This is a genomic window from Streptomyces sp. NPDC059668 (assembly GCF_042734135.1).
In the GTDB taxonomy this organism is placed as follows: Bacteria; Actinomycetota; Actinomycetes; order Streptomycetales; family Streptomycetaceae; genus Streptomyces.
In genome coordinates, this window is the sequence record NZ_JBHWEL010000020.1 from 69,360 (window position 1) to 113,123 (window position 43,764).

33 protein-coding genes (1 of these 33 cut by a window edge) are annotated in these 43,764 nt (G+C 71.4%); 21 read left to right on the forward strand and 12 right to left on the reverse strand.

Annotated elements, in window-relative coordinates:
* Positions 1-1,995 carry the start of an AAA family ATPase gene (locus ACFV2J_RS17175; protein WP_385081504.1) on the reverse strand. Its footprint begins 3,972 nt before the window's first position, so only the first 1,995 of its 5,967 coding nucleotides appear in the window; it begins with the start codon at positions 1,993-1,995; its stop codon lies beyond the left edge, outside the window.
* A 472-nt stretch (positions 1,996-2,467) separates the two neighbouring features.
* Here ACFV2J_RS17175 and ACFV2J_RS17180 point away from each other — a divergent pair, with 472 nt between their 5' ends.
* The 4 genes from ACFV2J_RS17180 to ACFV2J_RS17195 are packed head-to-tail and all read left to right on the forward strand — an operon-like array spanning position 2,468 to position 11,895.
* Positions 2,468-3,280: a helix-turn-helix domain-containing protein gene (locus tag ACFV2J_RS17180; protein ID WP_385081505.1), complete on the forward strand. Its 813-nt coding sequence runs from the start codon at positions 2,468-2,470 to the stop codon at positions 3,278-3,280.
* A 47-nt stretch (positions 3,281-3,327) separates the two neighbouring features.
* A complete protein-coding gene (locus tag ACFV2J_RS17185) occupies positions 3,328-5,148 on the forward strand; it encodes a hypothetical protein (RefSeq protein WP_385081507.1) in 1,821 nt (606 codons plus the stop codon).
* Entirely contained in the window at positions 5,145-6,749 is a 1,605-nt protein-coding gene (locus tag ACFV2J_RS17190; protein ID WP_385081508.1) for a hypothetical protein, read from the forward strand. The genes ACFV2J_RS17185 and ACFV2J_RS17190 overlap by 4 nt, the downstream gene beginning before the upstream one ends.
* Positions 6,730-11,895: an FtsK/SpoIIIE domain-containing protein gene (locus ACFV2J_RS17195; protein ID WP_385081509.1), complete on the forward strand. Its 5,166-nt coding sequence runs from the start codon at positions 6,730-6,732 to the stop codon at positions 11,893-11,895. The genes ACFV2J_RS17190 and ACFV2J_RS17195 overlap by 20 nt, the downstream gene beginning before the upstream one ends.
* A gap of 101 nt (positions 11,896-11,996) precedes the next feature.
* Here the strand turns inward: ACFV2J_RS17195 and ACFV2J_RS17200 are convergent, their stop codons facing one another.
* From ACFV2J_RS17200 to ACFV2J_RS17210, 3 genes are all read right to left on the reverse strand, one after another.
* Positions 11,997-12,428 (reverse strand): hypothetical protein, encoded by a 432-nt coding sequence (locus ACFV2J_RS17200; protein ID WP_385439357.1) that lies wholly within the window; start codon positions 12,426-12,428, stop codon positions 11,997-11,999.
* A 7-nt stretch (positions 12,429-12,435) separates the two neighbouring features.
* Entirely contained in the window at positions 12,436-13,047 is a 612-nt protein-coding gene (locus ACFV2J_RS17205) for a DUF6461 domain-containing protein (protein WP_385081512.1), read from the reverse strand.
* A 511-nt stretch (positions 13,048-13,558) separates the two neighbouring features.
* A complete protein-coding gene (locus tag ACFV2J_RS17210) occupies positions 13,559-13,882 on the reverse strand; it encodes a hypothetical protein (RefSeq protein ID WP_385081513.1) in 324 nt (107 codons plus the stop codon).
* A gap of 605 nt (positions 13,883-14,487) precedes the next feature.
* Between ACFV2J_RS17210 and ACFV2J_RS17215 the strand changes: the two genes are divergently transcribed.
* A complete protein-coding gene (locus ACFV2J_RS17215; protein ID WP_385081515.1) occupies positions 14,488-15,720 on the forward strand; it encodes an esterase/lipase family protein in 1,233 nt (410 codons plus the stop codon).
* A gap of 241 nt (positions 15,721-15,961) precedes the next feature.
* The gene (locus ACFV2J_RS17220; protein WP_385081516.1) at positions 15,962-16,594 is read left to right on the forward strand and encodes a hypothetical protein; all 633 of its coding nucleotides are present in this window, start codon (positions 15,962-15,964) and stop codon (positions 16,592-16,594) included.
* A 318-nt stretch (positions 16,595-16,912) separates the two neighbouring features.
* On the opposite strand, the gene ACFV2J_RS17225 is transcribed toward ACFV2J_RS17220, so the two are convergent.
* Complete coding sequence (locus ACFV2J_RS17225) at positions 16,913-17,479, reverse strand: hypothetical protein (protein ID WP_385081517.1); 567 nt, start codon at positions 17,477-17,479, stop codon at positions 16,913-16,915.
* A gap of 215 nt (positions 17,480-17,694) precedes the next feature.
* On the opposite strand from ACFV2J_RS17225, the gene ACFV2J_RS17230 reads away from it, so the two are divergent.
* The 3 genes from ACFV2J_RS17230 (at position 17,695) to ACFV2J_RS17240 (ending at position 24,968) form a co-directional block, all read left to right on the forward strand.
* Positions 17,695-20,985: an FtsX-like permease family protein gene (locus ACFV2J_RS17230; RefSeq protein WP_385081518.1), complete on the forward strand. Its 3,291-nt coding sequence runs from the start codon at positions 17,695-17,697 to the stop codon at positions 20,983-20,985.
* 1 nt (position 20,986) lies between these two features.
* Positions 20,987-23,746 carry an FtsX-like permease family protein gene (locus tag ACFV2J_RS17235; protein WP_385081519.1) on the forward strand — a complete coding sequence of 920 codons (2,760 nt, stop codon included), beginning with the start codon at positions 20,987-20,989 and terminating at the stop codon, positions 23,744-23,746.
* Between the two features lie 265 nt (positions 23,747-24,011).
* Complete coding sequence (locus tag ACFV2J_RS17240) at positions 24,012-24,968, forward strand: ABC transporter ATP-binding protein (RefSeq protein WP_385081521.1); 957 nt, start codon at positions 24,012-24,014, stop codon at positions 24,966-24,968.
* A gap of 128 nt (positions 24,969-25,096) precedes the next feature.
* Here the strand turns inward: ACFV2J_RS17240 and ACFV2J_RS17245 are convergent, their stop codons facing one another.
* Together ACFV2J_RS17245 and ACFV2J_RS17250 are read right to left on the reverse strand one after the other, a co-directional pair.
* Positions 25,097-25,798, reverse strand: a complete 702-nt coding sequence (locus tag ACFV2J_RS17245) for an ABC transporter ATP-binding protein (protein ID WP_385081523.1) — start codon at positions 25,796-25,798, stop codon at positions 25,097-25,099.
* A 238-nt stretch (positions 25,799-26,036) separates the two neighbouring features.
* Positions 26,037-26,267, reverse strand: coding sequence for a DUF6332 family protein (locus ACFV2J_RS17250; protein WP_385081524.1), 231 nt, complete (start codon positions 26,265-26,267; stop codon positions 26,037-26,039).
* Between the two features lie 151 nt (positions 26,268-26,418).
* Between ACFV2J_RS17250 and ACFV2J_RS17255 the strand changes: the two genes are divergently transcribed.
* The gene (locus ACFV2J_RS17255) at positions 26,419-26,973 is read left to right on the forward strand and encodes a GNAT family N-acetyltransferase (RefSeq protein ID WP_385081525.1); all 555 of its coding nucleotides are present in this window, start codon (positions 26,419-26,421) and stop codon (positions 26,971-26,973) included.
* Between the two features lie 88 nt (positions 26,974-27,061).
* Here ACFV2J_RS17255 and ACFV2J_RS17260 read toward each other — a convergent pair whose 3' ends face one another.
* Positions 27,062-28,003, reverse strand: a complete 942-nt coding sequence (locus ACFV2J_RS17260; protein WP_385081527.1) for a D-2-hydroxyacid dehydrogenase family protein — start codon at positions 28,001-28,003, stop codon at positions 27,062-27,064.
* Positions 28,004-28,178: 175 nt separating this feature from the next.
* On the reverse strand, positions 28,179-28,751 hold the full coding sequence (gene tpg / locus ACFV2J_RS17265; protein ID WP_385081548.1) for a telomere-protecting terminal protein Tpg: 573 nt from the start codon (positions 28,749-28,751) through the stop codon (positions 28,179-28,181).
* An 87-nt stretch (positions 28,752-28,838) separates the two neighbouring features.
* Here tpg and ACFV2J_RS17270 point away from each other — a divergent pair, with 87 nt between their 5' ends.
* The gene (locus ACFV2J_RS17270; RefSeq protein ID WP_385081529.1) at positions 28,839-30,254 is read left to right on the forward strand and encodes a DEAD/DEAH box helicase; all 1,416 of its coding nucleotides are present in this window, start codon (positions 28,839-28,841) and stop codon (positions 30,252-30,254) included.
* A gap of 388 nt (positions 30,255-30,642) precedes the next feature.
* Here ACFV2J_RS17270 and ACFV2J_RS17275 read toward each other — a convergent pair whose 3' ends face one another.
* Positions 30,643-31,119 carry an RrF2 family transcriptional regulator gene (locus ACFV2J_RS17275; protein ID WP_385081549.1) on the reverse strand — a complete coding sequence of 159 codons (477 nt, stop codon included), beginning with the start codon at positions 31,117-31,119 and terminating at the stop codon, positions 30,643-30,645.
* 158 nt (positions 31,120-31,277) lie between these two features.
* Here ACFV2J_RS17275 and ACFV2J_RS17280 point away from each other — a divergent pair, with 158 nt between their 5' ends.
* Together ACFV2J_RS17280 and ACFV2J_RS17285 are read left to right on the forward strand one after the other, a co-directional pair.
* Entirely contained in the window at positions 31,278-32,009 is a 732-nt protein-coding gene (locus ACFV2J_RS17280; protein ID WP_385081530.1) for an SDR family oxidoreductase, read from the forward strand.
* 107 nt (positions 32,010-32,116) lie between these two features.
* Positions 32,117-32,857 (forward strand): class I SAM-dependent DNA methyltransferase, encoded by a 741-nt coding sequence (locus ACFV2J_RS17285; protein ID WP_385081531.1) that lies wholly within the window; start codon positions 32,117-32,119, stop codon positions 32,855-32,857.
* Positions 32,858-33,076: 219 nt separating this feature from the next.
* Here the strand turns inward: ACFV2J_RS17285 and ACFV2J_RS17290 are convergent, their stop codons facing one another.
* Both ACFV2J_RS17290 and ACFV2J_RS17295 read right to left on the reverse strand, forming a co-directional pair.
* The gene (locus tag ACFV2J_RS17290) at positions 33,077-33,754 is read right to left on the reverse strand and encodes a LysR substrate-binding domain-containing protein (protein WP_385081532.1); all 678 of its coding nucleotides are present in this window, start codon (positions 33,752-33,754) and stop codon (positions 33,077-33,079) included.
* A gap of 1,172 nt (positions 33,755-34,926) precedes the next feature.
* A complete protein-coding gene (locus tag ACFV2J_RS17295) occupies positions 34,927-35,415 on the reverse strand; it encodes a GNAT family N-acetyltransferase (RefSeq protein ID WP_385081533.1) in 489 nt (162 codons plus the stop codon).
* A 508-nt stretch (positions 35,416-35,923) separates the two neighbouring features.
* Here ACFV2J_RS17295 and ACFV2J_RS17300 point away from each other — a divergent pair.
* The 8 genes from ACFV2J_RS17300 (at position 35,924) to ACFV2J_RS17335 (ending at position 43,664) form a co-directional block, all read left to right on the forward strand.
* On the forward strand, positions 35,924-37,288 hold the full coding sequence (locus ACFV2J_RS17300; RefSeq protein ID WP_385081534.1) for a TrpB-like pyridoxal phosphate-dependent enzyme: 1,365 nt from the start codon (positions 35,924-35,926) through the stop codon (positions 37,286-37,288).
* Between the two features lie 54 nt (positions 37,289-37,342).
* Positions 37,343-38,323 (forward strand): DMT family transporter, encoded by a 981-nt coding sequence (locus tag ACFV2J_RS17305; RefSeq protein WP_385081535.1) that lies wholly within the window; start codon positions 37,343-37,345, stop codon positions 38,321-38,323.
* A gap of 190 nt (positions 38,324-38,513) precedes the next feature.
* On the forward strand, positions 38,514-39,215 hold the full coding sequence (locus tag ACFV2J_RS17310; protein ID WP_385081537.1) for a LuxR C-terminal-related transcriptional regulator: 702 nt from the start codon (positions 38,514-38,516) through the stop codon (positions 39,213-39,215).
* 383 nt (positions 39,216-39,598) lie between these two features.
* Positions 39,599-41,050, forward strand: a complete 1,452-nt coding sequence (locus ACFV2J_RS17315; protein ID WP_385081538.1) for an AMP-binding protein — start codon at positions 39,599-39,601, stop codon at positions 41,048-41,050.
* Positions 41,047-41,307 carry an acyl carrier protein gene (locus ACFV2J_RS17320; protein ID WP_329318011.1) on the forward strand — a complete coding sequence of 87 codons (261 nt, stop codon included), beginning with the start codon at positions 41,047-41,049 and terminating at the stop codon, positions 41,305-41,307. Before ACFV2J_RS17315 ends, ACFV2J_RS17320 begins: the two co-directional genes overlap by 4 nt.
* 47 nt (positions 41,308-41,354) lie before the next feature.
* Positions 41,355-41,732, forward strand: a complete 378-nt coding sequence (locus tag ACFV2J_RS17325) for an ectoine synthase (RefSeq protein ID WP_148015058.1) — start codon at positions 41,355-41,357, stop codon at positions 41,730-41,732.
* A 20-nt stretch (positions 41,733-41,752) separates the two neighbouring features.
* Positions 41,753-42,919, forward strand: coding sequence for an acyl-CoA dehydrogenase family protein (locus tag ACFV2J_RS17330; protein WP_385439372.1), 1,167 nt, complete (start codon positions 41,753-41,755; stop codon positions 42,917-42,919).
* A 25-nt stretch (positions 42,920-42,944) separates the two neighbouring features.
* The gene (locus tag ACFV2J_RS17335) at positions 42,945-43,664 is read left to right on the forward strand and encodes a transglutaminase family protein (protein WP_385081540.1); all 720 of its coding nucleotides are present in this window, start codon (positions 42,945-42,947) and stop codon (positions 43,662-43,664) included.
* Positions 43,665-43,764: the final 100 nt, after the last annotated feature.

Genomic DNA, 43,764 nt, shown 5'->3' on the forward strand with positions numbered 1-43,764 from the left:
CTCGCCGGGTTCGATGGTCATGCCCTGGCGTACTTCGGTGACCAGCTTTTGGAGCAGGTCTGCCCAGGCCGGCGGGAGTCCTGGAAGCGGGGCGAACTCGGTGACCAGGGTCGAAGCCCATCCCGCGCTCAGCCCGCTGCGCAGCGCTGCAGCCAGCGCCACGAGATACGCCTCGCGGTCGTCAGAGGGCGTTGGGAAGTCGTATCCGTCCGCCTTCAGCTGCAGCTCGAAGCCGGCCTGGGCGTCGGGCAGGCGGAAAGCCTGGTGGGCGAAGGAGAGCGCTTGTATTCGGTGGGCGGGTTCCGGGACGGCCCGGGACAGCCAGTAGGCCTCGGCGAACTGAACCTGTCGGATGAACTGTTCCACCGTGGACGGCCCAGCCTCGCTGGCACTCCACGCGCTCGCTGCAGACGTGCTCGCGGATCCTTCTTCGCTTTCGCTGGGGGCGAGGGGCTGTTCGTTCTCTTCGGGTCTGCGCCGTTTCTCTGCCCTCCTTCTTGCGTTCTCGGCCGAGGACGGCAGCGTCACGTGGCTGCGGCTCTGTCCGGTGTGCTTGTTCCGTGTATCGGTCGCGGCCTGTGCCTCCACCGCCGAGGGGATGGGCTGCCCCTGCGTGTTGAGAGAGGGCGCAGCCGCCTCATGGGCGTCCCGCTGCGGCCTTCCCTCTTGCGGCTGCGTCTGGGGTTCCTCAGGCAGCTGGTCCTCATCCGGGAGGACCGGCTGAGGCGCCGTGCCGGGGGTAGCGTCGGGAGCAGGGATTCCCGTCTTGGGCTGGGCAGGGCGTTTCCGCCGCTTCTGACCGTCCTCGTAGGCGCTCCCGGTCTCCGTACCGTTGTCCCCACCCGTGCCGGGCATCACGCTGTCCAGCATCGCCACGCGGGACGGGGACTCGTTTCCCTCCGCCGGGCCGGAGAACGGCTCCGGGGTTTCGTCCGCCGGACCATTGGGGTGCGGATCGGGAACGGCGCCGGGGGATATTGCGGCTTCCAGCTCCCGGATCCGGTCTTCCAGACCGGTGATCGCCCCCCGCAGCCCTTCCCGGACTACCTCCAGCGGCTCTTCGTTCAGGAGCGCCAGGTACTTGCCGTGTGCGGCACGCACTTCGGCGAGTTCCCGGGTTCGGTTCTCCAGTTCCTGTGAACGCCGGTCCTCAAGCTCGCGTGCATGCCCGATGAGCAGCTCAAGCGCGTCGTAGGAATCGCCGGGTCCCCAGATTGCGTCCGGAACCTCCAGCTGGCCAGCCAGCTCGGCGACCCGGGTTCGGTCCTCGTGCCACGAGCCCACTTCCTCGCCAAGCACGGGGTCATGGCGGTCGCGCCCTTCCCGCACTGCGACGGCAAGGGCGTCAAGCCGCTCTGCCAGGGCCGCTCCGTCGGCGCGCACCCGCTGCGCCGTCTGCTCAATCCGCTCGACAAGCGTCAGCACGGAGTCCGGCTCAACAACGTCAGAGGCGGGGAGTTCCTGCTGCTGAAGAGGCTCGCCAGCCGGCGCGCCCCCCGTCCTCTCGGCGCTGTCCTCTTCCGCGTCATGGTGCATGAGGTACTCCTGCTCCCCGGGCTCAGACGCGGGCACCATAACTGCTTCCCAGAGCACGTCCCAGTTACCGCGGACAAGCGGGCCAGCCGGAAACGAGTCCGAGTGGATGGCCAGCCCGTACAGAGCGAGTCCGGCCATCGGCATCGGCAGTACCCGCAGCATCTCCTTGAGTTGGACGATGTCCGGATCGTCGACCGCCTCGTCAGAGAAACCCATGTGTCTCAGCTGGGCGCCGGCCATCAAGGCACCGCATCGTGCGAGGCACGTGAGCAGTTCAGATGGCGCTTTCACGACCCATACGCGCATGCCCGCATCCGTGGCCGTCTTCCTGGCCACAGGCTGGTCTGGGTACCGGATGGAGGCGGGACCGTGGGCCGCTTCTTGTCGCGCCAACACGGTGCGTACCTCGTTTGCCGACATGGTGCGGAGCCATGCGCGCAGGGAAGAGACGGACTGCATGACGTGATCATCACATGCAGATCATGTGATGTTCTAGTGAAGTCGCCCGCAACCACCTCTCCCTGCAGGGGATTTCACCCGGACATTTCGATACAGATTCTCACTCCACAGGCATTTCATGTTCCTCGGCTGCACGCCGGCGGGCCGCTCCCGCGTTCCCTCCGACCCGCGTGGCTGTGCCCGTCGACGCCGCCCTGTCCGCTTGCCCCCGCCGTCTTCGGCTCCGCCCGCCCGAGCTCGGCACCGACCGCCTCCGGCCTGTACCGCGGCTGTGACGGTGCCGCGGAGTGAGGCCGGGATCGGTGGCCGGCGGGGCGTGTGCCGGGCGGGAGCGCCCGTTGCCAGGGACCATCCCCGCACATACGGGGAGCAGGCTGTCTGACCTGCTGCCGGCAACGGCTGAATCGGTGTTGCTGTTGCGCAACATGCAAAGCTCTTGAGTGTGTTCCTCCCGGAGTGAGAGCCTTCTTGCGTGAGGAGAGCGATTCACGGCCCACTCGGAGCGGCGCTCAGGAACGCGCGCAGACGCACCGGTCTCAGTCTTCGCAATGCTGCAGACGGAACCGGGATTTCGTACTCGACACTGTCGCGGGTCGAGAACGGCCTCCTTCCCATGCCGTCGCTGGAAGCAGTCCTTGCTGTCGCCCGCAACGTGGGACTCGACGAGCAGGAAGCGCTGCGGCTGGCAGAGCGGTTGGCGCCTCCCGGTGCCGCCGAGCTGGTCAGTTCCGGTCTCAAACGAGTTCTGTCAGGAGGGCGGCTCAGCCCGGCTGCGGCGGGTGCCCTGCGACAGGTCCACTTGCGGGAGCTGGCTTCCGAGTTCTCCGCCGGCCTAGGCTCCGGACGGCCGGTGGACGTGCAGCTGGCTGCGCGGCATGCGGGACTGGTCCTGGCGGCGTCCAGCGGCCAGGAATTGGGATTCACCGCCGACGGTGTGTCTTACCGGGTACCTGCCGCAGCCGGAACCAGCTATATGGCCCAGAGGGTCTGGAGCGCGCACGGCGTAGCTCACAAGCTGATCGCCGACGACGCTGGTGCGGCACCGCAGTGCCGGCCGCAGGAGGGGGCTTTGGCAGAGGAGCGGGAGGCAGCCTATGTAGCTTCCCGCATCCTCGTGCCCGCAGCCCTGCTGGCTGCTGAGTTCAGGCAGGAACCGTTGCCGGTGCAGGGCTCCTTGCCGGCCTTCATCACCGCCCTGGAGAGGGTGGCCGCGCGTTTCCGCGTTCCCGCTGACTGGGCGGCAGCGCGCCTTGCAGAAGACAGGATCGGAGAGCTTTCCAGGTGACGGGTACTCAACCACTGCCGTACGGGGATCAGTTCCCCAGCCCGCTGATGGCCATCCGCCAGATGCGGGCCGACTCCCAGGACGCTGTCGTCGCAGTGGGGGGCCAGACGCAGACTCAGGCAACGGCCTACGTCCGCAGTCCGGTCGACGATGCCATCACTGAGCTGGCGTCTTCACCCACGCCGCCTCACGCGATCTTCGTGACTGGCAGTGCGGGCGGAGGGAAGAGCGGCGCCGCCGAGTACCAGCGGCAGACGCATGAAGGGCTGTTCAGCGCGATAGTGGAAGATGCCACCCATGCCGACAACCCCGGCGAAGACCAGGCTGACAGCCTCGCGCGCAGACTGGAACTGCTGGCGGACGACGCAGCCCAGCGTCCGGCAGCACCTGTGCTCGTCGCAGCGAACATCGGCATGCTGATCCAGCTCGCCCCGATGTGGGAGGAACGGGGCTACAAGTTCACGGCCCTGGTCCACGAGCTCTTCACCCGTCTTGGCCTGCCCGTCGGTGAGCCCGCGGCAGCGCCCGGGCTTCCGCTCGACGTAGCGGTGCTCAATCTCGACCACCGGCCGACCTCAGGGGAGGGCGGTCTGCTGCCCGCCATGCTCCAGCGTCTGCTGCCCGGAGGGGAGAACAGCCTCTTCGACGCTAGGCGTTGCGGTTCCTGCCTGGCCGTCTCCCACTGCTCCGCGCACGCCAACGCTGTCCTCCTGGCGTCGGCGGCCGGTCCGGCATTCGACACACTGGCGCGCCGTGCTGCTGTCGAGCGCGGGCGCAGCGATACCCCCCGGGCGCTCTGGGACCTGGTCAGCCGGGTGATCCTGCCGCCGCACCTGTATGACGGCTTCGCTGATCCTTGCGAGGCAAGTGTCCAGGCGTCGCGCAATGATGACGTGGCTTTCGTGCTGGCAGGCCTGCTGCCGGTCTCTGCCTTCACGGCGCACGGTGACGTGGGGCCGCGGGTGGCTGCGCAGGCGCCAGCCCTGGCACCGACGAGACAGGCTTACGAGGCGTTCGCAGACGCCGGCCTCTACCCGGCGCAGGACGCCGGGCCGCTGCAGCGCCTGGCCGACGAACTCGTGGCAGCCGGGCTGGACGCCCCGGCCCTGCGGACCGCAGCGGAGGGACTGGCGAAGTCCTTCAACGGTTCTGACTCCGCCCAGGAGCGTGCCTGGCGTGACACGGTGGCGCGCACGGTCATCGGAACGCGCTACTTCCTCGGAGAGCTGCCTGACCCCCAAGTCGACGAGGAGGCGCCGTTCCTGCGGGCACTTGCGGCATACGACCGCTGGCAGGCCGCCCACCTGTCCGGTTCCGTGGACGCGGCCCTGGAGGAGGACGTCGAGAGGCACGTCGGCGCGATGGTCGCTGACCTGGCGGAAGGGTTTGCTGCGCTGTTCGGCGCCCGGGCTGCCGGCAGCACATTCCTGCCGGTGCACATCTACGACGCCCGCGCCCAGACACGTGCGCACGTGCAGTTCAGGCTGTCGCTCACCGAAGCACCCCCCGTGCCGGACAGGGCCAGTGAGAGCGACCCGGAGGGAACACGGCGGGTCGGCTACCGGCCCATGGCTGTCACCCTGCGCCTGGGACCCGACGATCCTGGCAGGCCAGGCGCACGGCTGGCCGTGGACCTGCCTTCCTACCGGATCCTCGGCGGAGCCCAGCGCGGCATGGCCAGCAGCAGCGACACCGAACGGATCTACGCCCTGCGCCGTGCCGCCGGCACCCTGGCCCGGCTGGCAGCCGAACCGGACAGCGTCGCCATGCTCGTCGAGGACCCCGGCTCCGACTGCCGCTACATCGTCGAACCCAGGCCCACCTTCACCAAGAAGCTGGCCCTCAGCGCCAGGATGGTGACCGAATGACCAGCTCAGCGCAGGAACTGAACAAAGCCATCGCGGCCGCCGCAGCCGCCCGGGGCGCCACGGCGGACCTGCTGCCTGACGAGCGCACTGTGCGCGCCTCATTCAAGGGCCGGCAGGCAGACCTGGCGCTGCCGATCGACCGGGCCGAACTGGACGGCCACGCGCACATTCCCAGCGCACTGCCCACCCGCGCCCGCGGCGATGTGCGGGAGAAGGCCATCTACAACATCCTGCAGGACATGATCAGCAGCCCGGGCTCCCGCGCGGAGGATGAGGTGCTGCGCGACAGGCTCCCGGAGGACCTGCCTGCTGATCAGCAGCACCGCCAGATCCTGGCCAACGTCATGGAGAGGCAGTACTGGATCCATCCCAGTGCAGCACACGGCGGAAGCCAGCCCTTCCTCGCGCCTTTCCACCTCGACCTGCCGGGCGGTTTCGACTACCGGGGCCGCTACAAATCGTTCCGCGGCAGTCTCCTGCTGTTCCTGTGCTGGAACGGCAGCAGCTTCGATCTCTCCCTCGCCGAGGAGATCGGGCGCTTCCTGGGCAGGGACGACGCTCTCAACCCTCTCGACCGGGCATTCTTGGCTGCCGCCCGGTCGGCATCCAACCTGCAAGAGCCGTCGTCAGCCGATCCCGGGCGCCTGATCAATCAGTTCGGTGCGCCAATGGTGAAAGACCTCGCAGACGGTGCATTCGACCAGGAGGGCCTTGACCGCATCCGGCGCGATCTGCAGACCGTAGTGCGGCTCCAGCTGCCCCGCCACGAACAGACGCACTTTCTGATCGTGGTCTTCAGCATCCACATCGCCCTGTACTACTACCGGCTGGCCTACCGGCTGGGAGAGGGCCTGAGCTGCGTGGCACAGGTACTGGACGGCCAAGGCCTGCCCGAGCAGCCCGACTTCGACGGGCGCATCCTCTTTCGTGTGGGCAGTGCGGGCGACCGGCCGGTCCGCGCGTCCGACCCCTGCGCCCGGTCGTGGTGGAGCCTGGATGAACAGCACCTGCTGGCACTCCCGGCCAGCATGGCCTCGGCAAACCTGGTGCACCAGGCAGCCCGGGCCAGCGGCGTGGACTGCGGCCCTCTGCCTGACCCGTACGCATGCGCCCGTGCCCTGGCTGACGACCCAGTGGGCACAACCCTGACCGACCTGCTGTGCGCCGCCGCCGCGGCAGCCGCCATGCAGGACACCCCGACGGGACCTGCCCTGGCAGAACCGGGCACAGGCGCCTATGCCCTCCGCGAGGCTGTACTCGCGTCGTTCCGCACCCGCAACAGCCTCAAGCAGCGCGGCCGCGACATCGTGAGCACCCTTGTCGGCGGTTTCGGAGGCGAACTGCGCCGGAACCGGGGGCGGGTGCGCTTCTTCGAACTCGACGAGCAGGTCATCTTCCTCCTCGTCAAGCTGATCCTCGAGGGATCCGGCCGGCAGCAACTGGCCTTCCGCAAGGAGTTCCTGCCCGCACTGCGCCAGTACGGCCTGGCCCCGCAGAGCGCCGCAGAGGAAGAACTGCTGTCCCAGGCTCTTGGCCGCCTGGGACTGCTCGAACGCTACAGCGATGCCGGGGAGGCCCTGTATGTCCGCCACATCCTCTGACACTGCCGCCCGGCAGAGTTTCGCCGCCCTGGCAGCCGACGCTCTCAGACACACCCTGGCCCAGCCCCAGTGGGCTGGCTGCCGCCTGCTGCTGCGCGGGCTGCACGGCCTTCCCGCTGCCGACCTGCTGCCTGCCCTGCTGGACTCCGCAGCAGTCACCACAGCCGTCCACCCCGAAGGCCCGGGCGGGACCGCCTACAGCATCAGGGCGGTGCGCCTGAGCAACGGATCGCTCCTCATCCCCTACCTTGTCGACCCGTCAGCCCCTTCGGACGCAGGCCCCAACACGGGGGGCGACGGCTTTGCCGCCGCGCTGCGCACCCACTTCCTCGCCGGGGCAGCCGAAGCCAGGGTGCTGCTGATCCTGGACCGCCAGCCGCCTGAGACCATCCTGTCCACCACAGAGGACGCCGCGCTCCTGCCCGAACTGGCATGGGCCAGCCTCGCCCGGCAAGCCGCCGCAGCGTCCTCCCTGCCCGTGCTGGTCCAGTCCGTAGTGGAGGATTACCTCACTCGCTGCGTGCAGGAGACACGCACCACCTGGAGGGACGCCGGGCAGCTGTCTTCGTGGGTGGCCGCCAACAAAGACCAGCCGGACCTCCAGATCGGCCTGGACCTGCCCCGCCTCGGCCTGTACATCGCCGACAGCAGGCCCAGCCCGCGGCGCCTGGCCAGGTGCGCCGACTGGCGCCGCGACCTCGATATGTGGATCACCTCGCCCTCCCAGGACCTGGCACGCAGGCTGGCCTCCAAGCGGATCTCCGTCAGCGGCGCCGAGAAGATCCTGACGTCCCGCAGCCTCCGGGGCCTGGACTACAGCGGATTCACCCTGGATGACCTCGCACCCGGCAGCGGCGGCGCGGCGCTGGACCTCGACGGTGTGCGCCCTGCTTCCGGGCCGCTCCTGGTCCTCACCGGCCAGCAGGGCCTTGCGATGTGGCTTCCCGCTACCGGCGGGGCCGTACGCTTCCACCTCACGAGGTCCCTGGCGCCTCGTGAAACGGTCCGGGTGCGCTGGCAGCATGACCACTACCGCCCGCTTGCCGTCACCGGCCGTACCGCCACAGCCAGCATCGCGCCTGCGGCTGGCAGTCCCTGGCTCTTCGGCACCATCGAACTGTCCTCCCCCGGCGGCGCAGCCCGGACCGTCCATCTCGCCCTCTTCTTCAGCGATGGCCCTGTTGCAGGCTTCGAAAGCGCCGTGCACATCGACCCGGACGCCGGGGGATTCGTCTGCGCCGACCAGCCGCAAATCGTCGTCTGGGAACGCGGCGGCAAAGAGCTCGGCACAGCCCAGCTCGATGCGCCCGGCACGGACGACAGCAGCAGCAGCGAAGGCAGCCTGCAGCACATCACCGGCCTGTGGAAGGGATCCCGCGTAGGCCCGGTCCCGGTGCTGCCACGCGGGGCAGAAAGCATTGGTCAGGACGCCGAGGAAGACGAAGAATCACCCCGCCCCGGAACCGGCGATGAACCCGGCGATGCAGACGGCTCCAGCGAAGACGAACGGGATCCTCTGCTCGAGCCGCAGCCGACTGAACCTGACAAGGCGGTGACACACGCCGATCAGCCCACCCTCGCGCACGCCATGCTCGCTTTCCGCCAGAGCACCTGGCCAGCGAACGCGAACATCCCGGAGCACCCCGGCTCCTCCACGGAGGCAGGCCTGTCAGCCAACTACAGCGCAGGCGCACAGCGCTTCGCCGTACAGCCCCGGATCGGCAAGACCGGCCTGCTCGGACCGGAACAGCTCATCCTGCAAAACCCCCAGGGCGCCACCTACCGGGTACGCGGCCAGCACATCGAAGTCATCGAGCCGCTGCCACAGCCCGAACCCGCCTGGGCCAAGGAGATGAAGGCGTTCACCGAGGCACGGGCCGCGTTCTTTGCACTGGCCGCCTCAGCGCGCAGCGTCTACGCGCTCGACCCCCGCTGTCCCGAAGCCTCCGCCTACACCCGCGCCTACCGGGCCCTGCTGGAAGCACTCCCCCGCTCCGGTACCTCGCGCAGCGAGTACGAGCTGCTGCTGCGCATCGACACCGCAGAAGTCGCGGGAATCCCCGACCTGCTCATCGCACCGACTAACCCGCTCACCCTCGCCTACTACTCATCCATGACCACCCGCTTCGCCGCACTCGTCGAAGAAGGTGCGGAGCAGCTCGACAAAGCCGATATCAGCGCGTTCTCAACCCAGTTCCTGCTGCCTCTGCTCAAGGCGGAGAGCGGCTGGCATGAGGCTGCTCCATGCCGGACCGCCTTCCTGTGGCGCCGCTACACCCCGATGGACGACAGCACCCCCGGGGCGCTGGAGCGAAACAGCCGGTTCATCGCCGGCCGCATCGCGTTCTTCCTCGACGTCCATCCCGGACTGAACAACCCAAACACCACAGTGGCCGTCACCTTCGCCGACCCGGGCGCCGAGCCGGCTCTCAACGCCCTGCGCGAGTTCTACCGCAAGGATCTGACCCGCCAGACCTACACCCGCCCGAAGCTCCAGGTCGTCCTGGACGGAGGGGCCGAAAACACCCGCCACGCAGTCGGTACTCTGGTGGCCTCCGCCGGATCCGATCCGCTGGACCGCCTGGTGTGCACCCGCTCGGTCATCCGCCACCGCCCCACCAGCGAGCAGGACTTCTCGCACCTGACCTTCCTCTTCCGCAGCCCAGGCCAGCGCAAGGTCAGACCGGTCGGCCTGCACGAACGCGCGAGCACCGCCTACGCCAGGGCCCTGGCCTGCTCACCCGGCCGGGTGGTGATCCCGGAGGCAGACCTGGTTTTCGCAACCGGCGTCTTCGCCGCGGCGCCAGACGGCACCTCCTCAGACCTCGAGGCCATCCAGTACCGCTGCCTGGAGCTTGTGGGAGGACAGGGCGGGGAAAACCTCGTTCCCGGCCAGACCCGTATGGTCACCGTCCGCACCTCGGACCGAGAACTCTCCGAGTGGTACGGCAAATCCGCCTGGGTCGTCCACCTCGACCGCCTTGTCGGGCTGGAGGCCTTCACCGCCGCAGGCGCCTCCCACCGCACCGTCCTGGAGTACGAGGAAGGAGCCGACCCGGACTCCTATGGCTATGACGGAATCACCGGAACCCAGCACGTCGGCCCCTACATCGCCGCCCTGAACCAGGCGCTGGAGGGCATCGCTGTAACCAATCCAGACCAGTCCCGGTCCCTGATGAGCCTGCTGGAGAGCGTTTCCGGCCGGTGGGCTCTGCAGATCGTCCAGCGCCCCCGGAACAAGGTTCTGGAGCGTGCCGGAACCGCATGCGCCATCCGCTACCTGCAGACTGTGGAACAGGCCCTCGACCCGGCGCCCGGGCTGCGGGCCGTTGTCTCCCTGGAAGAGCTGATCCCCTCGTTCCCCCAGGCGGGGATACCGCGCCGGCTCGCCGCGACACGCAGGAAGCGTGACGCGATGTGCGACGACCTCCTCCTGGCCAGCGTGCTCCCTCGCAACGGCCAGCCGCCCCTGGTGCAGATGACCGTCACGGAAATCAAGTTCTGGAGCGAAGCCCCGGACTACAGCGCCGCCGCCGCACAGGTCGAGGAGAGCATCCAGTGGCTGGCCAGCAGGTTCCGGGACCCCGGGCCGCTCAAAGACCTCAGAGGACGCGAGCTCGCCGAACTCATCCGCTCTGCGGTCACACGCAATGCCGCATTCGGGCTCTCCGGCGCGCCGCGCGAGGACGCTGAAAATCTTCTGCAGCAAGTGGCAGCAGGCCACTACGAGATCAGCTTCGGACACTGGCGCAACGGCTCCTACCGCAGAGGCATGGTGGTGTCCGTGGAGCGCAACACCCCCGGCAGCCTGTCCCTGTCCCAGCTCAATGGCACTGAAGGACCGGTCGACGTGGTGAGCGTACGCCGCGATGCTGTCCGCAGCACTCTGCACGCATCCCCAGTCCCGGCCCCTGCTGACTGGCACCCGCTCGACCCGGTCCCTCCCTCCCAGCCGCCTGCTCAAGCCACGCAAAGCGGCCCCCGTCCCGCCCCGGCACCGCCTGCGCCGGCCAATCCGGCAGAACGTATGCCAGACGAGGACGCAGACCTGGCCCCCGCTGCCTTGCCAGAGCCCCACCTTGAGCAGGAAGAAGTCGCCTCTGCAGCCCGCCGTCTGGACAGCGCATTCGCCAAATACGGCCTGGCCGTAGAACCGTTCGACATCGCCCTTGCCCATCCCGGCCCCAGTGTTATCCGCTTCCGCACCCGCACCCTCGGCAAGCTCTCGATCACCGACATCGAGCGGCGCGCCAGGGACATCAGCCGCGAGGTCGCAGCAGCCGGCGAGGTCGCCGTCGGTCACGAACCGGGATTCGTCACCCTTGACGTCCCGCGGGAGGACCGCAGGCCCGTCCTTCTTGCGGACGTTGCCGGGGAACTCGACCGGCCCGGGAAACCAGGAGCCCTGTCCTTCATCGCCGGTGTAGCCCCCAGCGGGACGGTGCACGTCGCCGACCTTTCCCGGCTGCCCCACCTGCTGGTCGCAGGCGCAACTGGCTCCGGCAAGTCCGTCTTCCTGCGGGGGTTGCTCGTCGGACTGCTGAAATCCCGGACTCCCAACCAGCTGGAGCTGGTCATCGTCGACCCCAAGAGACTTGACTTCGCGCCTTTCGCCAAGGCCCCGCATGTCCGCCACGGACAGATCATCAGCGACCCCGACATCGCCCTGCAAACGCTTCGCGACACCCTCGAAGGCGAACTGGAACGGCGCCAGCCCATCATTGAAGCAGCAGGGGTGAGTTCAGCATCCGAGTTCTACGAGTCAGGAGGCACCCTTGAAGAGCTGCCTCAGCTGGTCATTCTGGTAGACGAGTTCGCCGATCTCGTACTGTCCGGCAGTGACCGCAAGGCCTTCAGCGAACTGATCCAGAGGTACGCCCAGCTGACTCGCGCGTACGGGATCTTCCTTGTCCTCGCGACACAGCGTCCCAGCGTCGATGTCATCACCGGCAGCATCAAAGCCAACCTCAGCGCCCGTATCGCCTTCTCCTTGCCCAGCGCCCGCGACTCGATGACCGTCCTGGACCAGGGCGGGGCAGAGAACCTTCTCGGCGACGGCGATCTGCTCTTCTACCGCAACGGAAAGGTGGAAAGGCTCCAAGCCCCGTTCACCAGCCTTGCAGATGTAAGGGCCGTCTTGAGGTAGTCCAGCAATGCGGTCCGCTTCCTCGCAGGTTCGCCGGAAGCTGTCCTCGACGATTGACGGCTGCGGTCAGCGCACAGGCCGGTTGACCGTGGGTATCTGCGTCACCCGCGGCGGCGGGGGTGCGTCGATGTGTCTGTCAGCCCGAGCGCGGCGGCGTAGAACGCGATGCTGTCGTCGGGACCGTTGCGGAACCTTTTGGTCACGCGCTGGACGGGCCAGATGATCGAACCGTCCGGCAGGTGGAGGGCGATGTTCATCTCGGCGGTCGGGCCGTCGCCGTCCGCGGCCCATGCACCGCCGCGGGTTTGCCGGACGGTCTCGCCGACGTAGGCGCCCAGGGCGAACAGTCTTGGCCCCAGCCCTGTTGCGAGGAGTCCGCCGGCCACCGCAACCCCGTGGTCGCTGTGCTCAACCATGAACCGCTCGACGTCTCGGAGGCTTGTGGGGGTGAAGTCGGCTGTGTAACCAGAACTGCTGAGGGCGCGGGCGATCCACCGGGCGCTCGCGGGGATGTCGTCGAGGAGAGAGGTCATCACGCGCTCACCCGATCTCCGCGCTGCCGCAGACGAAGGTGGTGTCCCGGAGGAGTTCGGGCGTGATCCGCACGCCCGTCAGGTGTTCGGCGAGGGCGAATGCCGCTTCCGCGGCCACAGATTCCGCAGTGTCGGAAGCCTCGTCCCAGAACTGGAAGCCGCTGTGGTGCATGGCGTCCAGGAGTTCGTCAGGGGTGGTTCCCCAACGGTGGTCGGGGAGCCCAGGCTCGAATGTCAGGCGCTTGACGGTGTCCTCGGCCCAGAGGAAAGCATCGACGCCGTTGATGTTGACGAAGTGCGAGACCCAGCGTGTTCCCGCGGATGCCGGCAGCGCGTTCTCTTCGGTGACGCCGAGATAGCCGATGGGCTCGATCAGCAGAGTCCAGTCGCCAACCGTGGTCATGGCCATGAACTGCCGGGCATGTTCCACCCGCTCCAGAAGGTCAAAGGCTGCGTCCACTATCGCCGCCGTCCCCGTCCGGGAGGACTCGACCTGACCTCCAAGGCGGGCAAGGAGGTGTGAAGGCAACACCTTGTGCACCAGAGTGAAGCAGTACGCCTCCGCGAGGTCAGGGAAAAGCTTTTCGAACCACACGTAGTCGGCAGCAGTCGCAGTCATGCCCGAGATACTCGCTCACGCCTCTGACATCGGAACCAAGCCGCCGAAGCTGTCACACAGGTGGTGTGCCAACGGACGCTTCCGGCCCGTCGGCGTGCTGGTGGGTGGGCGGGGATACCGTGCACGGCCTGCATGAGGAGGGCGGCGGGAGCCGCAGGACGTTACCGCCACGAGCCGAGCGTGGCCGTTCCGTACGACGTGCCGCTGTCCGGGTGTTCCTTGAGCAACAGGGCACGCACGTATCGGGTGCAGCGCTCGTTGCACGCGCCCATCACCTCGAAGTTCCGGCATGCCTGCCGCAAACCCTTCGCGTGCTCCCCCAGCTCGGTCCACAGGTCTTGAGCACGACTCGCGGCGGCGAAGTCCTACAACAGCACAGGGCACAGCCGTTGTGGTGGTCCTCGCTGCGGAACGGCCGGTCCGGGTGGTTCCGGGCCGGCCGCTTCGTGTGCGGCGTTCTCAGGCGGATCCCGTTCGGTGATGTGCCTGTGGGCTGGTTGCTGTCGGCTGCTCAGGTAATGAATCGCACCGAGCGGGGGCCTCCGATGTGGGCCACTGAGCGGCCGGGGTCCAGGTTCAGGATGAAGAGGGCGCAGTCGGCGCCGGAGTAGACACTCATCGTCTTGTCCGTCTGATTGGCGATCAGGTCCGGCCGGACCTGGAGGTTGATGCAGACATTGTCGGGCGGGTTGTTGATCCGGAACTCCTGACCGGTGATCGAGAAGTACCGAAGTGCTCCCGTGGCTGCCTGGGCGTTGGTGGACAGGCCGGTGGCCAGGGCGGCTGCCGCGCCAGCCGCCAGGCCGAGCCTGCCCAGGCGGGCGGGTGTGAGCATGAGAGGTCCCCGTTCGCTGTGCGGCGCCGGTCTCGGAGGTCCGGCAGCCGAGTTAGAGCCCCGTTCGGGGCTGATGTGTGTTTCCGCTCCGCAGACCGGACCGGCGACCCGCCGCGCCCGGTTTCCCGCGGCGCAGCCCCCCCCTGTGCGGGCCGGCGGGATGTGGATCGCGCTGCCTGAGACAGTGCCCGTATCGGCGTGTCATGGCATGAGTAGCCGTTACTCAGCCCGGGCGCGGCGCGGCTGCCTGGCCAGGGTCTGGGGCTTGGTGCCGGCATCCTCCGGCTCCGAGCATTGCGTGGGCATAGGCACGCTGTTGTCCCGCAGGCCGGCGGAGGTGGAGCCGCTTGCGAGGGACGCGCGGCCGCCGGACTCGGGCTGGATCGGGCTGGATTCGGGCGCGCAGTGACGGCGGTGAGCAGTCCGGTGTTTCTTCCGCGGGGCTTGCGGGGTTTCTCTTGCCAGGCGAATATGACTTTGAGTAATGACTCTGACACTCTACGTGCACGTGTGGCGGACGCCATCGCGTATCCCAGCGCACCGCCGCGCGTCCGGCCTGCCCGGGTGGGCGTGCATGCCGTGTGCACCGTCAGAAGGAGTTGCCCATGTCCGCAAGCCAGGACGACAAGAACGCGCAGGCGGAGCGGATCAGCGGCAGTCTGATCGCGGCTGCCCCGCTGAGTTCGAAACCGCCCGTCCAGGTGCCGGTGCACCAGCGCGACACGCAGTGGAAGCTGCCGAACGGCTTCGCCTGGGTCTACTACGGCGAGGGCACCGACCACGTCCACAAGCCGGTGATCATGGCGGACGGCTTCAACCTCGGCCGGAGCGACCTGCAGTGGCTCGCCCAGGGCCTGGACGGCGGGGAGTACAAGTTCCTGACCGCCCTGCGCGAGCAGGGGCGCACCGTGATCCTGGTCGGGTTCGACGAGCGCACCGCGCCGATCCAGAAGAACGCCGAGACCGTGAGCGCGGCGATCATGCGGACCCTCGCGGAGCGCGTCGGTGACGACCGGCTGACCGTCGGCGGCTTCAGCATGGGCGGCCTGGTCACCCGGTACGCGCTGGCCAGGCTGGAGATGCAGCGGATGGACCATCAGACCGCGCTGTACTTCTCCTACGACACCCCGCACCGCGGCGCCGTGATCCCGATCGGCCTGCAGGCGTTCGCGCACTTCATCCCGCAGGACAACGCCTTCGCCGAGCAGATGAACAGCCCGGCGGCCCGTCAGATGCTGTGGCGGCACTACAACAGCGACACGGGCCGGGACGAGATCGACCCGGCGCGTACCGAGCTGCTCCAGGATCTGGAGCGGATGGGCGGCTGGCCGGTGATCCCGCGCAAGATCGCTGTGGCCAACGGCACCGGCGACGGCACCGGTCTGCCCGTACCGCCCGGTGACATGGCGTTGAAGAGCACCGGCCTGATCGCGTTCCCGGGCACGACCTTCTTCACCCAGGCTTGCGGGGACGACGTCACGGTCGCCCAGCTGAAGCGGTTGCTCCCGCCCAAGTCGCAGACCGTCACCACCAGCGGCTATCCCGAGCTGGACGGTGCGCCGGGCGGCACTCTCGCCTCCTACAAGATCGTGGCGGACGAGCTCGTGGCCAAGGGCGGGCGGGTCGACCTGCGGCACGAGGCGATCTGCTTCGTGCCGACCGTCAGCGCGGTGGCGATCCGTGACATCGACAGGCAGGAGGACCTGTATGCGAAGGTCGCGGCTCTCGACCCGCAGGAGAGCGAGCTGGATGAGATCTTCTGGTCCTCGGCCACCACCCCGCACACCTCGATCACCCGGGAGCTGTGCGAATGGATCGTCGAGCGGCTTCCGAGCTGACGCGGCGTCACCAGTACTGATCCGTCCGCCCGCCCGGGATCTGACACGGCCGGGCGGGCGGGCCGCCTCGCGGTGGCGCCATCGCTCACCGCCGGGCAGACCGGCCTTTGCCGAACGGCTCCGGGCCCGGCGGCCGCCGACCACAGTGAGCTGACGATTGCCTGTTCCCAGAGCTCGGCCGGTGCATGCGAGCGGCAGGCGGGCCGGCCTGTACGAGCAGACCCTCGTCCAGAATCGGGGCATGGACGTCCCCGGGCTGCTGGAAGCAGCTTCCCTGCTGGTCCCCGAAGACTTCGCGACCGAGAACGACATCACGGTGAAAGACGTCTGGGAGTACCTCATCCACGACGAGTGGGAGGTGGCTCTCGGTCTGCTGGAGGAACTCGGTGGCGTCCGCCCGCTTCCACCCGGTTTCTGGCAGGCTCTCGCGGCCTCCGCCGAGCAGCTGGGGCTGGACAGGAGCGCGGCCTGGTGTCACTGGCGCTGCTACGAGACCCGGCACGGCGTCGTCCGGGCCGGTCTCACCCTTACGGCTGCTGACGAGGGCCGCCGACAGGCACCCTTTTCCGGAGCCGGCGTCCTTCGGCCGATGTGGGACATCGGCCGCCGAACCCCGGCAGGCCGGCCGGACCTCTGCGTCGCCCGCCTCTGGGTGGAGTTCGCGCCCTCCATGGAGCCTGGCGGGCGGGCCACCGTGCGTCTCGCCCCGCTCTCGCCGTCGAATTGGCAGCGGCTTCGACCCGGTCAGGTGATCACCATGTATGAGGACCGGACCGCCGCCGGAACGGCGGTCGTCCTGGACGTTCAGGGCCCGTCGGCCCTGGCGGCCTCACAGCAAGGAGCGGCGGCCGCCGGACACGGTGCGGACCGTTGAACCGGTCGTCGGCGAACTCGGCGCAGTCGGCCTGGACATGTGCTCGGCGGTCGCCCGTGTCAGGGCGCGAAGCGTGGCAGTGGCCGGCGCCCGTCGCCCGGCGTGGTGAGGAAGAACCGGCGGCGGGAGGGCGTATGTCGTCCCACGCCGGGTCTGCGGTCAGGGCGTCGGCCCGGAATCCGGCGCCGCAGACGCGGCACGGGAGCTCCGCCTCTTCGACGCCGGGCTCCGTCTCCGGCTCACGTTCGCCCAGCCGGGCGGGCTGGTCCTGGGTGCCGGCTGTGAGGAGGGCCATGACCGGATGCGGCTGAGGCTGTCTCACCAGGTGTGGGCGACGTCCACCACCAGGCGGCCGGGGAGCTGGGACACGCGGAACGGGAGGCGGGCCCGTACGCCGAGGCCGACTTGTGTGACTCCTTCGAAGCTGGCTCCGAACTTCGCCTCGCGGAAGGTGCGGTAGCCGCTGAGGTCGACGCCCGGAAGCGGCTGGCCGCCGCGGGCGGGGTAGGTCGGCGTGTGGGTCTGGGGGTCGTAGGCGGGGGCGGACAGCCTGATCTCGATGATCGCCCCGCCGGAGAGGGGGATGCGGATGCCGGAGGGGTCCTGGTAGAAGGCGTCGACGTAGTGCACGGTGTAGCCGATCGGGTCGGTGCCCGCCGTGGGTACGTCGAAGACCATGCGGTCGTAGCAGTCGTGTGCGCCGGTCCTGATGTCGGTCAGCGATCCGGCGTCGGTGTCCGCCGCGGTCTTGGGAAGGCTGCCCCAGCCGGTCGGGCACACGACGGCCGCCGTGGCCGCTGCCGCCGTTGCGGGCGCGGCCATGGCCATGCCGGCGCCGGCCATCGTCAGTGCGGCCAGTACCGCCCCGTATCGTCTTGCGCGCATCGTTCCCCCTTTTGTGCCGCGGTTCTTGGTTTCCTGTCATGTACGACATGCCGGTCACGGGATTGGTTGTACGGGCCGCGCCGGGCTGCCCGCGCGGGTGCCGTCACGATCCGGTCAAGGCCGCTTCGTCGGCGCTTACCTCCGCCGCGTCCGGTCTGACAAGATCACCGGAGGGTCCGGGGGGCGGGGCGGTGAAGCTGGGGGGGGAAAGTCGGGTGGCGGCGTACGGGGTGCGTTCGGGGCGGGGTGTGCTCGTCGTGGCGAGGGCGCGGGCGCATCGCACGCTGATCGCGGCCGCGCTCGTGACCGTGCTGCTGACCACGTCCGTGCTGGCGGCGCTGACCGCGTACTCGGGCGCGATCGGTGACGCGGCGCTGCGGCATTCGCTGGCCGAGCCGCGCAATGCCGCCGATGCCGCGCTGGTCGTCAAGGCCGAGGTGGCGGCCGATCGCCGGCGGGCCGCCGGGAGGGCCGTCCTCGACGGAGCGCGCCGTACCTTCGGCGGGCTGCCGGTGACCGTGCGGACGCTGGTGCGCTCCGGCTCGTACGCCCTGCCCGCGGCCGGCCCGGGCGCGGCCGCCCGGACCGGCGGCGATCCCGACCTCACGCACTTCGCGGCGCTGGAGCCCACGCAGGTGCGGCTCGGTGCGGGGCGGCTGCCCCGTGCGGGCGCGCGGGACGTCGAGGTGGCGGTGCCGCAGGCCGCCGCGCGGCGGCTGCGGCTGGCGCCGGGCGCCCGGCTCACCGTCACCGACCGGCTCGACGGGCCGCCCGTGCGGATTCTCGTCACCGGCGTGTACCGGCCCGCCGACCCTTCCTCTCCGTACTGGCTGCTGGACGAACTGGGCGGCCGGGGCGTGCGGACGTCCGCCTTCACCACCTACGGTCCCCTGCTGACGGCGCCTTCCGTCGTCACCGGCGGCCGGGTGAGCGAGGGGCCGTCGGCGTGGCTGGCCACCGCCGACTTCGGCCGCCTCACCGCCGGCCGCGTCGACGCCCTGCTCACCTCCGCACGCACCGGGTCGGCCGCCCTGGTCAAGCTGTCCGCCGGGGACGACGGCGCCGGTGGTACGGCCGGCAAGGCGACCGTGAGCACTTCTTTGCCCGAGGTCCTCGACCGGGTCGAGCGTTCCCTGCTGGTCTCCCGCTCCACTCTTCTGATCGTCGATCTCCAGCTCGCCCTGCTCGCGGCCTGTGCGCTGCTGCTCGTGGCCCGGCTGCTGGCCGCGGAACGCGCCGGTGAGACCCGGCTGTTGCGTGCCCGCGGTGCCTCCCGTGCCGCTCTCGCCGGCCTCGCCGCGCGGGAAGCGCTGCTGTTGGCCGGGCCCGCGCTGCTGATCGCCCCGCTGCTGGCCGGCCCGCTGGTGCGGCTGCTGGCCGGGTGGGGGGCGCCGGCCCGGCTCGGGCTGGAGCTGGAGGTGCCGGCCGACGGGCGGCCCGGGGTGTGGCTGACGGCGGCCGGTGTGGCGGTGGGGTGCGCGCTGGCGGTGACCCTGCCCGCGGTCGCGTCGAGCGGGTTCCGTGTGTCCAGGGCCCGGGCCCTGTCCGCTCCGCTGCGGGCCGGGGCGGATCTGGGGCTGGTGGCGGTGGCCGGGGTCGCCTACTGGCAGTTGGAGCGCCGCACGTCGGGCGCGGTGAGCGCGGACATGACGGGGGCGTGGGGCATCGATCCGCTGCTGGTCGCCGCGCCCGCGCTCGCGCTGCTGGCCGGCGCGGTCCTGGCGCTGCGTCTGCTGCCGTCGGCCGCGCGGCTCGCCGAGCGGTTGACGGCGGGCGGGCGGGGGCTGGCCGCGGCGCTGGCCGGCTGGCAGCTCAGCCGGCGTCCGGGGCGCGGCGCCGGTCCCGTGCTGCTGCTGGTGCTGGCCGTCGCGCTCGGTGTGCTGGCGATCGGCCAGGGCTCCTCCTGGGAGCGTTCGCAGGACGACCAGGCCGACTTCACGGCGGGTGCGGGGGTGCGGGTTTCGGGTAACGGTGCCGGCGAGCTCGGCCGTACGCAGGCCTACGCGGCCGTGCCGCACGTACGCGAGGCCGTTCCCGCCGTGCGCACGACCCTGCCGTTGTCCGGGGACCGTACGGCGACGGTGCTGGCGCTGGACACCGCACACGCGGCGGGCACCGTCCTGCTGCGCCCCGATCTGGCGCCCGCCCCGGTGGGGCGGCTGCTGGCGGGGCTGGGCGGGTCGGGCGGGTCGGCGGGCGCGCGTGTGCCCGCGGGGGCGGCCCGGCTGACGCTGACGGCGACCCTGTCCGCTCCGGCGCGCGGTGCGCGCGGCGTGGCGGCCGTGACCCAGACGCTGGAGGACGATCACGGCGTCCCCTACCCGTTGCCGTCCGGCGACCTTCCCGCCGACGGGCGCCCGCACCCGCTATCCGTCGAACTTCCGCGCGGGCACGGGCCGTTGACTCTCACTGGGGTACAGCTCGAGCAGCCCGTGCCGCCCGTGCGCGCCGAACGGCACACCCTGACCCTCGACGCCCTGACCGCGGCGGTCGGCGCCGGCACGGCACAGCGGGTGCCCCTGCCGGCGTCCTGGACGGCGGTCTCCGGCACCGACGAGGACGCGGCCGAACCGGGAACCTCGCCGGCCCCGCCGCGCGTCCGCCCCGGCGCGCACCCGGCCGTGGCGTACGGCACGGGCCACGTGCCGCCCGACCAGCCCTGGCTCAGACCGTCACTGACGCTGCGGATGCAGGTGACACAGCCCGCGGCCACCGCGGTGGCCGCTGTGGCCACCGACCGTTTCCTCGCCTCCGGCGGCGCCCGTCCCGGTCAGACGATGGACGTCGTCTTCGAGGGGCAGAACGTGCCCGTGCGGATCGTGCGCGCCGTACGGCAGTTGCCGACGGCCCAGGGCGGCGGGGAGGGAGACGGCGGCGCCGTGCTCGTCGATCTGCACGCCGTGAACCGGTTTTTGCAGGCGCGCTACGGGGCCGTCGTCGCGCCGACCGAGTGGTGGCTGCGGCCGGACTCGCCCTCGGACAGCGCGGGTGTCGCGGCCGCTCTGCGCGCGAGGCCCGATCTCGATCCGGGGCAGGTCGTCGTGCGGGACGAGATCGCCGCCGAGCTGCGCGACGACCCGTTCGGGGCGGGTCCGCAGGCCGCGTTCACCGCGGCGGCCGTGGCGGCGGCGGTGCTGGCCGCGCTCGGGTTCGCGGTGAGCGCGGCCGGGGCGCTGCGGGAGCGGAACGCCGAGTTCGCGATCCTGCGTGCCCTGGGCGCCCCCCGCGGCCGGCTGGGCCGTGCCGTCGCAGCCGAGTACGGGGTGCTGGTCGCGCTGGCGCTGGCCGTGGGTACGGGTCTGGGCGTCGTCCTGACCCGCGCGGTGCTGCCGCTGATCGTCCTGACCGGTGAGGCCACCCGCCCGGTGCCGGATCTGCTGGTGCAACTGCCGCCGCTGCGGGTGGCCGTCCTGCTGGCGGCCGTGGCGGCCGTCCCGGTCGTCGTGGTGGCACTGCTGGCGGTGCGCCGGGCCGATCCGGTGCGGGTCCTGCGGGAGGGGGAGTGACATGGTGATCTTGTTCGGGCGTGTGGAGCGTGCCGCCGCTCCCTGGGTCCGTACCCGTCTGCGGTCGGCCCCCGGTGCCGCTCTCGCCCTCGCGCTGCTGGTGGCGGTGAGCGCCTGTCTGGCCGCCGCGTTCCCGCGCGCGCTGGAGCGCTACGAGGACGCGGGCCTGCGTCACTCCGTCGAACAGGTGCCTGCCTCCCGGAGCACGGTCCGTCTGTCCGTGCCGGCGCCCCGGCCGGACCTGCCGCAGGACCGGCGTGAGCAGGTGCTGCGCCCCGCCACCGTGAAGCGGGAGTACGACAGGATCCTCGGCACGGTGCAGCGCCCCTTCGTGCCCGACCTCGGCCAGTCGTCGTACGGCGTGACCACGTCCGTCAACCAGCAGGTGCCCGAGACCTGGCTGCCCCGGCCGGACGCGCTGCCCGCCAAGGTCGCCCTCGTCGCGCCGTCGGACCTGGCCGGGCACTCCCGGCTGAGCCGGGGCCGGCTGCCGCGCGCGTCCGGCACGGTCACCACGACGACACCCGGGGTGGAGGCGGCGGTCAGCTCGGACACCGCCGAGATCCTGCACATCGAGGTGGGGTCGGTCCTGCACGTGCCCGGCGCGGGCCGGGACGCGCTCGCCGTCAAGGTCACCGGGATCGTCGCCCCGCGCGACCGGGACGGCGCCTACTGGGCGACCGATCCCCTGCTGCGCACGCCCGTGATGATGCGGATACTGCCCGCCGACCCGTACTCGGCCCGGTACTGGGTCGGTGCCCTGCTGCTGCCGCCCGAGGCGGCCCCCGCGCTGCTGGGCACCGAGGGGCGGCCCTACCGCTACTGGCGGCTGCCCCCCCGCCCGGACACCCTGCACGACCGGGACCTGGGCGCGCTCAAGTCCGCGGTCGCCTCCCTGGTGTCGGGCCCCGGCCTCCACCAGGTGAGTACGTTCACCGGCCCGCTCACGGACGCCAACACCGACCTCGACGACGTGCTCGCCTCCTACTCCCTGCTGCACTCCGGTGTCCTGGCGCTGATCTCGGTCGCGGCGTTCGGCAGCGGTACGGTGGCCGTCGTCGTCCTGGCGATGGCGGGCGGTCTGGCCGCCGACCGCCGCCGCACCGAACTGGCCCTGCTGCGCGCCCGCGGCGCCTCGCTGCGGGGGCTCGCCGTCCGCCTGTTCGCGGAGACGGCGGTGGTCGCCGTCCCGGCCGGGGCGCTCGGCCTGGCCGTGGCGGTGCGGGTGCTGCCCGGTGCCCGGCTGCTGCCGGCCGTGCTGGCCGCCCTCGCGGTCACGGCCGTCGCCTGCGCCGCCCTCCCGCTGCGCGCGGTGGCCGCCCACCGGCTCGTCCGTGTTCCCGTGCTGCGCCAGGACGTGACGTCGGCGCGGCCGTCGCGGCGGCGTACGGTCGCGGAGCTGACGCTGGTGACGGTGGCCGCCGGCGCGGTGGTGACCCTGCGCCGGGAGGGCACGTCCGGCGGGTCCGGCGATCAGCTGATCTCGGCGGCGCCCGTGCTGGTGGGGGTCATCGCCGCGCTGCTGCTGGTCCGTCTCTACCCCCTTCCCCTGCGGGGCATGGCCGGGCCGGCCGGGCGGCTGCGCGGTGTGGTGGGCCCTTTGTCTCTGGCCCGGGCCGGCCGCAGTTCCGCGTCCGCGGTGCTGCCGCTGCTCGCCCTGCTCACCGCCCTCACCACGGCCTCGTTCGGCGGCTCGGTGCTGGCGGGCGTCGGCGCGGCCCGGGACCACTCGGCGCTCCTGGCCGTCGGGGCCGACGCCCGGCTGGAGTCGGTGCGTGATCCGCTGCCCGCGGGGCTGACCGGCCGGGTGCGCCGGGTTGCGGGTGTGCGGGACGTGGCGGCGGTGAGCGTCGCGTACCAGGCGAAGCCGGACGACGGGCGCCTGACGGTGCCGGTGGTGGGTGTGGATCCCGGCGGCTACGCGGAGTTGACGAGGCGGACGGGTCTCGGTGCCTTCTCCGAAGGGGTGCTGGGCAAGGGCCGGGGCGGCCCGGGGGGCGACGCCGTGCTGCCCGCCGTGGCCTCCCCGGGCGTGGCAAACGCCCACGGCTCGGCTCCGTTCCCTGTCAGGATGGAGGACGGCAGCCGTGTCACCGTCCGCGTCGCCGCCGTCCGGGACATCACTCCGGCGGTGATGGACACCGACTTCCTGGTGGTGGACCGCGCCGGTCTCACCGCCACGGCGGCCAGGCCGACGGCGCTGCTGGTGACGGGACCGGAAGCGGACGGCCGCGCCCTGCGCGCGGCCGCCGGACACGCGGTGTCGGTCAGCCTCCGCGCCGAGGAGAAGGCCCGCTACGTCGACTCCCCGCTGCAGACCGGCGTGGAGCACCTCTACACGGCGGCGGTGGCGGCGGGCGCCGGTTACGCCGTGCTCGCGCTGCTCCTGTCGCTGCTGCGCGCGGCGCCCGAGCGCATCGCGCTGCTCGCACGCCTGCGCACCATGGGCCTCACCCGTCCGCAGGGCCGCCGGCTGCTCGTCCTGGAGTCGCTGCCCCAGGCCGTGCTCGCCGCGGCGGGCGGCGTCCTGACCGGCTGGGCCGCGATCCTGCTGCTCTCCCCCGGCATGGACCTGACCGCGGTGGCCCTGCCGCCCTCGGTCGCCCCCCTGGAGCGGACCCCGCTGCACACCGACGTCTGGTCGCTGACGGTGCCGGCGCTGGCCGTGGTGGCGGTGACGGTCGGCATCGCCGGCGTGCAGGCGTGGTGGGCGGGGAGGAGAGGCGCGGTGCGGGAGTTGAGAGCCGGTGACACGAGGTGAGAAGGGCAGCGCACGTCGTTCCGGGTCGGCCCGGCCACCATCCTGGCGGCCCCGGCCACTATCCCGGCGGGCCTGTCCCCCGTCCCGGTGGGCCTGTCCCCCGTCCCGGTGGGTCCGGCCCTCATCCCGGTAGGTCCGGGGCGTGCTGCGAAGGTTCCACCTGTCTCGCGGTGGACGCCGGGGCCTTCGCCCCATGCCCCGGGCCGCACGCGGCAGTCCCGGCGCGCACCCGGCCGGCCGCGCACCCTGTTGACCAAGGAGCCCGATGACGACGAATCCCACGCTCGCCGAACTGGCCGACAAGGCGACCGCCACCCGCGCCCGGCCCGCCTACGGCCACGACGCCCTCATCACCTGCGACCGTCTGGTCCGTGTCTTCTCGGCGGACGGCGTGGAGGTGCAGGCGCTCCAGGGCCTCGACCTGCTCGTCCGCGAGGGCGAACTCATGGCTCTGGTGGGCGCCTCGGGCAGCGGCAAGTCCACCCTGATGAACATCCTGGCCGGCCTGGACACCCCCACCGCCGGAGCGGCCCAGGTGGCCGGCCACAACCTGCTGGCCATGACCGCGAAGGACCGTCTGCACTACCGGCGCAAGGTGGTCGGCTTCATCTGGCAGCAGACCTCCCGCAACCTGCTGCCGTATCTCACCGCGGCCCAGAACGTCGCCCTGCCCCTCCAGCTGGCGGGCGGGCGGCGCCGTTCCCGGGCCCGCGCCGAACGTGCCCGGGAACTCATGGAGTTGCTCCAGGTCGCCGACTGCCGGGACCGCCGCCCGCATGAGATGTCCGGCGGTCAGCAGCAGCGGGTCGCGATCGCCGTGGCCCTCGCCTGCGACCCGGCGGTGCTGCTCGCCGACGAACCCACCGGCGAACTCGACTCCCACACCGCCCAGCAGACGTTCGCCGCCTTCCGCACGGCGAACGAGGAGCTGGGCACCACGATCGTCATCGTCACCCATGACCGGGCCGTGGCCACCGAGGTCCGCCGCACGGTCGCCATCCGTGACGGCCGCACCTCCACGGAGGTCCTGCGCCGCAGCCAGGTCGACGAGACCACCGGCCACGAGACGCTGGTGGCCCGCGAGTACGCGATGCTCGACCGGGCCGGCCGCCTCCAGCTGCCCGCCGAGTACACGACGGCGCTGGGCATGCGCGACCGGGTCGCACTGGACCTGGAGGAGGACCACATCACCGTGTGGCCGGACGACAGCGGACACGGCTGAGCGCCGGCCCATGACCGGACAGCAAGCGCGCGGGCCGCGCGGGCCGCGCGCGACCGGGTGACGGAGAGCGAGCAAGGGGGGCGTCTTCGGCGCGATCCCGGCAGGCGCGCCGGCCCGGCCAACTCGCCCTACTCCCCCGTCTGCTCCCGTATCTCCCCGTCGCGCATCTCCAGCACCCGGTCGGCCAGGTCGAGGAGCGTCGCGTCATGCGTGGCCACCAGGGCGGTGACCTGTTCGCTGCGCACGACCGCCCGCAGCAGCTGCATCACGGCATGACCGGTCTCCGCGTCCAGCTGGCCGGTGGGCTCGTCCGCGATCAGCAACGAGGGGTTGTTGGCCAGGGCGCGGGCGATGGCGACCCGCTGCTGCTGGCCGCCGGAGAGCTCGCCGGGCCGCTGCGCCGCGTGGTCGGCGAGACCCACCAGGGACAGCAGCAGCTCGACCCGCTCCTCGCGCTCCCGCACGCCGGCCCGGCGCATGCGCAACGGCACGCCCACGTTCTCCGCGGCCGTCAGGATCGGGATGAGACCGAAGGACTGGAAGACGAAACCGATCCGGTCCCGGCGCAGCGCCAGCAGACCGTCCTCGCCGAGCTCCGACAGATCCGTGCCCTCCACGGTGACCCGGCCGCGGTCCGGTGTGTCGAGCCCCCCGACGATGTTCAGCAGGGTGGTCTTCCCGGAGCCCGAACGCCCCTTGAGCGCGATGAGTTCACCGCGGGGGATGTCGAAGGAGACGCCGCGCAGGGCATGGACGGCGGTGGCTCCCTGACCGTACGACTTGTGGACGTTCTCGACGCGCACCATGGTCCCTGTGACGACCTGGCTCATGTGTCCTCCCTTGATCCCCGTGGGCCGGGCATCAGTATCGCGGCCTTCGGCCCGGCCTCCACGAGCGGGCAGGCGACGGTATGGCCGCGACGCGTGGCGGCGTCCTGGGGCAGACACTCCGGCCCGTCGTCCACGCCCCGGGGTGATCGCACTTCCGTCGTGTCGAGGTCGGCGGAGGATCCGGCGGCCGTGCCGCCGGGGCCGTCCGTGCCTCCGGGGGCGGCAGGGCCGGCAGGCGTCACCAGCGCCACAGGCCGGATGTCAGTCTGGCCAGGAACGTCCCCGCCGCGGCCCACTTGCCGCAGATGATCAGGAGCCGCCGTGCGTCGCCGTGCACCGCGTCGAAGACCAGGGCGGGGCTGGCGACCAGGGCGAACACGGCGCCGGCGAGGATCACGGCGGAGACTGCGACGTACATCGACTCGACGGTGCTCTCGTCTTTCCGCGCCTGCGACCGGGATGCCCCCATTGGTGGATTTTCCCCCGTGCGACTCGGCCTCAATCCGCCCCCGCACGGCGGGCGTCCCCCAACTCATGTGTCGTGGCGGTGTGTCGACGGCCTGGCGTGCGCGGGACGATATGCGGGTGCGGGTGACGGGTGGTCGAGGCAGGATGCGGCCATGGATCACTCCCTTGACGTGCCTGAACTCGCCGCCGGTGACGGCTTCGTACTGCGGCCCTGGCGGCTTTCCGACCTGGATCTCGTGCGGGAGGTGTCCGAGGACGACTACATTCCGCTGATCACAACGGTGCCGTGTCCCTACTCGGAGGCGGAGGGTGTGGCGTTCGTCGAACGGCAGTGGGGACGAGCGGCCGGCGGAAGCGGCTTTCCCTTCGTCATCGCCCGTAGGAGTGACGGCCGGCCGGTCGGCAATGTGGGGCTGTGGCTGAGGGATCTGGGCCAGGGCAGGGCGTCACTGGGCTACTGGATCGCGAAGTCCGCGCGTGGCCAGGGCGCCGCCGCGGCCGCGCTTCGGGCCGTCACGGTCTGGGCCTTGCAGGACCAGCGGATCGCTCGGCTCGAACTCCATGTGGAGCCGTGGAACACGGCCTCGATACGCACGGCGGAGCGGGTGGGTTTCCGGCGTGAGGGCTTGCTGCGCAGCTGGCAGCAGGTCGGCGAGGAGCGGCGGGACATGTTCATGTACGCGATGGTGGACGGCGACACGCGCTGACGGGATGCGGTTCCTGCCGGTGCCCGGCCTGGCCGGCGGGAACCGTGGGCCACGGTCAGCGGTGGTCACGCGGTCCGGCGGACGCCTCTCAGCCGATGACGCGGATCGGCTGCCCCGCCCGGAACGCGGCGATGTCCTCCACGGCGTCGCGGTAGAAGACCTCGTACAGTTCGCGGGTCACGTAGCCGATGTGCGGGGTGAGCACGGTGTTCGGCAGGGTGCGCAAGGGGTGGTCGGGGGGCAGGGGCTCGGTGTCGTAGACGTCGAGTGCCGCGCACCTGATCGCCTCGCGGCGCAGGGTGTCCAGCAGGGCGTCCTGGTCGACGAGGGGGCCGCGCGAGGTGTTCACCAGGATCGCGGACGGCTTCATCGCGGCGAGTTCGGCGCTGCCGACGAGTCCTCGGGTGCGGGCGCTGAGCACCAGGTGCACCGACAGCACGTCGGCGCCGGCGAAGAGCTCTTCCTTGGTCACCGCCCTCACGCCGTGCTCGGCGGCGCGTTCGGGCGTGAGGTTCTGGCTCCAGGCGATGGTGTCCATGCCGAAGGCCTGGCCGATCCTCGCCACCCGGCTGCCCAGGTTTCCCAGGCCGAGGAGGCCGAGGGTCCTTCCGCGCAGCTCGGTGCCGACGGTGCGCTGCCAGCCCCCGTCCCGCATCGATCGTTCCTCCGCCGGCAGGTTGCGGGCGGCGGCGAGGATCAGGGCCCAGGTGAGTTCGACCGTGGGCCCGGGGTAGTACCCGGTTCCGCAGACGACGACTCCGCGCCGGGCGGCGGCCGCCAGGTCGATCGCGGCGTTGCGCGGGCCGGTGGTGACCAGCAGTCTCAGGTCGGGCAGCCGGTCCAGGACGTCGGCGGTGAACCAGGTGCGCTCGCGCATGGCGACGACCGTCTCGAAGCCGGCGAGCCTGCGCACCAGCTCGCCGGTGTCCGGGATGTGACGGTCGAACACCTCCACCTCGGCGTTCAGGCCGCTCCAGTCGGCGCAGTCGAGTGCCACGTTCTGGTAGTCGTCGAGCACCGCGATCTTCATGAGGGCGATGCTAGTCGAGGCCCTGGACCGACTCCGGCAGTACGCGGCGCCCCTGGCCGGCCAGGCCGTCCGCGTCGGTCGCCGTCCCCGGCCGGCGCGGACCGCTCCTTCGCCGGCTCCGTGTCAATGCGCCGTGCCACCGGTGCGGCCCGGGGCCTGTGCGCCGCCGGGCGGCCTACAGGTCGAACTCGATGTGTTCCACGTCGGTGAACCGCACCTCTTCGAGGCTGCCGGCGCGGCGGCCGCCGTCCTGGAAGTAGACGTCCCTGAGCGCTTCGGCGGCGATCTGCCGGAGCCGCTGGTCGGTGGCGCCCGCCTGCTGGGCGTCGAAGAGGCGGGCGGCGTACTGCGGAGGGAGGGCCACGGTCAGGTGGCGGATCCGGTCCTGGTCGGTGGTGCCGGCGGGGGCGGCGTAGCCGAGGCGGGCGCGGGTGTCGATGACGATGCCGTCGGTGGTCGACGCCCTCTCCTTGGCCCTGGCGCGGATCTGGGGCTGCCACCGCTTCCTGACCTCGGCCTCCAGGCGGGCGGCGAGGTCCGGGCGGGGTTTTCTGATCTGGTCCTTCACGTACCGCTCGACGGTGCGCTGGGAGATCCGCAGCAGTCGAACGCGCTGTCCCGGATCCCTGCCCGGCCGAGGGTCCCCGAGGCGCTCGGCCACGGAAGCCGATGCGGCACGCCTCCGGGGCGGGCAGGGATCGCGCGGCCCGATCGGGGCGGCGGGCGGCCCGGTCGCCGCTGGTAAAATGGGAGCACGCTTCGATGTCGCCGGGGCCCGTACCGAAGGGGTACGGGCCCTGGCGCGTTTCGGGCGTCGCATCGAGGAAGGTTCCCCATGACCGCGAAGCCGCCAGTCCCTGGACTCTCCCGTGCCGGCGAGCACCAGTCGGCGACGGCGCCGCAGGGTGAGCTCCCGACGCCGCAGGCGACCTCCGCCGGTCTGCCGCCGGCCGCGTCCTTCGACGCGCTCGGGCTGCCCGCACAGCTGGTGGCGACGATGAGCGGCCTCGGGGTGACGGAGCCCTTCCCGATCCAGGCGGCGACCCTGCCCAACGCGCTGGCCGGCCGTGACGTCCTGGGCCGGGCGCGGACCGGTTCCGGCAAGACGCTGGCCTTCGGGCTCGCGCTGCTCGTGCGGACCGCGGGTCTGCGGGCGGAGCCGAAGCGGCCGCTGGCCCTGGTCATGGTGCCGACCCGGGAGCTCGCGCAGCAGGTGAGCGATGCGCTGGAACCGTACGCGCGGACGCTGAACGTGCGGCTGGCGACGGTGGTCGGCGGTCTGTCGATCAACCGGCAGTCGGCGCTGCTGCGCACCGGTGCCGAGGTGGTCGTCGCGACGCCGGGACGGCTGGCCGACCTGGTGTCGCGGCGGGACTGTCATCTGGGCCAGGTGCGGATCACGGTGCTGGACGAGGCGGACCAGATGTGCGACCTGGGGTTCCTGCCGCAGGTCTCGGAGATCCTGGACCAGGTCCGCGGCGACGGCCAGCGGCTCCTGTTCTCCGCCACGCTCGACCGCAACGTCGACCAGCTGGTACGGGGCTACCTGCACGACCCGGTCGTCGTCTCGGTCGACCAGGTGGCCGGCTCGGTCGCCACGATGGAACACCACGTGCTGAACGTGCACGGCGCCGACAAGTACGCGACGGCGACCGAGATCGCGGCGCGGGACGGCCGGGTCCTGATGTTCCTGGACACCAAGGCGGCCGTGGACCAGTTCACCCGGCACCTGCGGGCCAGCGGGGTACGGGCCGCAGCCCTGCACAGCGGCAAGTCGCAGCCGCAGCGGACGCACACCCTCGCCCAGTTCAAGGCCGGTGAGGTCACCGTGCTGGTGGCCACCAACGTCGCCGCACGGGGCATTCACATCGACGCGCTCGACCTGGTCGTCAACGTCGATCCGCCGGCCGACGCCAAGGACTACCTGCACCGGGGCGGGCGTACGGCGCGCGCCGGGGAGTCCGGGAAGGTGGTCACCCTGGTCACCCACGGCGAGCGGCGCGAGGTGAACCGGGTGATGTCCGATGCCGGTATCCGGCCGACGGTCACACAGGTGCGCTCCGGCGAGCAGGCGCTGACGGCCATCACCGGGGCGAAGCGGCCTCCGGCCGGGGCCAAGGGCGGCGGCCATGTCCCCTTCGGCGGCCTCGGCACCCGTCCGGGCCGTCCGGCCAAGGAGTCCCGCAAGGCCGCCGAGGCCCGCAAGGCCGCGGAAGCCCGCGCGGCGGCCCGGGTGCGCAAGGGACGATGACACCGGGGCCCTGCCGGGCTCTACCGGGCTCCGCCGAGGGCAGCCGTGGCACGTACGGGTCCGGCGGACCGGAGAAACGGCCCCTGCCGGACGCGTGTCACGGACACGGACACGGCCGCGCGTCACCGACACGGCCGCGTCCCCAGGTCACGGAGCCGGGCCAACCGGGGAGGCCGACCACGGATGCGGTGGGTGGCCCGGGTCGCGGGCGCGGGGCGCGCCGACGGGGACCACGGACGCGACGGGCCGGCGCATGCCGCGGACGCGGGTCACAGAGCCCGGCCACGAAGGCCGGGCACGGGCGCGGTGGGCGAACGTAGGCCGCAAGCACAGCCGCAGACGCAGACCGCGAGCGCAGCCGCACGCGCAGACCGCGGGCGCGGCGTTCCTATCCCTCGGCCGTGCTCAGCCAGGTGCCGATGCCCTTCAGCGCGCCGGGGCCGGAGTCGGAGCTGACGTTGCGGGCCAGGTCGGCCACGGAGACGGAGCGCAGGGCGTCGCGCCAGGCGGTCTCGGCGTCGGCCATGGCGCGGCTGATGGCGCAGGGGGCGGGGCAGGACTCCGGCGAGGCGGCCAGCGGGCCGCGCTGGCGGATCTCGGTGCAGACGAACGCCGGGCCGGGTCCGTCGATGGCCTCGACGACGTCGAGCACCGTGATCTGCGCGGGGGAACGGGTGAGGACGTAGCCGCCCGCCTTGCCCTGGACCGACCGGACGAGGTCGGCGCGGGAGAGGGCCTGGAGCTGTTTGGCGAGGTAGCTGGGCGAGACGTCGTGCAGTTGTGCCAGCCGTGCGGCCGGTACCGGTTCCTCCACCGCGGTCAGCACGACACAGCAGTGCAGTGCCCACTCGACCCCACCCGACATCTTCACGGCTTCACTCTAATCCACCCTCCCCTTGACTCGGACATCAATCATCCGAGTAATATCCCGGACATCGAATGTCCGAGTAAAGGGCGGGAGTGCGCGAGCGCCTCTTTCGCTATATAGCGGACATAAGCCATCGAAGAAGGGCAGGACGTGTCATGAAGATCGCGGTCATCGGCGGAACCGGACTCATCGGATCGCAGGTCGTACGGGACCTGAACGCGGCCGGGCAGGAGGCGGTCCCGCACTCGCTGTCCACCGGCGTCGACGTCCTCACCGGCAAGGGCCTGGACGAGGCGCTGGCCGGCGCCGACGTGGTCGTCAACCTGACCAACTCCCCCACCTTCGACGACGCCTCCCCCGCGTTCTTCCGGACCTCGATGGACAACCTCCTGGCCGCGGCCGAACGCGCGGGCGCCGGACACTTCGTCGTGCTGTCCATCGTCGGCGTCGACCAGGTCCCCGAGCTCGACTACTACCGCGCCAAGACCCTTCAGGAAGACCTCCTCAAGGCCGGCCCGGTCCCCTACTCCATCGTCCGCGCCACCCAGTTCATGGAGTTCATGGACGCCACCCTGTCCTGGACCGCCGACGAGGACACCGTCCGCCTGCCCCGCACCCCCCTGCAGCCCGTCGCCGCGGCCGACGTCGCGGCCACCGTCGCCGAGGTCGCCGCCGGATCCCCCCTCAACGGCACCCTCGACCTCGGCGGACCCGACACCTACACGCTCGACGAGATCGGCCGCATCACCCTCGCCGCCAAGGGCGACCAGCGCTCGGTCACCGTCGACGACACCGCCGGCATGTTCGCCGTCCCCCAGGGCGACGTCCTCACCACCAAGGAGGGCGCCCGCATCGCCCCCACCCGCTACACCGACTGGCTGAAGTAGCCCCCGGGTAGTCTGGCCGGGGCCCGCTCGCGCCGAACCTCCCGAAGGCACCCGTCCGCGGGAAAAACGGCGCGCGCCGGCCGGCCCTCGGGCGGTACGGTCCCGAAATGCTCGATGAGGACGGCTACTTCGGAGAATCCATCGCGGCCGGCTACGACGACTCGGCCGCGGACATGTTCCAGCCCGGCGCGGTCGATCCGGCGGTCGACATGCTGGCCGGGCTCGCCGGCGGCGGCCGGGCGCTGGAGTTCGGCGTCGGCACCGGCCGGATCGCGCTGCCGCTGGCCCGCCGCGGGGTCCCGGTGCACGGGATCGACATGTCCCGGGCCATGGTGGCCCGGCTGCGCGCGAAGCCGGGCGGCGACGCCGTCGGGGTGACCATCGGCGACTTCGCGACGTCGAAGGTGCCGGGTACGTTCGCGGTGGCGTACCTCGTCTTCAACACGATCAACAACCTGACGACGCAGGACGCCCAGGTGGCCTGCTTCCGCAACGCGGCCGCCCATCTGGACCCCGGCGGCCGCTTCGTCGTCGAGGTGGGGGTGCCGGACCTGCGCCGGCTGCCGCCGGGACAGAACGCCGTACCGTTCCACATCAGTTCGACACGCTGGGCGTTCGACACCTTCGACGTCGCGACCCAGGCGATGAGTTCGCACTACGTCACGATCACCGACGGGCGCGCGGAGCACTGGTCCCTCCCGTTCCGGTACGTGTGGCCGGCCGAGCTGGACCTGATGGCACAACTCGCCGGGATGCGGCTGCGCGACCGGTGGGAGGGGTGGACACGGGCCCCGTTCACCGGCGAGAGCACCCGGCATGTCTCGGTCTGGGAGAAGCCCGCCGACTGACCCCCAGCCTGCTGCCCCCCCCTACCGGACCCCGGCCGACCGGACCCCGCCGGCCGACCCCCGCCCGGTGCCCGGGCCGGGCCGGTTCAGGTCGGATCAGGTCGGATCAGGGGGCGACGAAGGCCGGGCCGGGCCCCGCAGGGGGGCGGCGCGGGTGGGACGCGGGCCATGACGGGGCCTCACCTCGCGCTGCCCGCCGGCCGTGCGGGGGCATCCCTCTCAGGTCGCCTGCGGCAGCCACGTGGCGCCGGCCTGGGCGGCGCGGATGAAGGCGCGTACGTGGGCGGGCAGGACGGCGCCGTTGAGCCAGGCCAGTGCGATCGGCGCGCTGGGCAGGTCGCTCACCGGGACGGCCCTGATCCGCGGTGACAGGCCCGCCTCCACCGAACGGAAGGAGAAGTGGAGCGCCTGCGTGGTGGTCAGGGTGTGGGTCAGCGCGTCCTGGGTGGTGAGCGTGTGGACGCGGCGGATCGGTGTTCCGGCGGGGGTGTGCGGGGGGACGATCAGGTCCCACACGGACTCCGGGAACCCCTGCGGCCGGTCGAAGGCGTCGTAGGAGGCGGCTTCCTCGACCGACACCGTGTCGCGGGAGGCGAGCGGGTGGTCCGTGCCGACGAGCACGGCGCGGGCGTCGAAGCCGACCGGCGGACCCACCGCGATGTCGTTCTCGTGCGGGCTGTACTTCACCAGCATGACGTCGACCCGGCGGGTGCGCAGCTGTGTGAACGACTCGCGGACGCTGGAAGGGACCAGGACGAAGTCCTCGATGCGTGCGCCGGTCCGGGCGATGACGCCCTTGGCGAGGTCCGGTGTCACGTGTATGCCGAAGCGGATCGCGGGGGCGTCGGTAATACCGAGGCCGCGGGTGGTTGGCTCGGGGTCGGTCAGGTGGACCATGTCAGAGCTCCTCGGTGAGGCGGCGTGGGACAGGGAGGGTCGGGGGCGCACCAGGAGGTGCTGTGGGGGTGCGTGGGGGGTGGTGCTGTGGGGGTGCTGCGGGGGCGGCGTACGTCGGAACCCGGTGCGTACGTACGGCGGTGAGCGCGCGTCCGTGGCCCGCCGGGCGGGGTGACGGACGCGGCGCCGGCCGGCCGCCGGGGCCGGCCGGGCCGTTCACGGCGGGACCGTTCATGGCAGGGCCCGTTCATGGCAGGGCCGTTCACGACGGCTCCGGGCGGGCCGGTGGCCCAGGAGGTCTCCCGGGCGGTGGCGGTGATCCGCGCGGCGGGGTGGTGCGGGTCGCGGCCGGTGTTCCACGAGCGCGGCGCCGGCGCGGCCGTCCGGCCGTGTGCGGCGGTTCCTCCGGCGCGGGGCGGCAGGAAGGGGCCGGGCCCGCGGGCGCCGCTCGTACGGCCGGCGCGTGAGCGCGCCGGGAGCGGCCGCCGCCCGGTCGAGGTCCGCCGGCCGGGGACGTCCGTCCGCCGTGGTGCGGGAGCGGGCGGCCGGCACCGGACAGCGGGTGGCGGGGTGCCGGTGCGGTGGGCGTCCGTACGCGGGCGGGGTGCGGCCGGTGTCCGCCGGAACGCGGCGGGCGGCGGGGCCGGGCGGGCGGGGTGCCGGAGTACGGCCTGGTGGGCTCGTGCGATGCGGGTGCGGGTGCGGTGCGGCGGCGGCGTGCCGCGCCGGGACGCGTGGCCGCCGGCGGCTGTCACGCCCCGACAGGTGACCCGCGCGCGCCGCCGGGCCTTGCGCGCCGCCCGGTGTCCGCGGTCCGGGCGCACACGGGCCGTCCGGTTCCCGGTGTCGGTACATCCGGGAATCCGGTGGCCGCCCGGTGTCGGAGGGCGGGAGGCAGCGCGTGCGCGGGAGGACATCCCGGTGGCCAGGGCCGCTGACGCCGGGTCAGGGACCCGGTGCCCGGACGGGTTCGGCCCGGCCCCTGTCGCGCGGTCCGCCCGGCCGGCCGGTGCACCTCGCGGCGGCACCGCTGACGCTCAGTGGTGTACTCATGCCGTCAGCCTCGCGGGTCGGGCGCACCGCGCGACAGCCGGGAAGGGCACATCTAATAATTCACTTACGGATCGCTTCCCGTTCGGACGGCGCGCGGCGCGGTGGTGGTGCGGGGTGGGTCAGGCCTGGCGGCCGAGGTCGGCCAGCGGCTCGCCGGAGAGGCGGAAGACGGTCAGTTCCTTGCCCTGGACCGAGGGGATCTCCGCGCCGAGGGACCGGTAGAAGGCGGCGGTGGGCTCGTTGGTGACCCTGCCCCACCACTGCATGTGGCGGTAGCCGCGCGTGACGCACAGGCCGGCGAGGGTGCTCAGCAGGGCCGTGTCGAAGCCGCGTCCGACCGCGTCCTCGCGGACGTAGATGTCGTCGATGTGGATGGCGGTGCCGCGCCAGGTGCTGTAGACGAGGGCCCACAGGGTGTAGCCGACGATCTCGTCGGTCTTGTCGTCGACGGCGAAGTGGGCCCAGGCCACCGGGTCGGGGCCGAACAGGGCGCGGCGCAGTTCGTCCTCGTCGGTGCTGATCTGCTGGGTCGCCTCCTCGTTCTCGGCCATCCCGTGCACCATCGTGTGGAGCAGCGTGACGTCCTCGGCGGTGACTGGACGAATCATGTGTGCCATCCCCTGATCCTGGTGGTCCGATGAACCGGCCGCGTGGGTGCGGCGAGCGGGCGGTGCGGCGTCGGGGTGCCGCGGCGGCCGGGCCCCCGGGGGCTCAGGTTCGCACGCGTGTGCAGATGCCATGGATCGGTGGCGGGGGGACTGGTGGAATTCCCAGACTTCGCTGTGCGCGCTTCCCGCGGGAGGGCCCCGAAGGTAAATACGGGGGTGGGTGGGAAGGTTCGCGTCGTCCGTCTCAGGAATACCCTCGAATGCGGGTGGCCAAGCGGGCGGGGACATGCTTGTACCACATGGTCGGCCGGGAGGAAAAGGCCTGTCGGGCTTGGTCCTGTTCTCTCGTGACGTTCCATTGTTTTCCCTACCACCTGCCTGCCGAGGTATCCGGTCGGCGGCTGCGGCGGCCAGAATTCATTGTCCGGAGGCGGCCTGCAGGCGTGGTGACACAAGAGCCCGGCGGTCGCGTGGCCGGAGTGACGATTCAACGCGCAGAGAGGCAGCCATGATAGAGCCGGTACGGTTCGAGCTCAGCGCCCGGGACATTCCCGAGACCTGGTACAACATCGCCGCCGACCTCGACTATGTGGCGCCGGTGTTGAGCCCGGCGACCGGTAAGCCGGTCACACGTGACGAGATGACCCGCACGATGCCGGAGGCGCTGGTCGACCAGGAGCTCAGCAGGGAAGCCGAGTTCGAGATTCCCGGAGAGGTGCGGCAGTTCTACGCCCGGTGGCGGCCGGCGCCGCTGCTGCGTGCCCGTGGTCTGGAGAAGGTCCTGGACACGCCGGCGCGGATCTACTTCAAGTACGAGGGTGTGGCGCCGACCGGCAGCTTCAAGCCGAACTCCGCGATCCCGCAGGCCTACTACAACAAGCGCGCGGGCCGTACCGGCCTGATCGCGGAGACCGGTGCGGGCCAGTGGGGCAGCGCGGTCGCGTTCGCCGCGTCCCTGTTCGGCATGGACGCCAAGGTGTTCATGGTGAACGTGAGCTTCCAGCAGAAGCCGTACCGGCGGGCGCTGATGGAGACCTTCGGGGCGAGCTGCACGCCGAGCCCGAGCATGGAGACGGAGGCCGGGCGTGCGGTGCTGAAGGAGAACCCGGACCACCCGGGCAGCCTGGGCATCGCCAAGTCCGAGGCGTTGCAGGTCGCCTTCTCCGACCCGCGCTGGGGTTACACCCGCGGCAGCGCGCTCAACCACGTGTGTGCGCACCAGACGGTGATCGGGCAGGAGGCGCTCCTGCAGATGGAGATGGCCGGGGACTACCCGGACATCGTGGTCGGCTGCGCGGGCGGCGGCTCCAACCTGGCGGGGCTGTCGTTCCCGTTCCTGCGGGCGCAGCTGCACGGCGGGCCCAAGATCCGGTTCATCGCCGCCGAGCCGGCCGCGTGCCCCTCGCTCACGCAGGGGCGGATCGCCTACGACTACTCGGACACCGCCGGGCTGACCTCGCTGACCCGCACGCACACGCTGGGCCACCAGTTCGTGCCGCCGTCGGTGCACGCGGGCGGGCTGCGGGCGCACAACATCGCTCCGCTGGTCAGCCGGGTCGTGGAGGAGGGTCTGATGGAGGCGGTGGCGCTGCGTCAGCGTGACTGCTTCGAGGCCGGTGTGCTGTTCGCGCGTACCGAGGGCATCGTGCCCGCTCCTGAGTCGACGCACGCGATCCGCGGCGCGGTCAACGAGGCGATCCGGTGCCGTGAGGAGGGCGTGGGCAAGACCATCCTGTTCGGCCTGTCCGGGCACGGGAACTTCGACCTGAGTGCCTACGACCGTTATCTGTCCGGCAGTCTCGCCGACGACAGCATCGACCCGGGCGCCCTCGAGCACGGGCTGGAGAGCATTCCCAAGCTGGTGAACGCCTGACGCAGTCCGGCCCGCCCGTAAGCAGGAGCACAGGAGAAGGGACGGGACGATCCCGTGAAACGTGTCAGCGCCGTGCAGTTCGTGGTCCTGGGGGTCATCTGGGGCTCCAGTTATCCCCTGATCAAGGTCTCCGGCGAGGGGCTGAACCCGGGTCAGCTGGTGCTGGCCCGGCTGGTCCTGGGGGCGGTGGTCCTGCTCGGCATCGGTGCGGTGACGGGCGCGGGGCTGCCGCGTTTCGGCTTCGTGTGGGTGCACATCACCGTCACGACCGTGCTGGGCATGGTCGCGCCGTTCCTTCTCCTCGCCTGGGGCGAGCAGCACACCAGTGCCGCCATGGCCGGTGTGCTGACCGGTGCGACCCCGCTGCTGACGCTGGCGCTGGCCACCGTGCAGCTGCGCACCGAGCGGGCGACGCTGCGCCGCAGTGCGGGGCTGACGCTCGGCTTCGCCGGCATCGTGCTCGCCATCGCGCCCTGGAACGGTGCGACGGGTACCGCGGGCGGTGAGATGGCGTGTCTGGCGGTCGCCGTGATCTACGCGGGGCATGCGGTGTTCGTCCGCAAGTTCCTGTCCGACCGCGGTATCTCCCCGATGTCCTCGGCCAGTGCGCAGGTTCTGGTGGCGCTGGTCATCCAGGCGGCGCTGCTGCCGTTCCTGGGGTGGCGCACCCCGTCGTTCACCTGGTCGGTCTCGCTGAGCATCGTGCTGCTGGGGGTGTTCGGCACGGGGCTCGCCTATGTGCTCTACAACCGGCTGATCGCGGACATCGGTGCGACCGGTGCCTCCGCGGTCAACTACCTGGTGCCGTTCATCAGTCTGGTGGTCAGCGCCGTCTTCCTCGGGGAGCGGTTCAGCTGGAACGTGCCGGTCGGCGGTGCGGTGATCGTGGTGAGCATCCTGCTCGGCGAGAACCAGCTGTCGCGGCTGGGGCGGCGTCCGGTCGTCACGGGTCCCGAGCCGGAGTTCGCGCCGGCCGCGGTGGCGGTGGGGGCCGTGCGGGCGGAACCCGCGGGTGAGGCGGGGCGCGTTCCCTGACCGTGCGGGCGCGCCGCGGTGCCGCCGGGCGGGGTGAGGTCCCCGTGCGTACGCGGCGGCCGGGGCCGCCGGTCGCGGTGGAGCGGGTCCGGTGCGCGGCGCGCACCGCCGGCCGCGTACCGCCGGCCGGCGCGTTCACGAGCCGGGGCACCTGTGGCCCCGGTGCCTCATCCAGGAAGTTTGGAGGTTGATGTCGCAGATGGCCGCCACCGATCCCCGTACCCGGCCGATCCGGATCGCCGTTCTGGCCCGCCGGCCGCTGCTCGTGACGGCGCTGCGTGCCCTGGTGGCCGCGGAGGCGGAGCTGGAGGAGGCCGGGGTGGCCGATTCCGGGCCGCAGCTGCTGTGTCTGCTGGACGAGCAGGAGCCGCGGGTCGTGCTGATCGACGACTCCGATCCGGGCTGGGAGACCGGTGACATCCTGCGTGCGGTCGCCGGGCGGGCCGGCGGGGTGGCGGCGGTGGTCCTGGTCGACCAGTGCGTGGACGAGACGGCGCTGGAGTATCTGCGGGCCGGGGCGGACGGGTTCGTGCTGCACGACGCGGCGCTGAGTGAGATCGCCACCGCGATCCGGGCGGTCTCGGACGGGTACGCGGTGCTGCCGCCGCCGCTGACGCGCCGGCTGGTGGACCTTCTGGTCCGGCGTGGGCCGGCGCAGGTGGTGGTGCCGCAGGTGTCGACGCTGACGTCGCGGGAGCGGGAGATCTTCGATCTGATCGCGGCGGGCATGTCCAACAGCGAGGTCGCCCAGGAGCTGGTGCTGAGCGAGAAGACCGTGAAGTTCCATGTGTCCAACCTGCTGCGCAAGCTCGGTGTGCGCAGCCGTGCGCAGGCCATCGTCCGTGCGTGGGACCGGGGTGTTCTGGCCGGCCCGCGGGGCGGGGGTTTCTAGCACCGAGGCACCAAGGCACCGAGGCACCGAGGACTGTCGTGGAAACGGGTGTGGGATTTCCTGCGGTACAGGTGTCATCGGTGTGGTGACGGATGCTCGTCGAAGGCGGTCGGGACCGGATTCAATTCACGGTCAGGACCGCCTGGACGAGTTTTTCTGTTTTCTGGGAAAAGGGGCGGCGGTAATGCGTCCGAGACGCCGGTCACAGTTTATTCGCCGCGCCCGTGTAATCCGGTCCTGATGCAGGTCCAAAGAACGGGTACAAAACCCGGCCGCTAGTCCGAAGAAATCGACGGGGCGGCGCCCTCAGAATGTTCGTGACGGTATATCCGGTCGGAGGACTCGAATGCTCGGGTCCATCGATTTTCGATCAATGGGGAGTCATGTCCAGATCGGTGGCGGCGGACGTCGCAGTGCGTGCGAGGCAAAGCCCGGACGATCCGGCGCTGCTGTTCGGCGGCGCGCGGGACGAGGTCGTCACGTATGCCGAACTGGTCGGGGCGGCGGAGCGGATCGGGGCGGAACTGGCCGGCCGGTATCCCGACACCCGCCGCCCGCTCGCGCTCCAGGCGTCGAAGTCGACCGTGGCGATCGCCACGGTCCTGGCCTGCATGCAGGCCGGACGGCCGCTGCTGCTGGCCTCCACGGAACTCGGCCGGGAGCTCCTGGCCGAGCTGGTCGAACGCAGCGGCTGTCAGGCCGTACTGGGGGTCGCCGAGGAGCGTCTGACGCACCGCCCGGTGGCCGGCGACGCGCGGGGCGGGCCGGTGCTGCCGCAGGACACGAGCCTGCTGCTGACGACGTCCGGTTCCACCGGCATCCCCAAGCTCGTCCCGCTGGGCGGGGCCGGCGTCGACGCCTTCACCTCCTGGGCGGGCAGCGCGTTCGCGCTCGGCACCGGTACGCGGGTGCTGAACTTCGCCCCCCTCAACTTCGACCTCACCCTCCTGGACATCTGGGGGACGCTGCGCCACGGCGGCTGTGTGGTGCCGGTGGACCACGACCGGGCCGTCGACACCAAGCACCTGCTGGGGCTGCTGGCGAGCACCCGGCCGCATGTCGTGCAGGCGGTGCCGATGTTCTTCCGGCTGCTGACCGAGGCGGGCACCGCCTCCGAGTTCCCGGGCGTGCGTGAGCTGCTGCTGACGGGTGATCACGTGCCGCGGTCGGTGCGGGCCGGACTCGCCCGGCTCTTCCCGGCGGCGCGGCTGCACAACGTGTACGGCTGCACCGAGACGAACGACAGCATGATCCACACCTTCTCCGCCGCCGAGGCGGCGGACCGGGAGGTGCTGCCGCTGGGCAGTCCGCTGCCGGGCGTGCTGGTGGAGGTGGTGGCCGACGGCGCGGTGCTGCGGGGCGCCGGCAGCGGCGAACTGCTGGTCTCGACGCCGTTCCAGACCGCCGGGTATCTCGGCGAGGCCGGGGCGAAGGACCGGTTCGTCGTGCGCGGTGACCGCGTCTGGTACCGCACCGGCGACGTGGTCACCCGCTCCGCCGGCGGTGAACTGGCCCTGGTGGGCCGTACCGACTCGCAGGTCAAGGTGCGCGGTGTGCGCATCAACCTGGAGGAGGTCGAGCGGGTCCTGCAGGGCCACGGAGGTGTCGCCGAGGCGGCCGTGGTGGCCGTGCCGCACCCCGTCTCGGGACGTGCACTGCACGCGTTCGTCCGGCGCAGCGACGACGCGGTGACCGGACTGCAGCTGCGCAGCTACTGCGCAGCCAAGGTCAACCGGGCGGCCATTCCCGCCGCCTTCCACCTGATGACCGACCCACTGCCGATCGGGCCCACCGGCAAGGTGAGCCGTCGCCTCCTCATGGAGAAGATCGAATGACCATCCAACGCGACATCACCGCGCACATCGTGGCGGAGTACCTGCCCGGCACCCCCGTCTCGGAACTGGACCCGTCCTACGACCTGCTGGAGAACGGCGTCATCAGCAGCCTGGACCTGCTGCGGCTCATCGAGTGGCTGGGTGACCGCTTCGACATCCCGTTCGCCGACCTGGAGATCTCCCCGGACGACTTCCGGTCCGTGGCCGCCGTCGAGAAGGTCGTCCGCCGCTACGCGGGCGTCACCGCTCCCGAGTAACCCCCCGCTCCCCCGCACCTCCACACCCAGGAGAAAGAAAGGAAACCATGTTCATTCGCGAGAAGTCGCAGGTCACACCGGTCGAGTGGGGAAGCGGTCCGAGTCACCGCCTCCTGGTCGAAGCGGACAACATGGGCTTCGGCATCTGCCACACGGTCGTCCGCGCGGGCACGAAGTCACGGCTGCAGTACCGGCGCCACCTCGAGGCGTGCTACTGCATCTCCGGCTCGGGCCGCGTCGAGGCCGCCGACGGCAGCGTCGCGCAGGACCTGACCCCCGGTGTGCTGTACGTCCTCGACGAGCACGACGCCCACTTCCTGATCGCCTCCCCCGACCAGGACATGGAGCTGGTCAGCGTCTTCAACCCGCCGCTGAGGGGCGACGAGAGCCACGCGCTCAGCGACGAAGCCTTCTCCCAGTACTGAGGATCGGAATCTCCCCCGTCATGATGCGCTGGAGCGAGGAACAGCAGGAACTGCGTGAGGCGATCGGCGCCGTGGCCACGAAGGCCGGCGCCGACCACCTCGAACGCGACCAGGCCGGCACGTTCGACCGGGACGGCTGGCAACGACTCAAGGACGTCGGCCTGTTCGGGCTGCCGTTCGACCCCCGGCACGGGGGGCTGGGCAAGGACCTGCTGACCACCGTCCACGTGCTGGAGCAGCTCGGCCACGACTGCCAGGACTCCGGGCTGAACTTCTCGGTGTCCACCCACATGGTCAGCACCGGTGTCCCGCTCCAGCGGTTCGGTTCGTCGGCGCTCAAGGCCCGCTACCTGCCGGAGATCTGTGCCGGCACGATGATCGGCGCGCACGCCATCACCGAGCCCTCCGGCGGTTCGGACGTGATGGGGATGCAGACCACCGCCGTCCTGGACGGCGACGACTTCGTCCTCAACGGGAGCAAGTCGTTCATCAGCAACGCCTCGATCGCCGACGTGATCGTCGTCTACGCCCGTACCGGCGCGCCCGGGGACCTGGCCGGGATCACCGCGTTCCTGGTGCGCCGGGACTCGCCGGGGCTGTCGGTCGGCAACCCCATCTCGAAGATGGGGCTGCGCACCTCGCCGCTGGCCGAGGTGTTCCTGGACGACGTCCGGGTGCCCCGTGACCACGTGGTCGGCAGCAAGGGCGCGGGGTTCCTCATCTTCGACCACGTCATGAAGTGGGAGATCCTGTGCGGCTTCGGGATCAACGTCGGCGAGATGCGCCGGCGCCTGGAGCGGTGCGTGGAGTACGCCCGTACCCGGACCCAGTTCGGGTCGGTCATCGGTGCGAACCAGTCGGTCGCCAACATGATCGTCGAGATGCGGATCGACCTGGAGACCTCGCAGAAGTGGATCTACGACACCGCCGAGAAGGTGCAGTCCAAAGCCGACGCCGCCAGTGACGTCGCGATGACCAAGCTGGTGGTGAGCGAGGCGAACGTGCGCTCCGCGCTGAACGCGATCCAGGTCTTCGGCGGTTACGGCTACGTCAGCGAGTACGGAGTCGAGAAGGACCTGCGGGACGCCGTGGGCGGGCGGATCTACTCCGGCACCTCGGAGATCCAGCGCCAGCGACTGGCCACCCTCATGGGCCTGAACCGTCCGCTCAGGCCCGCGCAGGCCTGAGGATCTGGAAGGAATCCCGAGAAACATGGCAGAGAACACCGGTGCCGCGGCTGCGGCCGGCACCGCCACCGAGACGGCCACGCTGGCCGCGACCGAGTTCCTGGACCACCGCTCGCCCACCGTCCGCGCGTTCGTCGACAAGACCCTCGCCCGCGCGAAGGAGACCGAGAGCGACACCCAGAAGGCGATAGCCCTCTACTACGCCGTCCGGGACGGCATCACCTACGAGGTGTACGGCGCCGATCTGACCCGGCACGGCCTGAGCGCGACCGGCGTGCTGGAGAAGGGCTTCGGGTTCTGCGTCCACAAGTCCATCCTCTACGCGGCGGCGCTGCGTGCCGTGGGCATCCCGAGCCGGGTCTACTACGGCGACGTACGCAACCACCTCGCCTCGCCGCGGCTGCGGGAGCTGGTCGGCGGGGACGTCTTCCGCTTCCACAGCCTGACCGTGGTCAACCTCGACGACCGGTGGGTGAAGGCGACCCCGGTCTTCAACAAGCTTCTCTGCCGGCTCTACAAGATCAAGCCGCTGGACTTCGACGGCCGCACCGACAGCCTGTACCACCCGTTCGACGAGGACGGCCGCCAGCACATGGAGTTCATCCACGAGCACGGCTCCTTCGACGACGTCCCCTACGACCTGGTGGTCGGCGGGATCCAGCAGGCGCACCCGCAGCTGTTCGCGAGCGCGCACACCACCGTCTCCGGATCGCTGGCCGACGAGGCCGCGACCGCGACGGTCTGAGCCGGCGTGGGGGGGGGGGCGCCCCCCCCGCGCCCCCCCCCCCGGGCGCCCCCGCCCCCCCCCCCCCCCCCCCCCCCCCCCCCCCCCCCCCCGCGCCGGG

What these genes read in the sequence shown, in the direction of transcription:
- ACFV2J_RS17325 (WP_148015058.1), top strand. Translation starts at nt 41,355, where the DNA reads ATGTTCATTCGCGAGAAGTCGCAGGTCACACCGGTCGAGTGGGGAAGC.
- ACFV2J_RS17205 (WP_385081512.1), bottom strand. Translation starts at nt 13,047, where the DNA reads ATGACTGCGACTGCTGCCGACTACGTGTGGTTCGAAAAGCTTTTCCCT.
- ACFV2J_RS17225 (WP_385081517.1), bottom strand. Translation starts at nt 17,479, where the DNA reads ATGCGCGCAAGACGATACGGGGCGGTACTGGCCGCACTGACGATGGCC.
- ACFV2J_RS17280 (WP_385081530.1), top strand. Translation starts at nt 31,278, where the DNA reads ATGAAGATCGCGGTCATCGGCGGAACCGGACTCATCGGATCGCAGGTC.
- ACFV2J_RS17300 (WP_385081534.1), top strand. Translation starts at nt 35,924, where the DNA reads ATGATAGAGCCGGTACGGTTCGAGCTCAGCGCCCGGGACATTCCCGAG.
- ACFV2J_RS17185 (WP_385081507.1), top strand. Translation starts at nt 3,328, where the DNA reads ATGGCCATCCGCCAGATGCGGGCCGACTCCCAGGACGCTGTCGTCGCA.
- ACFV2J_RS17200 (WP_385439357.1), bottom strand. Translation starts at nt 12,428, where the DNA reads ATGACCTCTCTCCTCGACGACATCCCCGCGAGCGCCCGGTGGATCGCC.
- ACFV2J_RS17330 (WP_385439372.1), top strand. Translation starts at nt 41,753, where the DNA reads ATGATGCGCTGGAGCGAGGAACAGCAGGAACTGCGTGAGGCGATCGGC.
- ACFV2J_RS17320 (WP_329318011.1), top strand. Translation starts at nt 41,047, where the DNA reads ATGACCATCCAACGCGACATCACCGCGCACATCGTGGCGGAGTACCTG.
- ACFV2J_RS17270 (WP_385081529.1), top strand. Translation starts at nt 28,839, where the DNA reads ATGACCGCGAAGCCGCCAGTCCCTGGACTCTCCCGTGCCGGCGAGCAC.
- ACFV2J_RS17290 (WP_385081532.1), bottom strand. Translation starts at nt 33,754, where the DNA reads ATGGTCCACCTGACCGACCCCGAGCCAACCACCCGCGGCCTCGGTATT.
- ACFV2J_RS17285 (WP_385081531.1), top strand. Translation starts at nt 32,117, where the DNA reads ATGCTCGATGAGGACGGCTACTTCGGAGAATCCATCGCGGCCGGCTAC.
- ACFV2J_RS17235 (WP_385081519.1), top strand. Translation starts at nt 20,987, where the DNA reads ATGGTGATCTTGTTCGGGCGTGTGGAGCGTGCCGCCGCTCCCTGGGTC.
- ACFV2J_RS17275 (WP_385081549.1), bottom strand. Translation starts at nt 31,119, where the DNA reads ATGTCGGGTGGGGTCGAGTGGGCACTGCACTGCTGTGTCGTGCTGACC.
- ACFV2J_RS17255 (WP_385081525.1), top strand. Translation starts at nt 26,419, where the DNA reads ATGGATCACTCCCTTGACGTGCCTGAACTCGCCGCCGGTGACGGCTTC.
- ACFV2J_RS17315 (WP_385081538.1), top strand. Translation starts at nt 39,599, where the DNA reads ATGTCCAGATCGGTGGCGGCGGACGTCGCAGTGCGTGCGAGGCAAAGC.
- ACFV2J_RS17310 (WP_385081537.1), top strand. Translation starts at nt 38,514, where the DNA reads ATGTCGCAGATGGCCGCCACCGATCCCCGTACCCGGCCGATCCGGATC.
- ACFV2J_RS17240 (WP_385081521.1), top strand. Translation starts at nt 24,012, where the DNA reads ATGACGACGAATCCCACGCTCGCCGAACTGGCCGACAAGGCGACCGCC.
- ACFV2J_RS17245 (WP_385081523.1), bottom strand. Translation starts at nt 25,798, where the DNA reads ATGAGCCAGGTCGTCACAGGGACCATGGTGCGCGTCGAGAACGTCCAC.
- ACFV2J_RS17215 (WP_385081515.1), top strand. Translation starts at nt 14,488, where the DNA reads ATGTCCGCAAGCCAGGACGACAAGAACGCGCAGGCGGAGCGGATCAGC.
- ACFV2J_RS17295 (WP_385081533.1), bottom strand. Translation starts at nt 35,415, where the DNA reads ATGATTCGTCCAGTCACCGCCGAGGACGTCACGCTGCTCCACACGATG.
- ACFV2J_RS17195 (WP_385081509.1), top strand. Translation starts at nt 6,730, where the DNA reads ATGTCCGCCACATCCTCTGACACTGCCGCCCGGCAGAGTTTCGCCGCC.
- ACFV2J_RS17210 (WP_385081513.1), bottom strand. Translation starts at nt 13,882, where the DNA reads ATGCTCACACCCGCCCGCCTGGGCAGGCTCGGCCTGGCGGCTGGCGCG.
- ACFV2J_RS17260 (WP_385081527.1), bottom strand. Translation starts at nt 28,003, where the DNA reads ATGAAGATCGCGGTGCTCGACGACTACCAGAACGTGGCACTCGACTGC.
- ACFV2J_RS17335 (WP_385081540.1), top strand. Translation starts at nt 42,945, where the DNA reads ATGGCAGAGAACACCGGTGCCGCGGCTGCGGCCGGCACCGCCACCGAG.
- ACFV2J_RS17220 (WP_385081516.1), top strand. Translation starts at nt 15,962, where the DNA reads ATGGACGTCCCCGGGCTGCTGGAAGCAGCTTCCCTGCTGGTCCCCGAA.
- ACFV2J_RS17190 (WP_385081508.1), top strand. Translation starts at nt 5,145, where the DNA reads ATGACCAGCTCAGCGCAGGAACTGAACAAAGCCATCGCGGCCGCCGCA.
- ACFV2J_RS17250 (WP_385081524.1), bottom strand. Translation starts at nt 26,267, where the DNA reads ATGGGGGCATCCCGGTCGCAGGCGCGGAAAGACGAGAGCACCGTCGAG.